We start from the raw sequence: 53,916 nt of genomic DNA on the forward strand, positions 1-53,916 counted from the left end.
CAGGACCCCTTTTCCCATCCGGGCCATCCAGGTGGATGGGGGCAGCGAGTTCATGGCCGAGTTTGAGGAGGCCTGCTGTGCTCTGGGGATTGCCTTGTTTGTGCTGCCGCCGAGGAGTCCTAAACTCAATGGTCACGTGGAGCGGGTGCAACGGACCTTTAGGGAGGAGCTCTATACCCGGCCTCTGCCCCCCCGGCTCAGCGAGCTACAGGCAGAGCTGGATGCCTACCTGGACCACTACAACCGCCGAAGGCCTCACATGGCCCTGGGGGGTCTTGCTCCCTTGGAGTATTTAGCTAAGATGCAGGAGGAGTCGGTTCCCCAGTCTCACATGTGTTGACCGATTACAGGGTCTTGCTCCCTTGGAGTATTTAGCTAAGATGCAGGAGGAGTCGGTTCCCCAGTCTCACATGTGTTGACCGATTACACAAGCTTGACACGGAAGCCTGCACTCCCATACGATTGAAGCTGATCGGCTAGGGGTGCCCCAATGGAGGGGCTGAGAGCTGGGTTCTTCCCAGCAACCCTTAGAACCTGATCCGGGTAATGCCGGCGGAGGGAAGCCTATGCGGAAGACCCTAACCCCCCAAAACCCAACCCTTCCCCTAGGTCCTTTGGCCGGCCTAGGGGGTGAAAGGTGCTAGGCAGGCTTTACCTGGTGGTAACCCCAAGGCCGGGCTGGACCGAGGCCTACACCCTGGACCGCACCGAAAGGGCCCTGGCCGGGGGGGTGGAGGTAGTGCAGCTCCGGGCCAAGGATTGGGAGGCGAGGCCCACCCTAAGCCTGGGGGAAAAGATGAAGGCCCTGGCGGAGCGGTACGGAGTCCCCTTCATCCTGAACGACCGCCCGGATCTCGCGGCCCTTCTGGAGGCGGATGGGGTCCACCTGGGCCAGGGGGACCTTACCCCTAGGGAGGCCCGCCGCTTCTTCCAGGGGCTTGTTGGCCGCTCCACCCATGCCCCCGGCCAGGCCATGAAGGCCCTGGAGGAGGGGGCGGATTACCTCTCCGTGGGCCCCGTCTGGGAGACCCCCACCAAGCCGGGGCGGCAGGCGACGGGGCTAGGCTACGTGCGCTGGGCGGCGGAGAACCTAGAGGAGAGGCCTTGGTTTGCCATCGGGGGGATTGACCTAGAGAGCCTGGACCAGGTCCTGGAGGCCGGGGCCAGGCGGGTGGTGGTGGTCCGGGCCATCCTGGATGCCCCCGACCCCGAGGGGGCGGCCCGGGCCTTCCGGAGGAGGCTGGATGCTCTGGGTTAACGGCGAGGCCCGCCCCTGGGCGGGCTGGACCCTGGGGGAGGTCCTCAAGGAGCTCGGGCTAGACCCCAAGGGGGTGGCGATCCTGATCGGGGAGGAGGCCTTCCCCGCGGAGGCGGTTTTGGACCGGGTCCTGGAGGAAGGGGAGAGGGTGGAGCTCGTCACGCTGATGCAGGGGGGCTAGATGGACGCCTGGCGGGTGGGCAGTAAGGAGTTGAGGAGCCGGCTCCTCATGGGGAGCGGCAAGTTCAAGGATCTTGGACTGATGCGGGAGGCCATACGGGCCGCGGGGGCCGAGGTGGTCACGGTCTCGGTGCGGCGGGTGGAGGCGGGGGCCCCGGGGCATGTGGGGCTTCTGGAGGCCCTGGAGGGGCTAGGGATCACCCTTCTCCCCAACACCGCGGGGGCCCGGACCGCGGAAGAGGCGGTGCGCCTGGCCCGGTTGGGCCGGATTCTCACGGGGGAGAGCTGGGTCAAGCTCGAGGTCATCCCCGACCCCACCTACCTCCTCCCGGACCCCGTGGGGACCCTCAGGGCGGCGGAGCGGCTTTTGGAGGAGGGGTTTACCGTGCTACCCTACATCGGCCCCGACCTGGTCCTGGCGCGGCGGCTCGCCGAGCTTGGCACGGCCACGGTGATGCCCCTCGCCGCCCCCATCGGCTCGGGCTGGGGGGTGAGGACCAGGGCCCTTTTGGAGCTCTTTGCCCGGGAGAAGGCCAGCCTTTCCCCGGTGGTGGTGGACGCGGGGCTTGGCCTCCCCTCCCACGCCGCCGAGGTCATGGAGCTGGGTCTGGACGCGGTTTTGGTGAACACCGCCATCGCCGAGGCGGAAGACCCCGTGGGGATGGCCTGGGCCTTCGCCCGGGCGGTGGAGGCGGGAAGGCGGGCTTACCTTTCGGGCCCCATGCGGCCTAAGGAGGTGGCGAGTCCCTCTAGCCCCGTGGAGGGGGTACCCGGAAGGAGCCCATGAGGGCCAAGGCCATTGTAGTCGGCGCGGGGATCATCGGAAGCCTCGTGGCCTATGAGCTGAGGAAACGGGGCCTCGAGGTCCTCCTCCTGGATGCCGGCTTCCCGGGCCGGGCCACGGACGCAAGCGCGGGCATGCTTGCCCCCCACCCCGAGGGGCTAAGGGGGGAGCTCCTGGAGGCCGCGCTTTGGTCCATCGCGGCCTACCCCGCCCTCCTGGAGGAGCTCAAGCCCTTTGGCCCGGTGGAGGCGGGGTTTTCTGGGGTCTATGTGGCCGCCCTCTCCCCAAGCGAGGCGGAGCTCTGGGAGGCCCACGACCCCCTTCCCTACCCGGTCCGGGGGGGGCAGGGGGGGAGGCGGTTCCCCGGGGGGTATGTGAACCCCAAGGCCCTCCGCCAGGCCCTCCTCAGGGCCCTGTCCGCCCAAGGTGTCCCCCTCCTGGAGGCCCGGGTGGAGGAGATAAGGGAGGGCTGGGTGGGCTGGGCGGGGGGGGAGGCCCGGGGCCGGTGGACCGTCCTGGCCCTCGGGGCCTGGGGGGGGCGGTTCGGCCTCCCGGTCCGGCCCCTCAAGGGGGAGGCCCTCCTCCTCCAGGGCCCCCCGCCTCCAGGGCCCCTCTTCGCGGGCGGGGGGTATATCCTTCCCCGGGGGGAAGGGGTTTACCTAGGGGCCACGGAACGGGAGGGGTGGGCCGAGGGGGTGGACCTTTTCGGCCTTCGGTGGCTTGCGGACTACGCCCACGAGCGGTTTCCCCTCCTGGAGGGGGCCTGGTTCCTGGGGGTCCTCTGGGGGTTTAGGCCCGCAGGGGAGCTTTTCGTGCGGGAGGTGGCCCCGGGGGTTTTGGCCGCCGGGGGGCACGGGCGGAACGGGGTTCTCCTTGCCCCCTGGACGGCGCGGCAAGTTTTAAGACTTTTGGGGGTGGAAGGATGACGCAGCTGGAAGCGGCAAGGAAGGGCATCGTCACCGAGGAGATGGCCTATGTGGCCGAGCAGGAAGGGGTTTCCGTGGAGGAGCTCCGGGAAAAGGTGGCCCAGGGCCGGGTGGTCATCCCCAGGAACCCGAACCACAAGACCCTAAAGGACTTCAAGGGGATTGGGGAGGGGCTTAGCGTCAAGGTCAACGCCAACCTGGGGACCTCCTACGACTACGTGAACCCCGACGAAGAGGTGGAGAAGGCCCGGGTGGCCATCCGGTACGGGGCGGACACCATCATGGACCTCTCCACCGGGGGGGACCTTAGGGCCATCCGCCAAAGGATCCTCGAGGTGGCCACTGTCCCCTTGGGCACCGTCCCCATCTACGAGGCCGAGTTTAGGGCCGCCCGGCGCAAGAACTTCTTTGACATGTCCGCGGATGAGCTCTTAGGGGTCATCGAGGAGCACGGGCGGCAGGGGGTGGACTATATCACCGTCCACGTGGGGGTGACCCTGAAGAACCTCGAGGTCTACCGGCATAGCCACCGCACCACCGGGATTGTGAGCCGGGGCGGGGGGCTTCTCGCCGCTTGGATGCTTCACCGGGGGGAGGAGAACCCCCTCTACGCCCGCTTTGACGATCTCCTGGATATCGCCCGCACCTACGATATGACCCTCTCCTTAGGGGACGGGCTTAGGCCCGGCTCCCTCGCCGACAGCAGCGACCGGGCCCAGATCGCCGAGCTCCTCACCATCGGGGAGCTCGCCGAAAGGGCCCGCCGGGCCGGGGTCCAGGTGATGCTCGAAGGCCCCGGGCATATTCCCCTAAACGAGATCGCGACCAACATCCAGATCCAAAAGAAGCTCACGGGCCACGCCCCCTTTTACATCCTGGGGATGCTCCCCGTGGACACCGCCGCGGGGTTTGACCATATCGCCGGGGCCATCGGCGGGGCTATGGCCGGCTGGCTCGGGGCGGACATGCTCTGCTACCTAACCCCGGCCGAGCACCTGGGCCTGCCTACGGTGGAGCACGTGAAGCAAGGGGTCATCGCCTTCAAGATCGCGGCCCACGCGGCGGACGTAGCCCGGGGGAACCCGGGGGCCCTCGAGCGGAACCGGAGGATGTCCGAGGCCCGGTACCGGCTGGACTGGGAGGGGCAGTTTGGTCTTTGCCTTTACCCCGAGGAGGCTAGGCGCATCTACGAGGAGCGGGGTTCCAGGACCAAGGCTTGCAGCATGTGTGGCCCCTTCTGCCCCATGAACCTGGTGGAGGCGGTTCTGAGGGGCCGGGCCCGGATGGAGCTCCCGGTGGTCTAGGGGGCCTCGAGGTGTTCCGCCAGAACCTGGGCTACCTCCTCCACCTCAAGCCGGCACTGGGCCACCTCCAGGACCAGGTCAAAGGCTTCTTCGTTGTTAAGGCGGAGGCGGTACCCTTCGATTCGGAGAAAGACTTCGGCTGCAGCAAAGGCGGTGCGCTTGTTTCCGTCCAGGAAGGGGTGGCCCTTGGCGATGCCCGCCAGGTAAGCGGCGGCCTTCTCGGCTGGGGTAGGGTAAAGCTCCACACCCCCAAACCCAGCCCAGGGGCGTTCCAAGGCGGCCAGGAGGCGGTTCAAGTCCAGGATGCCCGGGGTGCCGCCGTAGGACCGGACCAAGTCTTCGTGGAGGGCCAGGATGTCCTCGAGTTCCAGCCTAGGCATCGGCCAGGCGCCGGTAGAGCTCGTCCCGGTCCTTGAGGGTGAGGAGGTAGGCCATGAGGAACCGGAGCCTTTCGGGATCCACGCCCTTAGGGACTAAGGCCACCTCCACTTCCTCACCCTCCTCGAGGCCGGGTGGGGCCTCTTCCAGGAGCAGGGCCCACCTTCCTTCCAGACGGATCACCTTGGCCCTCATAGGCTCAGTATAGGCGAATATGTCAGAGATAAGGGTAGCCCTCACCATCGCCGGCTCCGACTCCGGAGGGGGGGCTGGGATTCAGGCCGACCTCAAGACCTTCCACCGCTTTGGGGTCTACGGGGCCTCGGCCCTCACCCTCATCACCGCCCAGAACACCCTGGGGGTCCAGGCGGTGCACCTCCTTCCCCCTGAGCTGGTCTACCGGCAGATCCAGAGCGTGGCCCAGGACCTTCCCGTCCACGCCGCCAAGACCGGGGCCTTGGGGGATGCCCCCATCATCCGGGCCGTGGCCCAGGGGGTTAGGGATTTTGGGATTGGGCCTTTGGTGGTGGACCCGGTCATGGTGGCCAAGGGGGGGGATAGGCTCCTCGCGGCGGAGGCGGTCAAGGCCCTGGTAGAGGAGCTCTTCCCCTTGGCGAGCCTCATCACCCCAAACCGCCTCGAGGCCGAGGCCCTCCTAAATAGGCCCATCCGAAACCTAGAGGAGGCCCAGGAGGCGGCTTTGGCCCTCCTCCGGCTTGGCCCCAAGGCCGTCCTCCTCAAGGGGGGGCATCTGGAGGGGGAGGAGGCCATAGACCTCCTCGCCACCCCGGAAGGGGTGGAGGCCTTCCCGGCCCCCCGCATCTCCACCCGAAACACCCACGGCACGGGCTGCACCCTCTCCGCTGGCATAACGGCCCTTTTGGCCCAGGAAAGGAAACTGGCCGATGCGGTCAGACAGGCCAAACGCTTCATCAGCCAGGCCATCCAGACCGCCCCCCGCCTCGGACGAGGCCACGGACCCCTCAACCACTGGGCAGAAGAAGCAGTGGATGACCCATAGGTTCTGAATCTCGTTAGCCATACTGCCTACCCTGACTTCGCCAGGCTAGGAATCCCACCCTGGGTAAAGCCATGGCTTCTCCGAAGAAGGCTACTGGCTGCCAACTCCTCCCACCAGGAGTCCAACCACCCGGGCCAAAACAGCCTCAGCAACCTCACCCTTACTCATCAAGGGTAGAGGCTCAACCACTCCCCCCGGCAAAAGCAGGATGACGCGGTTAGTGTCCACAGCAAAACCAGCATCGGAGGCGGTAATGTCGTTGGCCACAATCATGGAGAGCTGCTTGCGCTCGAGCTTTTCCTGGGCGTTCTTCAGCAAGTCCTCGCTCTCGGCGGCAAAACCCACCACCACCGCCGGGCAGCCCACCCGCCGGCGCTGCTCGGCCACGGCCAGCAAGATGTCCTGGGTGTGCTCGAGCTCGATGCGGGGCAAAGCCCCCTTCTTGATCTTGTGGGCTTGGAGCTGGCGGGGGCGGAAGTCGGCCACCGCGGCGGCCATGATCAGCACGTCGGCCCCGCGGGAGAGCTCCAGGACGGCCTCGGCCATCTGGGCGGCGGTTTCCACGTCGGTGCGCTCGGCCCCGGTGGGGGTGCGCAGGGCCGCGGCGGTGGCCCCCACCACCAAGCTGACCCTGGCCCCCAGGTCCAGCGCGGCCTGGGCCAGGGCGAAGCCCTGCTTGCCCGAGGAGCGGTTGCTGAGGTAGCGCACGGGGTCGAGGGGTTCCTGGGTGCCTCCCGCACTCACCACCACGTGCTTGCCCACCAGGGGGCCGTTTCGGCTCAGGGCCAGGCGGGCGTGCCCCAGGATTTCGGCGGGCTCGAGCATCCGCCCCAGCCCCACCAAGCCCGAGGCCATGCGGCCTTGGGCCGGGCCCAGCACCTGCACGCCTCGCTGGCGCAGGGTCTGGAGGTTGGCCTGGGTGGCAGGGTGCTCGAACATGCCCCCGTCCATGGCCGGGGCCACCAGCACGGGGCAGCGCGCGGCCAGTGCGGTCAGGGTGAGCAGGTTGTCGGCCTGGCCCGCGGCCAGCTTAGCCAGGGTGTTGGCGCTGCAGGGGGCGATCAGGAGCAGGTCGGCCCCCTCGCCCAGGCCGACGTGGACCACGTGGGCGTCGCCCTCCCACAGGCTGGTGTGGGCCTTGCGCCCGGTGAGGGAGGCGAAGGTGAGGGCCGTGACGAAGCGCTCGGCCCCCTCGCTCAGGACCACGTCCACCAGGGCCCCGGCCTGGGTGAGCTTGCTGGCCAGGTCGGCGGCTTTGTAGGCAGCGACGGAGCCGCTAACGCCTAGCACGATGCGCTTGCCCTGCAGGGGGTTCACCGGTTCATCTCCCAGATGATGCGCAGGCCGTCGAGGGTCAGCCAGGGGGCGATGATCTCGATGACGGGGGTCTCCCGTGCGATGAGCTCGGCCAGGCCGCCGGTGGCGATGACCTTCATCTGGGGCCCTAGCTCGGCGCGGAAGCGGGCCACCATGCCCTCGACCAGGCCCACGTAGCCGAACAAAAGCCCCGACTGCATCGAGTGCACGGTGTTGCGCCCGATGGCCGCAGGGGGCCGTTGCAGCTCGACCTTGGGCAGTTTGGCCGCCCGCTGGAACAAGGCTTCGGCAGCAATCCCGATCCCCGGCGCGATGGCGCCCCCCAGGTAATCCCCCTCGGCGGTGATGGCGTCGAAGGTGGTGGCGGTGCCGAAGTCCACCACGCAGGCCGGACCGCCGTAGAGCTTGTGCACCGCGGCGGCATCGACGATGCGGTCGGCGCCCACCTGCGAGGGGTCGTCGTAGCGCACCCGCACCCCGGTCTGGACGCTCGAGTCCACCACCAAAGGCTTCCTCCCCAGGTATGCCTGCACGGCCTGGACCAGCGTGCCCGTCAGGGGCGGCACCACCGAGGCCAGGGCCACGGCGTCCACCTGGGCGGGCGAGTGGCCGCTGAAGGCCAGCAGGTTGAGCAGGCTGATGCCGTACTCGTCGGGCATGCGCTGGGGGTCGGTGGCGATGCGCCAGCGCGGCCCTAGCTTCTCACCCTGGTACAGGCCCAAGGTGATGTTGGTGTTGCCGATGTCGATGGCCAGTAGCATAAGCCCCTCACACTTCTCCCCAGATTGTACACACCCCCAGCCACAGGCCATGCCACTTCCTTCCTGGCCCTAAAGCCTCATACGACTCGGTATACTCTTGGGCATGACGGCGGAAGAAGCGCTGGCCTTGTTGCGAAAGGGAGCCGTGGAGGTTATCCCCGAGGAGGATTTGCTCAGCAAGCTGCGTTCGGGAAAAAAGCTGGTGGTTAAGCTGGGCCTTGACCCCACCCGGCCCGACATTCACATCGGGCATGCGGTGGTGCTGCGCAAGATGCGCCAGTTTCAGGAGCTAGGCCACAAGGTGGTGCTGATCATCGGCGACTTCACCGCCATGATTGGCGACCCCTCAGGCCGCAGCAAGACCCGCCCCCCGCTGAGCTTGGAGGAGACCCGGGCCAATGCCCAAAGCTATGTGGCACAGGTCGGGAAAATCCTCATCACCGACGACCCCTCTCGCTTCGAGCTACGCTACAACTCGGAGTGGCTGGAGAACCTGGGCTTCAAGGAGGTCATCCGGCTGGCCTCGCAGCTCACGGTGGCCCAGATGCTCGAGCGGGAGGACTTCAAGAAGCGCTACACCGAAGGGGTGCCCATCTCGCTGCACGAGTTCCTCTACCCTTTAGCTCAGGGCTACGACTCGGTGGCCATCGCCTGCGACGTGGAAATGGGCGGCACCGACCAGAAGTTCAACCTGCTGGTAGGACGCGAATTACAGGCTGCGTATGGCCAAAATCGCCAGGTAGCCTTCATCATGCCCCTTCTGGTAGGCGGCGACGGACAGAAGATGTCGAAAAGCTTCGACAATTACATCGGTATTACCGAGGAGCCTAGCGAAATCTTCCGCAAGCTAATGAAGGTGGAGGACGCCTACCTACCGACCTACCTCGAGCTGTGCACCGACCTAGCTCCGGAGGAAATCCAAACGCTTTTGCAGCAGGAAGACCCGGTAGGAGCCCACCGGGTACTGGCCCGGTTGCTTACCGGGGCCTACGCCATGGAGCGGATTCCCGCCCGGCTGGATCGGGCTTTGTACGAGTCGTTTGGCTACCGGTTGGAGGCCCACGGGCAGGATCAAACCGGACATAACCCCATCATCCAGCAGGCTGAGGCCCGCTACGACGAGATTGCCAAAGGGGGCATACCCCAGGAGATGCCCGAGGCCACCATACCTATGGCTGAGCTGCGCGAGGGCCGGATTCCGGTGGTACGGCTTTTCACCCTGGCTGGCCTGACGGCTTCCAATGGAGAAGCTCGGCGGCTGATTGAGCAAAAAGGCCTGCGGCTGGATGGCGCCCTGCTTCTCGACCCTCGGCTCGAGGTCAGCCTAGAGGAACCCCGTGTGCTCCAACGGGGCAAGGACCGCTTCGTGCGGGTGCGGCTGGGGGCCTAGCCTGTTTCCAGGGGGCGGAAGGGCGTCTCGTAGCCGGTGGCGTACAAAACGCCCCCCTCCTCCTCCAAACGCAGCCGGGGCAGGGGAAAGCGAGGCGGGCCATACACGGCCTTCCCCCCCTGCAAGGGCTCAAAGGCCCCGAAGTGGCAGGGGCAGCCCAAAAAAGGATGGTCGGTGCGGTAGTTGTAGGCAATGGAGCCCAGCTCAGGGTTATCTACGTAGTTGACCAGGCAGCCGTGGTGGGTGCAGATGCGGGAAAGGGCCAGGAAGTGGGCCTCGCCCCGGGAAAGCCCACCCACCACCGGTTCTGGCAGGCGGAAGACCACCGCCTTGAGGGGGCTTCCCTGGTAAAGGTAGTCGAAGTACTTGAAGCGCCAAGGGGCCTCCAGTTCGGCCAGGCGAGCCGCCTGCACCCAAGGGCCGTCGCGCCAGAGGGGTTCGGTCACCCTGGCCTTGGCAAAGTGAATGGTGTAGGTGCGCCAGGCCAGCCAGCCGAAAAACCCCGCGGTAACGGCGCTAGGTACCATCCACAGGAGGTCCCGGCGGTCTAGCTTCATAGCCCCCCCAGATACTCCAGCAGCACCCCCAACTCCTCTGCGCTGAGGGGTATGGCTGGCATCTGACCCCGGCCCCTAAGCACAATCTCCCGCACCGCCTCCGGCACCTTGCTGACCGGGTTGCCCCGCAGGCGGGGGCCGCTACCCCCCTGGGCCTGGGCCCCGTGGCAGGCTGCGCAGCGGCTTAGGTATACCTGCTCCCCCTTGGAGGCCGCGGTGAGCTGGCCTTTAGCGGTTTCTATAAGACCTTGCACCCGCTCCCGCGCCTCTCCCCCGGCCTTGAGGTAGCCCTCCCAGGCCCGGATAGCCTGGGAAGGCTGGCCCATCTGAAAGTACGCATTGCCCAAAAACAACCAGCCCTCCGGCACCTCCGGCTCAGCCTGCACCGCTAGCTCGAGGGCCTGGGCTGCTTCGGCAGGCCTCCCGCTCATGAACAAAAGGATGCCAATCCGCCGCACCGCAACGGGGTTGCGCGGCTCCAGCTCCACCACCTTCAGATACCCCCGGACCGCCCGCTCGAAGTCTTGGAGTTCGAAGGCCTGGTTGGCGTAGGCCAGCCAGTCGGCGGCCTGCCCGCTCTGCTCGGCCCGGCGCTCTAGGCGGCCCAGCTCGCGGGCCTCGTTACGGCTGGTGATAATGGTCTCCCCCGGTAGCCTGGGCACCGTGTAGGCCCATAGCCCTACTCCTAGAACCAGCAGGCTTAGGCTCACTACGCCCAACGTCCAGGGGCTCAGGCGGCGTGGGGTGGGGGCCTCGTGACCCAACTCGGCCAGCTGGCGCTCGAGGCGCACCACTTGGGCCAGCAGCCGTTTGCGCTCCTCCCCTTCGGCCTCCCTGGCCTGGGCCTTGAGCAGTTCTAGCTCGGCCCTGAGCTCCTCGGGACGGGGGCTAGCGGGAAAGGGCTGGGGCGGGGCCACCAGCAGGGGGCGCAGGGCATAGACCAAGGCCCCCACCAACAGTAAGGCAAGAAATAGATAGGCCAGCATCTAATCTCCATTGGCTGAGCGTTTCAGCTCAGCCTCGAGGCGGGCGATTTCCTCCTCGGGCACCTCGGCAGCCAAGCGCTGGGCCTGGGCCCGAATACGGGCCTGGTAGCGCCACAAGCCATAGACCAGCAAGCCTAGGCCCAACAGGGGGGAAAGCCAGACCCACAGGGTGAGGCCCCGGGCGGGCGGCTCGTAGAGAATCCAGTCGCCGTAACGCTCCACAAAGAAGCGGCGAATCTCCGCCTCGCTTTTGCCCTGGGCTAGCTGCTCGGCGATAATCCGGCGCATCTCCACCGCAATGCCCGCGTTGGACTCCGCCGCCGACTCCCCCTGGCAGACCGGGCAACGCAGGGTTTTGGCGATCTCGAAAACCTGGGGGGAAAGGTCGGGCGGTGGGGTGTTGGGAATGGGCTGGGCCAGAGCAAAAAAGAGCAGTCCTGTCAGAAAAAATAGGCCTCTCATGGCCGCACCTGCCTTAGGTAGGCCTCGAGCTGGGCCTGGTTCAGCTCCCCCGCATGCCGGGCCCGCACGATACCCGAGCGGTCGATCACGAAGGTCTCGGGTACCCCGTAGTAGCCATACTCGATACCGATGCGCCCCCGACCGTCGTAAACGCTAGGGAAGCTAAGCCCGTACTGGCGAACAAAGCGCAACGCCTCTTCCTCCCGATCCTGTACGTTGACCCCCAGGAAGAGCACCCGGTCTTTGTACTGCTGGTAGTAGCGCTCCAACAAAGGGGCCTCGGTGCGGCAGGGAATGCACCAACTGGCCCAGATGTTGAGCAGCACCGGCTTATCCAGGCCTGGGCTTATCCCCATCTCCTCGCCAAAGGTTGGGCGGTAGGGCTCCAGCAAAGGCAGGCTGAAGCTGGGGGCTGGCTTACCCACCAGCACCGACTTTAGCTCGTTGGGGTTGGGGCGCTGCATGCCCCAGAAAAACAACCCACCCAAGAGCAACACCCAGACTGGCCAGAACCTAAGCACCGCTCACCTCAATCACCCGCCACCGGAGCAGCCTTGGAACCGGCCACCCGCACCCCGCTGGGCCACAGGATGTATAGGGTGCCTAGCACAATGACGAACCCCGCCACCCACAACCACCAGACCATAGGGGTCACGATGAGCTTGAGGGTAGCCCACTGGCCTTTCTCCTGGTCGAATTGCATCAGGACGAAGTAATAGTCGTTGTAAGGCGTATAGCGCACCACCGGGGTGGCGATGGGCGAGGCCATCTGGGGGTAAAAGTTGAGCCGGGTCTGGTAACGCCCGTCCGCCCCCCAACCTTCGCGGCTGGTCGAGCGCACCTCAATTGGGGCCAGTACAGCAAAGCGGTTGGCTTCTTCCCGGGCCTGGATGGCAAGCAGGCGAACCTCGAGGCCCCGGGTCTGCCAGGTCTCCCCCAGGCTCAGGGTCTTCTGCTCGGTTACCCTATAGGTCTGGCTAAAAGCGATAGCCAAGGCGGCCAGGGCCACCCCAAAATGCACGATATGCGAACCAAAGCGGCGCTTGTGGCTAGCGGCCAGCTCCAGCAGGGCCTGGCTCGAGGAAATGCCCAGCGAACGGGCCCGCTCCCGTACCCCCTGGGCCACCATCAGCCAGATGGCGGTCAGATTGTAGGCGAAAAGCCCGATAGCCAGGGAAACCCCCAGGGTGAGGCCCAGCCCTAGACCAATCAGCAGGCCCACCCCTAAGGCCAGCAACATCGCCAGAAGGTTGCGCTGCACCTGGGCCTGGGTGTGGCGCCAGGGCAGCACCGGGCCTATCCCCATCAAGAGCAGCATGAAAACGCCCAGTGGCGCGGAGACCTGGTTGAAAAAGGGGGCCCCGATGGAAACCTTGGCCCCACTCACCGCTTCCACCAGCAAGGGCCAGAGGGTACCCAGCACCACCACAAAGGCAAAGGTGCCAAAGAAGAGGGCCCCTGCCAGCAAAGCCCCCTCGCGGCTGGCCCAGCGCACCTCACCGGCCTCGCGAATCTCGGCAGAAGAACGGGCCAAAAGACCCAGTCCTCCGGCCAACACCCCCAGCAAAAACAACAAAAACCAAGCCCCTACCGGCCCACTGGCAAAAGCATGCACCGACTGGATAACCCCCGAGCGGGTAAGGAAGGTACCAAAGACCGTGGCAGCAAAGGCCAGGGTGATGAAGGCGAAGTTCCAGCCCTTGAACAGCCCCTTGCGCTCTTGCACCTGGGCGGTATGCAAGAAGGCTGTGGCTAAAAGCCAAGGGATGATCGAGGCGTTTTCCACCGGGTCCCAGGCCCAGTAGCCCCCCCAACCCAGAATCTCGTAGCTCCACCACTTACCGGTGAAGATGGCCGCGGTGAGGAACCCCCAGGCAACCAGAGTCCACCAGCGGGTCTCGACAATCCAACTCTGGTAGCGCCGGGCCACCATCGCCGCCACCGCATAGGCAAAGGGCACCGAAAGACCCACAAATCCCAGGTACATTAGCACTGGGTGCACCGCCATCATCCAGTGGTTCTGCAAAAGAGGGTTGGTGCCGCGGCCATCCGGAGGCGGATTGGGTACCGCATCGAAGGGATGGGCCACAAAGACCATCACCGCAAAGAAAAATACCTGTACCGCAAACAGCGTACCCAAAGCCGACGGGGCCCGCCAGGAATCTAGACTCTTCCCCACCCGCAAACCTACCAGCCAGGTGTAGGCGGCCTGGAGCATGGCCCAAAGGAGGATAGAACCTTCTAGGGCGGCCCAGGGGGTAACCAGCTTGACCCACAAGGGATTGTGCAGCGAACTATGGCCAGCCACATAGGAAACGCTAAAGTCGTCGGTCAGAATGGCCCATTCCAAAGCAGCAAAGCTCAGCAGAGCTGCGGCAAAGGTAAGCGCGGAAAGACGCCGGGCGGCCTCGAGGTAGCGCCCATCCCGCAAAAGCTGGGCCAGCACCGCCAGAGCCAGCCCCAGCAGGGAAAAAATCAGCGCAGCCAGCAAGGAGAGGCCTCCTAGCAAACCAGGGGTCATGCCCACCTCCTCATTGGGTGCCCTCAATCAGCTTGCGCACCTCTTCAGGGGTCCAGCCTTCCTTGGGGGCCTGGTAGGTCTCGGAGTGCTTTACCAGCAAATTCTGGCTCACGAAAGCCTCCCCCTGGAACCTACCCTCCACCACCACCCCCCGGTTCTCGCCAAACAGCGCCGGCGGGGTCGCTCCCGAGGAGCGTACCGGCACATCCTTGACCCCATCGGTGACCACAAAGCGCAGCTCGAGGGTCTGAGGGTTGTACTCCAGGGTTCCTGGCTTAACCAGCCCTCCTAAACGCACCGGGCGGTTTTGGTAGCGGTCTATCTGTTGGTAGTACTCGCTAGGGGTGATGAAGTAAACCAGGTTCTGCCCCAGTCCGCCGAAGACCAGATAGGCCAGGGCCCCCGCCACCACCACCAGGGCAATCAGGTATTTGGGTTTCATCCACACCTCACTTGCTCTTCTGGTAGCGCCAGATCAGGTAACCCAGGTAGCCAAACACCGCGGCGTAGACCACCGCGTAGGTCCAGACCACGAAGGGGTTGGCCGGGTTCCAAAGCGGGTTGTCGGGCATCTCAGGCCTCCTCCCGGGCAGCCTCGCGGGCCGCTATCAAGGCGCGCAGGCGTATGAGCCCAATAAACACTAGGGTAAAGGCCGCCAGGTTAATTAGCATAGGGATCAGGATGGCGGCATCCACATTGATCTTGCCGGTGGTCAGGTCGATGGACTGGGTCTGGTGCAGGCTGCGCCACCACTTCACCGACATGTAGCTGATGGGCACGTTAATGGCCCCCAGAATAGCCACCCCTGCGGCCGCCTTGGCTCGTAGTTCAGGGTCTTCGATGGCCCCCCGCACCACCACATACCCCACATAGATGGCAAACAGGATGGCGGTAGTGGTCAGCCGAGGCTCCCAGTCCCAGTACACCCCCCAGGTGGGCCGGGCCCAGAGCATCCCGGTCAGCAGCGTCAGGGCCATGAAGATAAGCCCCACCTCCACAGTGGCCGCGGCCAGGCGGTCGTGGTGGGCCTTACGCCGCACCAGGTAGGCCACCGAGTAGCCCAGGGCCACAAAACTAGCCGCGTAGGCCATCCAGGCCATGGGAACATGCAGGTGGAAGATGCGGGCTACGTAACCTTGGCTCTGGTCAGGCGGGGATGACATGGCAGCAAAAAAGCCCCACACCACTCCTATAATCCCCAAGCCTAGGATGCCCAGGGTCAGGTAGTCTAGGCGATTGGTTGGGCTCGAGCGTGCGAGTTGCATTTGGCATTTCCTCCCTTGCTTTTACGCTACCGCGTTTTTGGTTAAGTTAGGGTAAACCACCATACCCCTTGGCTTTTACCACTATAAAGTTACGCCCCGGGGGTAAGTGTGGGTATGAGCGCATATAACTTTGTGCCAACTGCCTTCTAGCCTTCCAGCATATAGGGGAAGATCACGGCACAAAGCGTTACATACACCACATCAAACACCAGCAATAAGCGCAACCAGTCGGCCAGCTCGACGATGGGAAGCCCCTCGGCCAGGCCCTGGGTCAGGCGCACCGCCGCCAACACTACTGGAATCACCAAGGGAAACAGCAAAAGCGGCAGTAAGACCTCACGTCCCCGCAGCCGGGCTAGCATACCGGCGTAAAAAGTGGAAATAGCTGCATAGCCCAGCGAACCCAGCAGCAAGGTCAGTATGTACCAGGGCCAGCTTTGCATGGGTAGGTAGAAAAGTCCCGCGGTAAGCCCCAGTAGAGCCAGGCCTACCCCCAAGAGCAAAGTGAACTGGAACAGCAGCTTACCAAAATAAATCCATTCCCGGCTGCCTGGGGTAAGGAGCAGCTCGTCCAGGGTGCCGTCCTCGACCTCGAGGCCAAAAGCCCGCCCAGCCAGAAGGCTACCGGCAAAGGCCAGCGCTACCCACAATACCCCCGGGGCCGCCTGGCGCAGGGCCTGCGGACTGGGGCCAAAGGCCATAGCCAGGATAAAAAGCATAACCGCCAGGAAGAAAACTGCCGATAAAATGCCGGTGCGCCCACGGAACTCCAGGACCAGATCGCGCCAGGCCAGCCAAAGGATTCGCTGCACGGGGCTAGGGTATCAAATCTCGCTCTCCTGGCCCAACCCCTGTTTGCGGAAACGCGCGATAAGCACCGGGGAAAGCAGCGACACCGCAGCCAATACCCACAGCAGAGTGGCAATGGGGCTGCTGAAGAGGTAGCCCAGATCACCGTTGCTAATGGTCATGGCCCGGCGCAAGTTAATCTCCATCAGATAGCCCAACACCAAACCCAGCAACACCGGGGCCAAAGGAAAATCCAGCTTGCGCATCAAGTAGCCCACCAGGCCAAAAAAGGCCATCAAGAGCAGGTCGAAGGGGTTGTTGTTGACGGCATAGACCCCGATGAAGCTAATAGCCACCACCGCTGGCAGCAAAAACCAGGTCGGCACGGCCAGCAGACGCACGAAAAGGCCAACCAGCGGCAGGTTCAGCATCAGGAGTACGGCGTTACCTACGTACATCGAGGCGATCAGACCCCAGACCACCTCGGGATGTTTCTCGAACATCTGGGGGCCAGGGGTGACCCCCAGGCTCATCAGAGCCCCCAGCATGATGGCCGTGGTGCCACTACCAGGCAAACCCAGGGTGAGCAGGGGAATCATGGCCCCTCCCGCCGCGGCGTTGTTGGCCGACTCCGGGGCGGCCACCCCGCGCAAATCCCCCTCGCCGAAACGCGCTTTGGCCCCCAGCAGGCGCTTCTCGGTGGTATAGGCCACAAAGCTGGCGATGGAAGCCCCTGCCCCAGGCAGCACCCCAATCAGAAAACCCAGCACGCTGCTACGCAGAATAGTGCCGAGGGAAAGAAAGAAATCCTTGAGGGAAAGGTAGATGCGCCCCACCTGGGCCCGCACCGCCCCTGGGGTTTTTTCCTCCAGGAGAACCAGCACCTCGCTCACTGCGAAGAGACCGATGGCCACTACCAGGAAGTCTATCCCGTCCTCGAGCTCCAAAAAACCAAAGGTGTAGCGGGAAATGCCTGACTGGGGGTCCTGGCCCACGGTAGCTAGCATCAGGCCGAAACCAGTCGCAATCAGGGCTTTGGCCAGGTTTTTACCCGCCAGAGCGGAAAGGGTGGAAAAACCGAAGACCATTAGGGCAAAATACTCCGCCGGCCCGAAGCGGATGGCCCACTGGGCCAAAAGGGGCCCTAAGGTCATAAGGCCCACCACCGAGAGGGTACCGGCGATAAAAGAGCCCCAGGCCGCTACCGCCAGGGCCGGGCCAGCCTGGCCCTTCTGGGTTAGCTTGTGGCCATCGATAGCGGTGACCACCGAGGCGGTCTCGCCTGGGATGTTGAGCAGAATACTGGTGGTGGAACCGCCATACATAGCCCCGTAGTAGATGCCAGCCAGCAAAATCAGGGCTGACTCGGGCGGCATCTTGAGGGCAAAGGTCAGGGGCACCAGCAAGGCTACCCCGCTGATGGGGCCTAAGCCCGGCAGCACCCCAATAAGGGTACCCACCAGGCAGCCCAACACGACCAGCAGCAAGTTGAGGGGCTGAAAGGCCACCCCAAAACCATTCCAAAGCGCTTGCAAAATATCCATGCGGCTCCCCTTAGCCAAAAACCCGACCCACAGGCAGGCTCACGCCCAGCCCCTCGGTGAAAAGGAAGTAAACCACCAGGGTAAAGGCCAATGCCCCCCCTAAGCCCGGCCAGAAGCGGGCTCCAAACAGGTAGGAAAGCAGGGCCATCTCCAGCGTGGTGGTCAGAATGAAACCCAGCGGCACCACCAGATAGGCGTAGGCCACCAGGCTCAAAAGCACCAGGGCAAAAGACCGCCAAGCGGAACGGGGCGGCCAGGTGGGGTTGGGGTCGGGTCTGAAAAGCAACCAAAAGGCCGACAACCCCAGCAAAGCCGCGATCAGATAGGGAAAGGGCCGGGGTCCCAGGGGATCGGAGAGGAAGCCCACCTGCATCCGGCTGGCCTCCCAGGCATAGCCTAGGGTCAGCAACAAAACCACAGTACCCACCACACGGTCAACCATAGTGACGTCCATAAAGCGGGCCGGCCCCTTCCTGCCACCCTGGGGCCGGCTCGTCCGACTAGCGGATGATCCCCAGCTCGCGGGAGAGGTTGCGGAACTGGTTAACTTGGCGGTCGATGAAGACTTGGAACTCAGCCCCTACCATGAAGAACTGGCCCAAGCTGTTTTGCTCGCGCACCTTGGCCCATTCTGGGCTGCGCTCGAGCTGGCGCAGGGCCCGGGCCCAGAACTCGTAGGCTTCTGCAGGCATGTTTTTGGGTACATAAAAGCCCCGCCAAACCACCCACTCCACGTTGTAGCCCAGCTCCTTGAGGGTAGGCACGTTGGCGTAGGGGCCGTCTAGCCGCCGCGGGGCCATAACCCCCACGCACGGTACCGGCCTCGAGCTGCGTCCTAAGCTCGGAAGCATCGCCAGCAAAAACCTGGATGAACCCGCCCAAAAGCGCGGTTAGGGCCTGTCCTCCCCCGTCGAAGGGCACGTACTTGATGGCACGGGGCTCGAGGCCGACTGACCGGCCCAGCAACAGCACCTTCATATGGTCCTGCCCCCCTACCGCGCTACCACCACCCACCGCGATTTTGCTAGGGTCGGCCTTCCAGGCCGCCACTAGCTCCTGCAGGGTCTTCCAAGGCGCATCGGCCTTCACCGCCACCAGTCCAAAGTCGGCGGCGACCGCACCCAACCAGCGCACATCCCGCTCGGTGAAGCGGCTAAACTGCCCCTGGGCCAGCCGCACCGTGGTGGCCGGGCTGGCCGCCACAATCAGGTTGGCGTCGCTATTGCGCTGGGTAACCACGTTGGCATAGGCCACCCCTCCACCCCCACCGGTCAGGTTGGTTACCTTAATGGGCTGGTTGACGATCTTCAGCTCCAACAAAACCTGGGCCACGCTGCGGCAGGTGAAGTCCCAACCTCCCCCAGGCGCCGCTGGCGCGATGCATTCGGGGTTGCGCGGGGTGAACTGGGCCAGGGCAAGACCACTGGCCACTAGGGCAAAGTAGAGCCACTTTCTCATGCTCAGTCCTCCTTCGCTGCCAAAACGCCACCAACCCGCCGGAACAGGCCTAAACCTTGTTGCCGACAAAACCAGGCTGGTACGTGCCCTCAGATTCTAGCCACAACCCCGCCGGCGTCAAGTTTTTGTTCATTTTGTTCACGGGAAGGCAACCCTGCTATGCTGGTGTTCTCGAGGCCCCATGAGCGTTGCTCGGCCCCTACCCCACCTGTTGCCCCGCCGCCAGCCCCGCACTCGGCTGGGCATCCAGGCCCGTTTGTTTTTGTGGCAGGTCTCGCTTTTCAGTGGCCTGATGCTGATTCTAGCCGGCATCCAGGTGTATACCCTCTACCAGTCGGTGCGCAAAGAGTACGGCCAGCGGGCCTTGCTCATCTCCCGCACCGTGGCCCAGATTCCCAGCCTGATCGAGGCCTTCGACCACCCCGACCCCAGCCAGCTCATCAACCCTCTGGTAAACCGCATCCGGGCCCAAGTCGGCGCCGACTACATCGTGGTAGGCGACCATCAGGGTATCCGGCTAGCCCACCCCCTACCCGACCGCCTGGGCAAGCCCATGGTGGGAGGGGACAACCATGAACCCCTGGCGGGGCGGGAGATCATCAGCCTGGCCACCGGAAGCATGGGTACCGCCATTCGGGGCAAGGTACCGATCTTCGATGCAACAGGCCGGGTACGGGGGGTGGTCTCGACTGGCTATCTGCTACCTACCCTGCAAAGCCTGGCTGCGCGGGTCATCCTAGGCCTGCTGCCTTGGTACGGGCTGGGTCTGGGCTTTGCCCTGTTGAGCAGTGTCTGGCTGAGCCAGCGCATCAAACGGGAGATGCTCAACCTCGAGCCCGAGCAGATTGCCGCCCTGGTCCTGCAACACCAGAGCGTGCTCGAGGCCTTGCAGGAAGGGGTACTGGTGGTGAACGCCAAGGGCCAGATAGAGCTGGCCAACCCCCGGGCCTTGCAGATGCTCGGCCTTCCCCTTGAAGCCCAAGGCCACTACGCCTTGCTGGAGGCCTGGCCAGAGCTATCCCACAGCGGCCTGCTGGGGGAGGGCCCGGTGGTCAACGCACCGCTGCGCCTGGGCAGCCTGCCGGTGCTGGTGGGGATTATCCGCATGAGCGATGGGCAGTGGGTGGTGACCTTCCGCGACCGGGCCGAGATCATGCAGATGGCCGAGGAGCTAACCCAAACCAAGCGCTATGCCGATCTGTTGCGGGCGCAAAACCACGAGTTCATGAACCGCTTGCACACCATCGCCGGGCTGATTCAGTTAGGGCAAAGCGGCGAGGCCTTGGCCCTAATCCGCGGGGAGGTAGCCCAGACCCAAGCGGTGCGTAGCCTGATTTCCTCCATCGAGGTACCGCGCCTGGCCGCCTTACTCATCGGCAAGTACGAGCGGGCTAAGGAGCTGGGTCTTTGCTTTGAACTCGAGGCCGGCTCGAGCCTGCAAGCTGGCTGGGAGCGGGTATCGGAAAGCCTCGAGCTCATCCTGGGCAACCTGGTGGAAAACGCCTTCGAGGCAGTGCAGGCCCTGCCCCTAGGCGCCTCCCGCCAGGTAACCGTGATGATCGGCGAGGACCCCGAAGGACTTCAGCTCGAGGTACGAGACAACGGGCCCGGGGTTCCAGAGGCCCTGGGAAGCCGGGTATTTGAGCGGGGGGCCTCGAGCAAAGGGGCAGGCCGCGGCCTGGGACTATACCTGGTAAAGCAACAGGCCGAGGGACTGGGCGGCCAGGTACGCTACTTCCGCCGGGGAGGCCTGACGGTCTTCCAGGTCAGCCTGCCCCCCATTGGCGAATGAACGGGGTTATGGAGGCGGTGCGGGTCTTGCTGGTAGAAGACGACCCCTGGGTGCTCCAGGTCAACCGCGGCTTGGTGGAAACCGTGGAGGGCTTCAAAGTGGTGGGCGAGGCCCGGAGTCTGGCCCAGGGGCAGGCCCTGGCCCTCTCGCTGAAACCCGACCTACTACTGGTGGATGTGTACCTACCCGACGGCACCGGCCTGGGCCTAATCCGAACCCTACGCAGCCAGGGGCTGCCCTTCGAGGCGGTCATGATTACCGCAGCCAACGATGTCCACACCGTACAACAAGCGCTGTACGATGGGGTGCTGGACTTCCTCATCAAACCCTTCCAGCGGCCCCGGCTGGAGCGGGCTTTAGCACGCTATTTGCAGCGCCGACAGGCCACCCAGGCCCCCACCTTCACCCAGCGCCGGCTGGACCGGCTACTGGGCGTGACCTCTGCGGAGACCCTGCCCAAAGGCATCGATGAGGAAACCCTGGAGCAAATCCGGCAGCTTTTGGAGAAAGCCCCCGCTCCCTTGAGCGCCGAGGAGGTAGGCGAGCAGGTGGGGGTTAGCCGGGTGACCGCCTGGCGTTACCTGGAGTACCTGTGCCAGTCTGGCTTAGCCGAACTCCAGGTGGGCTACGGTGGTGTGGGCCGCCCTATTAAGCGCTACCGGGTTCGCTAGGGGTTGCCTAGCAGGATGGAGCCCAAGCGGGTGCCCTCGAGGCTTTCCAGCAAGGCCTGGCGCGAGCGCTCGAGGTGGCGCTCTATAAGGGCGGCGGCTTCCTCGCCCTTGCCCTGCTGCACCAGCTCGAGCAGCGCAGCGTGGTCGAGGTGGGCCTGGTTGGCCCCCTGGGGGCGGGTAATTTCCAGGTAGCGGGCCCGGTAGATGCGCTGCAAAACCTGGGCTAGCGAGGCCACCACAAAGCGGTTGCCGGTAAGCCGGGCCAGGGCCAGGTGGAAGTCGGTGGCCTTTTCCAGCTCCACCTCGGGGTCGAGATCGGCATCCACCGCAGCCAGCAGCTCCTTGAGGTCGCGGTGCTTGGGAGGACGGGCCGCGGCCACCCGCACGACGTGGGCCTCGAGCCAGCTACGAAACTCGAAGGCCTCCTCGAGCTCGGCCAAATCAATAGGGGCCACGGTGTAGACCCGCCCCTTGCGCTCCACCAACCCTTCGCGGAAAAGCTGTTGGATCGCGGCACGAATGGGTGTACGGGAAACCGCCAGGAGTTCCTCGAGCCGCCGTTCCACCAAAGGCTCTCCCGGCCTAAGCTCTAGGGACAGAATCAGCCGGCGCAACCGGCGGTAGGCTTCTTCAGTCTGCGGTGCTGTCATAATTCAGACAAAAGTCATCCTAATGGTATACCATCTCAACCGCCTAGCCCAAAGGCTCCAACCGCCCTTCGTAGGCCAGCCAGCGGATGCCTTTTGCCTGGGCATACGCGCGCAGGTCGTTTAGATTTTGGGTCCAGGCCAGCTCCACCCGCCGCCCTTCTGCCCGCAAACGGCGGGCCATGGCCCGATCCAGGGCCAAAACCTCGGGCGGGGCCTCGGTAAGGGGTAGGCGCAACGCCTCCATCACCCGCTCCAGCCCCAAGGCAAACCCCGCGGCGTAGGGCAACAAGGCCCCATCGTAGCGGCCTCCACCCAGCAAGGGCAGGCCGAAGTCGGGGGTATAGGCCTGGAAGTTGAGGCCGGTGTAGAAGCCCAGCAGGCGGGCCCGGCCCAGATCGAGGAGCAAAGGCACCTCGGGCAGCAACGCCAGCACCGCCTCGAGCCAGTCCAGGTCGGCCTGAGCCTTGTCTGAAAGGGGTAGCCGGCGCGCCTCCTTGAGCACCTCGCGCCCTCCATACAGGTCGGGTAGGGCCAGGATAACCCGTTGGAGGGTGGGGTGAACCTGATACGCTTGCAATAAAGCCGCCAGCTCCGGACTGTTTTTGCGGTGAATGGCTAGGCGCAAGCGCTCCTTTGCGGGCTGGGTTAGGCCGGTCGTATCCAGCAAATCCCGCACCAAAGCGGGTAGGCCCACCTCTATTTTGGCCTCGGGGAAGCCGATTAGCCTAAGGGCCTCCCAGGCCAGCTCGAGCACCTCGGCATCCGCCTGGGGGCTAGAAACCCCCACCAGCTCGGCCCCCACCTGGGTGAACTCCCGGCTACGCCCCAGCTCGGCGTTGGCCTCGCGCAGCCAAAGGCTACCCGCGTACTGCAACCGCACCGGCTGGCCGGATAGAAAAAGGCCCTGGCTCTGCAAAAGCCCCGCCACCGCGGTGGTGAACTCCGAGCGCAAGGCCAGCACCTCCCCGGTTTTGTCTACCAGTTTGAAAGCCCGCTCGGCCAAAGCGTGCTGGGGGTCGTAGAGCTCCAGCGCGGGCAGCTCCACTGGCTCATAGCCCCAGGTATACAACAGCCGGGCTAAACGCTCCTGGAACTCCCGCCGTAAGCGGGCCTCAGGAGGCAGGAAGTAGCGCGTACCCTCGGGGATCACCAGAAGCTCTCCTGGGGGGCAGAACCTGGCCTACTTGCTTTTGACCAAGATTTTCACCGATAGAATCCGGTCGCGCTCCCGCTGGGCCTGGGGGCCTTCGGTGGGGTTGATGCGCTCGAGAACCTCCATCCCTTCTTGCACCTGGCCGAAGATGGTGTACTGCTGGTTGAGGTTGGGGGTGGGGCCATAGGTGATGAAAAACTGACTGCCGTTGGAGTTGGGGTCCATGGTACGGGCCATGCCCACCACCCCCTTTTTGTCGTAGTTGAGCCTAGGCGTGACCTCGAGGCCAAACTGGTAACCAGGCCCCCCCATCCCCGTCCCGGTGGGGTCACCGGTCTGGGCCACGAAGCCGGGGATCACCCGGTGAAAAGGCACCCCCTCGAAGTAGCGGTGCAAAGCCAAAAAAACAAAGGAGTTGACCGTGATGGGGGCCTCCTCCTCGAAGAGGTCCAAAAGCACCCGGCCCTTGCTGGTTTCCAGCTCAGCGTAGTAGTCGTAGCGGGCCGGGTCTATCACCTGCTCGGGCTGGGCAAAGCGGGTTACGGGTTTATCCGAACGGTAAGGCAAGGTTTCCATCTTTCCTCCATCGCTGCGCGACCAGAGCATCCATCCAGCCGCCAGCAAGGCCAGCAAAACGGCAAGCGTTAGGGCCAGGCGCATCCAAGACAGTCTACTAGATGCGGGGCAGGGTGATGCCCCGCTGGCCTTGATACTTGCCCTGGCGGTCGCGGTAGGTTACCTCAGGCCGTTCCCCCTCGAAAAAGACCAACTGCACCACCCCTTCCCCCGCGTACATCTTGGCCGGCAGGGGGGTGGTATTGGAAAACTCCAGGGTCACGTGGCCCTCCCAACCCGGCTCGAGCGGGGTGATATTGGCCACGATGCCCACCCGGGCATAGGTGCTCTTGCCGATGGCAATGGCCATCACGTTTTCCGGCATGCGGATGTACTCCATGCTGCGGGCCAACACAAAGGAGTTGGGGGGGATGATGACCTCATCGCCCTCGTAATCCACGAAGCTCTTGGGGTCGAGGCCCTTGGGGTCGGCAATGGTGTGGAATACGTTGGCGAAGATTTTCCACTCCCGCGCAGCGCGCAAATCGTAGCCAAAGCTGGAAAGCCCGTAGCTGATCACGCCCTCGCGCACCAGGCGTTCCTCGAAGGGCTCGATCATGCCTTGTTTGGCCTTTTCCCGTATCCACCAGTCGGGCTTGATGCTCATGCCCCTCACTATACCCTCCACCTCAAGGCCCTTTCTCACAACCTGGCCTCATCCGGCAGGCTAAACTATAGCTCATGCGCACGCCTTCGGGTTGGCTCCTGTTGCTGCTATTGGGCCTAGGGCTGGCCGCCTGTGGGGCGGATAGCCAGAACAACCAAAGCCGCCAGCCGCTGCGCCTGACCCTGCGCCTCGAGCCCGGCTACATCGACGAGCCCTACAACGCCACCCTCACCGCCGATGGAGGGGTACGGCCCTACCGCTTCAGCCTCGAGGGCACCTTGCCTAAGGGGCTCAGCTACAGCAACGGGCGCATCAGCGGGGTTCCTCAGGAAAAAGGGAGCTTTGAACTTATCGTAAGCGTGGAGGACGCCAACCTCTCCAGCCGCAGCCAGAAGGCTACCCTCACCATCGGCGAGACCCCACCCCCCCGGCTGGACCAGGTCTTCCCTCTAGCCGAGGTGGCCGACCCCTTCCCCTATCTCTTCCGGGTGCGCAACCGCGAGGCTAGGGGCTTCCAGGCCCAGATTCCCCTCAAAAACCTCACCTTCAACCTGGAGAGCTTCAAAGCCGATAGTGCTCTACTCTACGTCCTGCGCTACGACCAGGAAAGGGGCCTACTGGACATAGACGCGGTCTTCCTAAGCCCTCGCAAGGACGTGGAGGCCTTCCGTTTCACCGCCACCCCCCTGCCTGAGCAGAAGGTACGGCCCGAGCTGAGCTTCCGCGAAACCCGGGTGGCCTTCTACGACCGCAACGGCAAGCTGGCCCTGGGTGCTCCAGCCATCCCCCGTACCCCCAGCGAGGGGCGGTACCGCTACAGCGACCTCGAGGCCCTGGCGCGCAACTGGGGCCGCCGCCTAAGCCCAGCCCAACCCAGCCCTTCCCAGGGCCAGGCCGAGGAAGAAAAAGACCCTAGCGAGAACAAAGCTCCCTCCAACCCAAACCAGGCCCCACCTGCCCAGGGGCTGGAGGGCGACCTCAACGGCGACGGCGTGGTGGATCAAAAGGACCTCGAGCTTCTGCGCAGTTCCTACGCCTGGGTCAGCGTGAACACCAATGCAACCCCTCCGCCACCCCCAGCCGCCCCAGGCCCTAGCGATACCCCGCCCAGCAACCCGGAGAACCCCGAGGACGCCCAAGCCCCCTAGCCCCCCAGCTGGCCCTATACTGAGGCTGTGGGCAGGGCACTTTTAGTTCTAGCCCTACTGTGGCTGGTTGGCCTGGCTGGCTTCCTGCTGCTGCGCCACACCCCCAAAACCTCGCCCCTTTGGGGGCTACGCTCGTTCTTCTGGCTGTTCCTCCAGGCGTTGGGGATAGCGACCCTGCTTTTCCTCGTTGCCCTGGCTACTGGCCTCTTCTCCCTGCGGCACACCCCCTTTGGCTAGCTATGCGCATCGCCATCCTAGCGGACATCCACGCCAACCTTCCGGCCCTCGAGGCCGTGCTGGCCGACTTGCGCCAGGTGAAGACTGGCCTGGTCATCGTCAACGGGGATATAGTCAACCGCGGACCCTCCAACCGCGAGGTGCTGGAACGGCTACTGGAGCTGGCCAGCTCCAAGGAAGGCCAGGCCTTGGCCCCTGGAGGGTTTTGGTTTACTCTAGGCAACCACGACGACCTGCTGGTTAAGTGGGCCCAGCGCGACCCCATGCTGGCCGAGCTTTACCACGATCCGTTGTTCGCGCCCACCGCCTGGTCGGTGGCCCAGCTCCCCCAGGCCCACCTGGACTGGCTGGGTCGCCTGCCCTTCCAAGTGGCCATTGCTGAGCTCTCGCAGCAGGCCTTCGGGCTGGATAAGGCCCAGGGGATGGGGGAACGGATGCTGCTGCGGGCCACCCACGGTTCCCCCCGGCACTACCGCGAAGGCTACGACGAGCACCAGTTAGGCACCCTGGACGAGATTAGCCAGAGCTTCCCTGCCCGTCTGCTGGTGGGCGCACACACCCACCGGCCCTTCCTCCACCAGCTCGAGCAGGCCCTGGTGCTCAACAGCGGAGCGGTAGGGGCTCCCTTCAACGGGGATGTACGGGCCCAGTATGCGGTGGTGGAAATAGAGCCAAACCGCCTACAGGTAGAGTTTCGCCAGGTACCCTACGACCTGCAAGCCGCCCTCCAGGCCTACTACGACACAGGCTTGATGGAGGAAGGGGGCCTGGGAGCGGAGATCTTCTACCACGAGACCCGCACCGCCCGCTCGCTTCTAATGCCCTTTTGGTTCTGGGCCGAGGCCCAGGGCCGCCCCCGCGACTGGGAGGCCTGGCGGTTGTACCAGGCCACCCACCCCGAACGCTTTGCCTGAGCTTTCCTCACTAGCGGGGCCTGCGGTAACCTACAGGCATGGGCCCCTCCACCGAGCGCCTCCGTGCTTTTGTGATGGCAGCCCACGGCGACTTGGAACAGGTGCGGGCCTTGCTCGAGGAAACCCCCGCGCTGCTCCATCTGGCCTACGAGTGGCGGCCCGGCGACCAAGAAAGCGCCATCCAGGCTGCGGCCCATACCGGTCAGCGGGCCATCGCCCTCTACCTGCTGGCCCGAGGTGCCCCCCTATCCAGCCCTACAGCGGCCATGTTGGGTCTGGAGCAAAGCCTGCGGGCCATGCTCCAGGCCGACCCCCGGCAGGCCCAGGCCAGAGGGGCCCATGGCATCCCGCTGTTACCCCATGCCGCCCTGTCTGGCCGGGAGGCCCTAGTGGCCCTGGTCTACGAATACGGCGCGCGCGAGGGCAGCGGCTTAGCGTTGGGCCTGGCGGCCCAGCGGGGCTACCTGGAGGTGGTACGCTGGCTACTGGCCGAGGCCCAGCCCGACCTGAGCTGGACCAACCCCCAGGGCAAAACCGCCTTAGCCTTGGCCCTCGAGGGTGGCCATAAGGCTGTTGCGGAGCTGCTGCAGCGCTACAGCTGATATGGAAAACCTACCCGCTTTTCTGCTCGAGGCCCCGCCGCCCTCGAGCGTCACCCATTCTAGCTTCGCTGTCCAATCGCAGTACGCTAGGATTCCAGTGATGCAGAAGCGCCGCTTGATGGTGATACACTGGCAGCTTTTTTAATATGGCCCCCACTCTGCAAGAGGCCCTTCTGGCCTGGTACACCCAACACCAGCGCCGGCTACCCTGGCGGGAGGCTGCCGACCCCTACCGGGTGTTGCTGGCCGAAGTACTGTTGCAGCAAACCCGGGTAGCCCAGGCCATCCCCTACTACCAGCGCTTTCTAGAGCGCTTTCCCACCCTAGAGGCCCTGGCCCAGGCTAGCTTAGAGGAGGTGCTCGAGGTCTGGCAGGGCTGCGGCTACTACGCCCGGGCCCGCCACCTGCACCAACTGGCCCGCCAAGTGGTCGCCCGTGGCCAACCCCTGCCCCACACCGCCAGCGGGCTGCAAGCCCTACCCGGGGTGGGCCCCTATACCGCCGCAGCGGTGGCCTCCATTGCCTTTGGCCAGGCTATAGCCGCCGTAGACGGCAACGTGCGACGGGTGCTGGCCCGCCTGCAAGCCTGGGAACACCCCAGGCCAAAGCAGGTGCAGGCCCAGGCCCAAGCCCTTCTGGATGCGCTAAAAGGCCAGGTTCATCCTGGAATCTGGAACCAGGCCCTGATGGAACTGGGGGCCACGGTCTGTACCCCGAGAAAACCCAACTGCCCGGGCTGTCCCCTGGTCACCTTCTGCCGGGGGCAAGGCCAACCCGAACGCTACCCAGCGGCCAGGCCACGCCCACAACGAAGCCTCGAGGTTGTAGCGCTGGTACTGCAAGGCCCCTTGGGTTTCCACCTGGAACCCCGCCAAGGCCGGTGGCTAGGGGGGCTGTGGGGGGTTCCCCTGGAAGAGGAACCCGGTGGCCTGGCCCGGCTGCTGGCCCGCTTTGGCCTGCAAAAAGCCGAGCTTTTGGGCACCCTGCGCCACGACCTCACCCACCGTAGGCTTTGGGTGCGGGTCTATCGGGCCTGGGGGGAGGGTCGGGAAAATCCAGCCGAACGCCCTTTATCCAGGCTAGATCGCAAAATCCTGGCCCTGGCTACCGCCCCAGCCGCCGGGGCGGCCAGACCACCTTGGCCTCCTTCCTAAAAGCGGTAAGCACCACCATGCGCAACCGGCCCAGCCGGAAAACCTGGGTTATGGCCAAGCGCAATCCCTCAAACTCGTCGTAGGCAAAAACCCGCTTGCCGCCCCACAGCCGATCCAACCCGCTTTGGCTCTGATCGAAAACGCGCACGCTTCGCTTGAGCTCCCCTTTGGGGAAAAGGTAAAGATGATAGGCCATCTCGTCTTCCGAGCGGCGCATCGAGCGAACCTCGACCAGATCGTTGGCGTAGCGCACGAGTTTTTCCCACACCGGATTGACCTCGCTCATAGCGCCTAAGATACCCCAAGGGGCTCACTGCTTGCCCAATAGCTCCGCCACAAAATCGTAGCGGTCGCCCCGGTAGTGGCTGCGGGTGAACTCGAGTACACTCCCATCGGCCAGGTAGCTGAGCCGCTCAATGTAAAGCAAGGGCTCGCCGCTGCGGAGGCCTAACAGCTCAGCCTCCTGGCGGCTGGCGGCCACCGCACGGAGCCGCTGTAGAGCCCGGGCTGGGCGCAGGCCACGCGCCTCTAGGTAGGCATACAGCGAATCCTGTACTTGCTCGGGCTGGGGCAACCGATGGGCGGGTAGGGCAGCCCGTTCCACCGCCACCGGTTCACCCTGGGCACTGCGCACCCGTTCAAGCCGGGCCACCTTCTCCCCAGGGGAGAGGGATAAGGCCAGTACCTCCTCCGGGGTAGCCGTAAAAAGCCCTCGCTTGAGCCAGCGGGTGCCAGGCTCGAGGCCCCTTGCACGCATATCCTCACTGAAACCGGTCAGAAGGGAAAGGGGCTGCTCCAAGCGGGGGGCCACATAGGTACCCGAACCCTGGCGGCGCCGCACCAGCCCCTGGGCCTCGAGGCGCTCCAGAGCCTTGCGCAGGGTCAGGCGGGAGACCCCAAACTGTTCGGCCAAAGCCCGTTCGGGCGGCAAGGCTTCGCCCGCCTTCCAGGTCTGGGCGGCCAGGGCCTCGCGCAAAAGGGCCTCGAGCTGCAAATACAAAGGGGTAGCTGAACGCGCATCTAACTTGGTCTGCATAGGCGTGGGCATATTTTAAGCTATTATACCACTTGCATACCATTATAGCCTACCGTATACTCCCCAAAGAGGCCGCATGTAGGTCAAGGGGTTTCTGCAGGAGGAGGAGATGAATAGGCAGCTTTGGTTTGCAATCTGTTTACTGGTGGCTGGGTTGGCCTGGGCCCAACCCAAAACCCTACCCGCCTACACCAACCTCGGGGTGAGTACGGGCAAGGCTGGAGGGAGCCTTACCCTAGCCTTGGCCAGTGCGCCCCAGACGTTTTTCTACTACGGGGCGATCGACGCGGCTATACAAAACCTAGCCAACCAGATGTTCGACGGCCTGATCGAGTACAACCTGGCCAACTACCAGATCGAACCCGCTCTGGCTACCCGCTGGAGCATTAGCGAAAACCGCATCTACACCTTCGAGCTGCGTCGCAACGTGCGCTGGCACGATGGGCGGCCCTTCACCGCCGACGATGTGGTCTTCACCTACACCCAAATTGTGGCTAACCCTGAGGCCCGCGGAGGCGATGCCGCCAACTTCGAGGGGGTAAGGGTCGAAAAGCTGGGCGACTTCCGGGTGCGCTTTACCCTGCCCAAGCCAGCCCCGGCCTTTATCCACTACATGCGCCTGCCCATCATGCCCAAGCACAAGCTGCTGCCCTTCAGCCAGGAAGGAGGGAAACCTCGAGCCGAGATCAACACCGCCTGGCCCACCAACGTCAACCCTGAGGAAGTGGTGGGCACCGGGCCCTTCCGCCTGCGCAGCTACACCCCCGGCCAGCAGGTCACCTTGGTGAAAAACCCCAACTACTGGAAGCGCGACGCCGCGGGGAACCCCCTGCCCTACCTCGACCAGGTACAGTACCTAATCATCCCCGACTCCCAGGCCCGGGTGGCCCAATTCCTGGCGGGCAACCTAGGGCAGATTAATATCACGGGGGCCGAGTTCCCCGACCTCAAGCGGCGGGAAACCCAGGGGGGCCCTTTCCGGGTAGTGCAGTTTAGGGCCCTGTTCGGCTCGCCTCCTCATATCGGCTTCAACTACAACGCCAAGAACCCCGAGCTAGCCCGGCTTTTTAGCAACAGCGAGTTCCGGCGGGCTTTGCAGTTTGCGGTCAACCGCGAGCGTATCATCGAGGACGTCTACAACGGCCTGGCTGAGCGAGCCAGCTACGGGGTGGCCCCCATTTCGGAGTGGTTCTATCCCGAGGTAGTCCGGCTGCAAGGCCGCTATGACTTGAACGCAGCCAACGCCGCTTTGGACCGGCTGGGCCTAGCCCGGGGGCCAGACGGCATCCGGCGGCTGCCCAGTGGACGCCCCCTCGAGTTCACCCTAACCTACGGCTCCAACTCGGCGGTCTTTAGCGCTATCGCCACCATCCTGCAAAACGACTTCCAGCGCGTGGGGGTTAAGGTCAACCTGCAGGGCATCCTAGCCGCCAACCTGCTGGCCACAGGCCGGGGAAGCGACTGGGAGGCCATTTTGCTAGCCCTGGGCGACCAACCCGACCCCGAGCTGCGCACCCCTATCTGGAAACCGGGCGGGGCGCTGTACTACTGGCACCAGGCCACCCAGCCTACTACCCCTGGGGGCCCACCCCAGTTCAACAACTTCCTGCCCTGGGAACGGGAAATCTACGACCTTTGGGAGCGTGCTGCCAGCACCACCAACTTTACCCAACGCAAGGCCCTCTATGACCGCTGGCAGGCCATTGCCGCCCGTGAGGCCCAGGTCATCATGATCGCCAAGGAGTATGCGGTGGGCGCTGTCTCCAACCGCTACGGCAACTACATCTACAGCCTAGGGGTAATCCCCGGCTACAACCCGCTGGTGCTTTTGTTCCAGCGGTAATACCCCTCCTGCATCAGGGTGGGCTGCGGCCCTCCGCAGAGCTTTTCTTGTGTAGGTCAAGATGGGCATAGGTGTGTTCATTCTGCGCCGGGCGCTGGTAGCCCTGCCCACCCTGCTTTTAATCTCCCTTCTGGTCTTTACCGTCATCCAGCTTCAACCCGGAGGGTTCCTGGAAAACATGCTGGAAGACCCCCGGGTAAGCCGCGAAACGGTGGAACATATCCGTCGGCAGTACTTACTGGATCAGCCGGCCTGGGTGCAGTACCTACACTGGCTGAGGGGCATCCTGCAGGGCGACTTTGGCTTTTCCTTTCTCAATGGCCGCCCCGTCTCCGAACTCATCTGGGAGCGCCTGGGCTGGACGGTCTTCTTGGCCGCTCTGACCCTTTGGGTCACCTGGTTGATCGCCATCCCCTTGGGTATCTACACCGCACTAAACCGCTACAGCCCTACTTCAACCGCGCTGAACTTCGTGGGTTACTTCGGGCTAGCCACTCCCGACTTCCTGTTGGCTTTGCTGCTCATCTACCTGGTGCTGGCCAGCGGCGGTACCAACGTAGGGGGCCTGTTCAGTCCGCAATACATCGATGCCCCTTGGAGCTGGGCCAAGTTCAAAGATCTGCTGGCTCACCTGTGGATTCCCCTGGTGGTCATTGGGCTGGACGGCACCGCCAACATCATGCGCCAGATGCGGGCCAACCTGCTGGACGCGCTCAGCCAGGACTACATCCGCACCGCACGGGCCAAAGGGCTGGCCGAGCGCGTAGTGCTCTGGAAACACGCTGTGCGCAACGCCATTAACCCCCTAATCAGCCTGGCCGGGCTTCAGCTGCCTACCCTGATCTCCTCCACCATCATTGCCTCCATCGTCCTGAGCCTGCCTACCATCGGCCCTTTCCTTTACGACGCCCTTCTCAACAAAGACCAATACGTGGTGATGGCCCTGCTGATGCTTTCGGCACTGCTTTTAATGGTGGGGAATCTGCTGGCCGATATCCTGCTCGCCTGGGTAGACCCCCGCATCCGCTACGAGTAGGAGGCCCCGTGGATAGGCGCAATCATCCCCTCTACCTGGCTTGGCGGCGCTTTTTGCGCTCCAAACCAGGCGTGTTTAGTGGCCTAGTGCTGGCTTTGCTCTACTTAATGGCCCTTTTCGCCGGTTTCATAGCCCCCAACAACATGACCGTGCAGCACCCCAGCGCCAGCTACCAGCCACCCCAGCGGGTCTACTTCTGGCGGGAGGGTCGCCTGGTGCGCCCTTACGTCTACCAGCTCCGGCGGGAACGCGACCCCATTACGTTTATCAGCAGCTACAAAGAAGACCGCAACCAGCCCACCCCCATTCGCTTTTTTATCGCCCAGGGGGAACCCTACCGCTTTTTGGGCCTCAAGACCAACTGGCACCTTTTTGGGGTAGCCCAGGCCGAGGGCTACTTCTTCCCCCTAGGCACCGACCAGTTTGGCCGATGCCTTTTCTCGCGCATTTTGGTAGGCTCGCAGGTCTCGCTTACGGTGGGAGTGATTGGGGTGTTGATCTCTTTTGCCCTTGGCATTCTGCTGGGGGGCATCTCGGGGTACTACGGCGGCTGGGTGGATACCCTCATCCAGCGCACTACTGAGGTGCTGCTTTCGATTCCCCGGTTGCCCATTCTGATGGCCCTCTCCACCGTTATTCCGACCAGTTGGCCTAGCACCTATGTCTACCTGGGGATTATTGCCGTACTATCCTTTATCGGCTGGGCTGGGTTGGCCCGGGTGGTGCGGGGCCAGGTGCTGGCTTTGCGCGAGATGGAATACGTCACCGCAGCCGTAGCCCAGGGAGCCTCTAACCTGCGTATTATTCTTCGCCACCTCGTGCCCAACCTGAGCAGTTACCTGATTGTGACCGCCACCCTAGCCCTACCGGGTTACATCATCGGGGAGTCGGCCCTCTCCTTCCTGGGGCTAGGCATCAAGGAGCCCATGGCCAGCTGGGGGCTTTTGCTTAAGGATGCGCAGAACTTTCAATCGCTGAGTCTGTACCCCTGGCTCCTAACCCCAGGCCTGCTGATTTTTGTTTCGGTACTGGCCTACAACTTCTTCGGCGACGCCTTACGCGATGCTGCCGACGTGCGCTCGAGGGACTGAGTCAGACCTCCAATTCTTCTAGGGCAGCCTGGTGGATACGCCGGGCCTCAGCGGCCAGGGGGGTCTTTTCCAGCCGGGAGAGCAGTTCGGCATCGAGCGGCTCGAGCCGCAGCCCAGTTAGCCAGTCGGCAGGGTGGGGGCTGGCCCGGCAGGCCTCGAGCCGCCTTTGCAGCCAGGTTACCTGGAAGCGCTCGAGCTCGGGGTGGTCGAGGTCGGTCAGAGGGGGGGTCTCGCCAAGGCTTTCCTCCCACAAATCCACCCATAGCTCCGGGCGGGGTACCAGCCGGTAAGCCTCCAGGAAGTAAGCTGGGGCCCGGGGAGGCCGGCCCGGTTCAAGGGTGTTGAGCAGCTCCGACCAGAGCACGCGGAACTCGCCATCCGAGACCCCCATCTGCTCGAGCAAAGCCTCCTTACTCCAGCGCTGACGCACCAGCAGTAGCCCCAGCAATAGACGGGTTTTTTCCCGCTTGAAGCGCACCTCCTGGTGGTTGACCCAGACCCGCAGCCCCCCATAAGCCCGCACCTCCACCCAGGCCCCTGGGTGGTAGGGCAGCTCGAGCCGGCCCATCTCCCAAAGCAAACGGCGGCTGCGGTGAAGGGGGGGCGCAAAAAGGGTGGGCCGGGCCAGAAAGGGGTAGCGCAACAGGAGCCTCTGGGGGTCGGCCCCCCAAGGGTAGGTCTCGGCCAAAGCCCGCAGGAAGGGGTCGTCGAGGCCCACCAGGGCCGGTAGGGCGAAGGGCTGGCCCCGGCGCAAGTGGGCCTGGGCCGCTACCAAGGTCATAAAGGCCTCCACCCAGGCATCCCCCGCCTCACGGGCTTGGCGCACCATCTCTTCAAAGGCCCCAGCCTCACCCAAGGCGGCCAGCCCCCCCAGGGGCTCTACCCGTAGCCTCGAGGGCCCCCCCTCGGAAAGCCAAAGCGCCCGCCGGTAGGCCTGGCCAGCCTCGGCCCAACGGTTCTGGGCCAATAGGGCGTGGCCCAACCGGGCCTCGGCTAAGGCCACCACAAAGGGGCTGCCTAGGGTCTCACCTTCCCGCCGCCCCCGCTGGGCCGCCGCCTCGGCCACCGAGGCCTCGCCCGCCACCGCCTCTAAGAGCGCGCAGAGCAGGGTGCCCTCGCGGTGGTTCTGGGGCACCCTAGGGCCGCTATCCCCCCCTTGGCGGCGCAAGAGTTCCAGGGCTTTTTCCGGCTGGCCGCTGCGTAGCAGCACCCGGGGGCCGGTGAGGCCCAGTGCCTGGGCTTCCTGCACCCGACCTGCGTTGAGCAGGTTCTCGGCCCACAAAGGGGCCACCTCCTCGGGATAGCGGGCTCGAGCCGCCAGCAAATACCCTTGGGCCTTGGCCGGCTCCACCGTATCCAGGTGCAAGCGGGCCAGGCCCAGCAAAGCCCGATCCACCCCCTCATCCAGGGCCTGGCGGTAGGCCTGCTCGGCCTCGGCGTAGCGACCGGCCTGGCGCAGGCTTTCCCCGTGTAAGTAGTGCAGGGCTGGACGAGCCTGGCGCAAAGCCTGGGGCAGACGCTCGAGCAAGGCCAGCACGCTGTAGGTAAGCCCCTGGGCCAACCAGGCCTCCCCCCGCTGCAATACCAGGTCGGCAGCATGCCCCAAACGGCCCGCCTCGAGCAAATAGCCCGCGGCCCGCACCTCCTCGCCCTGGGCCAACGCCCGGTCTGCCGCCGCGGAAAGCAGCCGACGGGCCTCGTCGGGGTGCATCTGGGTCAGAAGAGCCTGGCGCACCAAAGGATGAAAGCGCAGGCGCTCCCCCACCTGCTCCAGCAGCAGATCAGCAGCGTAGGGTTGGAGCAAGGCCCAAGCCTCCTCCTCTGGCCCCACCTCCCCCAGCACGCTGGCCTGAACCGCACACTGCTGGAGGGCTTCTGGCAAAGCCGGCAGCAGATAGGCCAGCAACCCCTTGGGGTCTGGGTAGGCGTAAAAGGCCTCCTCTGGCTTGGCTCCCCGCCGCATAGCTCGCAGAAGCAAGCGCAAACCCAAAGGCCAGCCCCGTACCAGGCTGTGCGCCTGCTCCACCTCAAACGCCGGCAGCTCGGGGGCAATGGCCCGGGCCAGCTGCAAGGCCTCAGCCGGATCAAAGGCCAGCTCAGCCTCGGCCAGCACCCGCCCCAGCACCTCCCAGGGGGCGGCCCGGCGGCTCAGAATGGCCAACTGCAGGTTGGGCACCTGGATCAGGGTTCGCAGTAAAGCCACCACTGCCCGGCTGTCGGCCCGCTGGGCTTCGTCCAGCACCAGGCGATGGGGCGGCAGCGCACCCAGGCTTTCCAGCAAAGCCTCTCCCGCCGCTGCCCAAGCCCCCCGTTCCAAGGCTTCTTCCATCCGGGCCAACCCCAGGCCCAGCCCCTGCCGGTAGACCTCGAGCAGGTGCCAACCCAGTACTACCGGGTCGGAACAGTCCTCTCCCAGGGTAATCCAGAGCGCCGGCCGGCTCGAGAGCAGGGTGGACTTGCCGTAGCCAGCCCCTGCCGCCAACACCAACACCGGGCTTTTGGCAAAACTGCACTCCAGCAGGACCCAAAGCCGCTCCCGCTCCACCTCCCGCGCGGTACGAGGAGGCAGCAGGCGGCTTTTGGGTACCCGGTAGGGCATCGGTTTTAGTTTACCCACTCAACCGAGACCCGCGCAGTGTAACAAGGTTGTAACAACCCACCGGTAGACTGACCCCCAATCGAGTTCTGGGGTTTGACATGACATACCTTCGTGGCCTAGGGGTCTACCTACCTACTGCGCGCATGACCAGCGGGGAAATTGCAGCAGCCAGCGGGCTGCCGGAGTGGGTCGTGCGGGAAAAGCTGGGCATCGAGCAAAAACCCATCCCCGGCCCCCAGGATCATCCAGCCCAGATGGGCGCCTGGGCAGCCCAGCAGGCCCTGGCCGAGGCGGGCCTCGAGGCCCAGGCGGTGGATGTGGTCATCAGCATCACCGATGAGCACAAAGACTATCCGGTCTGGAGCAGCGCCCCCTTCATCGCCCAACAGGTGGGGGCCAGCCGGGCCTGGGCCTTCGACCTGAACCAGAAGTGTGCCAGTTTTATAAGCGCGCTGGCGGTGGCTGAAGGGCTCCTGGCCAGCCAGCCTGAGCTACGGCATATCCTGGTGGCCGGCGGCTACCGCAACGGCGACCTCATCGACTACACCGACCCAGCGGTGCGCTTCATGTACGACCTGGCCGCAGGGGGCGGGGCGGCGGTGCTGAGCCGGGAAGGCCCCGGGCTGCGGCTGCTGTCCAGCCAGCTCAAGACCGATGCCAGCCTGGCCACCGCGGTGCGGGTGCCGGTAGGGGGCACAGTAGAGCCCCTGAACCCCCACAACCTAGGGGCCTACCGGCTACGAGTGGCCGAGCCGGAGCAGATGAAGGCCCGCCTCGAGCGGGTCTCGCTGCCGGGATTTCTGGAAGTCATCCAAGGGGCCCTGGCCCGGGCCGGCTACACTGCTGCCGACCTCGACTACCTGGCCCTGTTGCACATGAAGCCCTCAGCCCACAAGGCGGTGCTGGAGGGGCTGGGTCTGGCGGAAGAACGCTCGATCTACCTGAGCCAGTACGGCCACCTGGGCCAGCTCGACCCCATCCTCTCGGTGTGGTTGGCCCGCCAGGCTGGCCGGATTGGCCCTGGCAGCCTGCTGGCCCTAGCCGCCGCGGGAGTGGGCTACCACTGGGGGGCTGCCGTCCTGCGCTGGGAGGGGAGATGGAACTGAACGCCAACTGGCTAGCCCGCCTGGCGGATTACCACCCTACCCGCCCGGCCGTGTATTGGCGCGGGCACTGGCTGAGCTACGGCGAGCTGTACCAGCGGGCCCGCCGAGCCGCAGAAGCCCTGGCCGGGCTCGGGGTGGGCCAAGGCCAGCGGGTGGGGGTGCTGAGCACCAATCATCTGGGCTACCTCGAGCTCTACTTTGCCGCCCCCCTGCTGGGCTTCATCCCTACCTTGTTTAATCACCGCCTGAGCCAGACCGAGCTGGCTGGCCTGGTGGCCTACACCCAGCCCACGGTGCTGTTTTTCAGCCAGGAGCTGGCCCAAACCGCCCAAGCCCTGCACCCCGTCACCTACCCGCTGGAGGCGCTGCAAAGCCTACCCCCGGGCCCTCTGCCACCCTACCAGCCCGACCTCGAGGACACCGCCCTACTGCTCTTCACCGGCGGCACCACTGGCCTACCCAAAGCCGCCCAGATTCCCTACCGCCAGCTCCTCACCAACGCCTTCCAGACCTGCATGAGCTGGGGCCTTCGCCCCGAAGACCGCTACATCGTGGCCACCCCCATGTTCCATGCTGCCCTCAATGCCCTAGCCACCCCGCTGCTCTACCTGGGAGGCAGCGTAATCATCCAGGAAAAGTTCGACCCCGCCGAGTACCTGCACTGGGTGCAACACCAGGGGGTGAGCCTGCTTTTCCTGGTGCCCACCATGTACCAGATGCTGGCCCAGCACCCCGATTTCGCCCAGGCCGACCTGCGCGGTGTGCGTTGGGCCATCTCGGGTGGGGCCCCCTGTCCGGCCCCAGTGCGGGAGGCTTTCCGGGCCAAAGGGGTGCGCTTCAAACAGGGCTACGGCCTCACCGAGTGCGGGGTCAACTGCTTTACCCTGGATGTGCTCGAGGCCGAGCATTTTCCCGAATCGGTGGGTCGGCCCATGCCCCACCTGTGGGCCCGCCTGGTAGGCCCCGATGGCCTCGAGGCTGCCGAGGAGGGCGAGCTTTGGCTGGCCGGGCCTACCCTAATGTCGGGTTACTATCAGCGGCCCGAGGAAACCGCCAAAGCCCTGGTGGAGCAAGAGGGTCGGCGCTGGCTGCGCACCGGCGATCTGGCCCGGCGCGACGCCGCCGGGCGCTACTACATCGTGGGCCGGGCCAAGGAGATGTTCATCTCGGGGGGGGAAAACGTCTACCCCCTCGAGGTTGAGCGGGCCCTGTACGAACACCCCGCGGTGCTGGAGTGCGCGGTGCTGGGTGTGCCCGACGCCCGCTGGGGAGAGGTGGGGCTGGCCGCGGTGGTGCTCAAAAGCCCGGCCTCTGCGGAGGAGCTAAAGGCCTTCCTGCGGACCCGGCTGGCCGGCTATAAGGTGCCCAAGCACTTTCTCTTCCTCGAGGCCCTGCCCAAAAGCGGCCCCGGCAAAATCCTAAAAAACCAACTGGCCGAACACTTCCGGAGGGGGCATGCCTAAGGTTGCGCTGGGAGACCTCGAGCTTTTCTACCGGCTGGATGGGCCCCAAGAAGCCCCCCTGCTGGTGCTGGCCAACGGCATCTTCCAACGCACCGAGGCCTGGGATGGGCTGCTGCCCTACCTGGAGGGCTTCCGTGTGCTGCGCTACGACATGCGGGGGCAGGGCCAAAGCCAGGTACCCCCCAAGCCCTACACCCCCGAGGTCCACGCCGACGACCTGGCCGCTTTACTGCAAGCCTTGGGGCTAGAGGACTACACCCTGCTGGGTCTTTCCAACGGTGGGGTGGTAGCCCAGGTGTATGCCACCCGACAGCCTTCAGGGTTACAGCGGCTGATCCTGCTCTGCACCACCCCCCGGCTCGACCCCCTGCTGCGGGCCAAGGTGGAAAGCTGGCGCTGGGCCCTCGAGGAGGGGGGAACCCTGGGGCGTCTGCAGGTGGCCTTGCCCTGGGTCTGGGGCCGGGCCTACCTGGAAGCCCACCCCGAGCTCACCAGCCAGGAGGCCCTGGCCCAGATGCTGGCCAGCGCCCCAGGCCTCGAGGCCCAACACAACCTACTGGAAGGCTTCCTCGCTCTGGAGGATCTGCGACCCCGGCTGGCTCAGATCCACACCCCCACCCTGGTGCTCAGCGGCGAGGAGGATCTGCTCTTCCCTCCCCGCTATGGTCAGGAGATTGCCCAGGCTATGCCCAACGCCCATTTCCGGGTGCTGCCCCAGGTGGGCCATGTGGCCCCGCTGGAAAACCCGGCTTTGCTCGCGGCGGAAATCCGCTCGTTTATGGAGGCTGTATGAGGTTCAAAGTCGGCGACAGCGCCAGCTATACCCAGACCATCGGCGAAGCCCAGGTGGCTTTGTTCATCGGGGCAGTGGGGGATACCAACCCCCTGCACACCGATGTCCAGTACGCCCAGAAAACCCGCTTCAAAGCTCGTATTGCCCAGGGCATCCTGGTAGCCGGTCTGATCTCCACCGCCATTGGCACCAAGCTACCGGGGGTAGGGGCGGTCTACCTGGGCCAGAACCTGCGCTTCGTGCGCCCGACCTATCTGGGCGACACCATCACCGCCACCGTAACCGTAACCGCCATCCGCGAGGACAAGCCCATCCTAACCTTGCAGACGGTCTGCACCAACCAGCACGGACAGGAGGTCATCGTGGGGGAGGCTACGGTGCTTTACGAAGAAGCCCTCGAGGGCGAAGGAGGTAAGAGATGAAGAAAGTCTTGGTTCTGTGGGTACTGCTTCTAGCCGGACTAGCTCTGGCCCAGACCACGGTGCGGGTGGGGGTGTTGCTGCCCATCAGCACGGTTGCAGGGAAAGCTGCCCTAAACGGGGTGCAACTCGGCGTGGAACAGGTCAACGCCGGCGGCAAGGTGAAGATCGAACTGGTGGTGGTGGACGATGGCAACACCCCGGCCACCGCGGTTCCCGCGCTGACCAAGCTGATGACGGTGGATCGGGTAGACATCGTCATCGGGGGGCTGGCCTCGGGGGTAACCTTTGCCCTTTCAGGGCCGGTCAAGCAGTACCAGCCGCTGTTTTTATGCATAGGAGCCGCCAGCAGTGTAGTAGAGCAGGCCTTTAGCGATTATGGCCGTTTCTTCCACTATCACCCTTGGGACTACCACAACGTGGCCGCTGCCCTGGAGTTCTTCAAATACCTCTACGAAAACGGGGCCCGGCGGGTGGCCATCCTCTACGAAGATGGCCCCTTTGGCTCAGCCGGCATCCAAACCTACCGCGCTCAACTACAAAACCAGGGCTACACCGTACAAGCCGAACCCTTCAAGACCGGCTCGGGCAACTTTACCGCTATCCTGACTCGTTTCAAGGCCTTCCGCCCCGACATCCTGTACTGGATTGGCTACGACGTGGACGCCCTGCCCATCGCAGCCCAGACCCGGCAGGTGGGCCTCGAGCCCAAGCTCATCTATGGAGCCCCCCCGGCTTGGCCGGTAGGCTTCGAGAAAAACCGACTCTCCAACGACGTGGCGGGCATGACCGCCTGGCTACCTTCGGTAGCCAACAACGAAAGCCGCCGCTTCGTCAACCTCTATCGCCGCAAGTTTGGTGAGGTCACCGACGAGTACATGGCCCCCATGGGCTATGTAATCGCCCTCAGCCTGGGCCGGGCCGTGGAAGCAGCCAGCTCAGCCGACAAAGACCGGATCGCTACCGAACTGGCCAAGGTGCAGATGGACACCCCCTTCGGCCCTCTCTCCTTCAAACCTTCGGACACCGGTAGAACCCGCTTCCAGGGCTTCAACCAGAGCATCTGGTTGCAGTTCCAGTACCTCGAGGGCAGCCGACGCCCGGTCTTCCCCGCTAACCGCGCAGCCCGCCCACTGCGCTACCCCGGCAACTACTGATGGAACTACTGCTGCAAACCCTAATCAACGGCATCCTGGCCGCCGGCCTCTACGCCCTGGTGGCCAGCGGCCTGGCCCTGGCCGTCGGTGTAGTGGGCATCGTCAACTTCGCCCACGGTGAGTTTTCCATGATTGGGGCCTTTGTTTCCTATCTGCTTTTCGTAGGGGCTGGCATCGACCCAATCCTCTCGCTGGGCCTGGCTGCTGTGGTGTTGTTCGTGGTGGGGGCCCTTACCTACTATGGCCTCATCCGCCCGGTGCTGGCCGCCCCCGAACTCAACCAGATGCTCCTAACTTTTGGCCTCTCGGTGGCACTGCAAAACCTCGCCCTGCTTCTCTTCGGAGCCGATACCCGGGTACTCTTTACCCCCTACCAGGGCGCTACCTTAGCCCTGGGGGGGGTTTCCTTTGGTCTGCCCCCCTTCGCCGCCTTCGTGCTCTCGGTGGGCCTGCTGGTAGGGTTGTACGCCTTCTTAGGCCGCACCCGGCTGGGCTTCGCCGTGCGGGCAGTGGCCCAGAACCGCCTGGCCCCCGGGCTTCTAGGCATTGAGACTCAGCGGATATACCTCTTGGCCTTCGGTCTTTCGGCAGCATTGGCCGGAATGGCCGGGGTGATGCTCTCGGTAATGCTCTATACCAGCCCTACAGTGGGCTTCGCCTACACCCTCAAAGCCTTTGCCATCATCGTAATGGCTGGCCTGGGCAACCTGCGGGGGGTGATCCCTGCGGCCATTGTTCTGGCCTTGGCCGAAGCCTTGGTCAGCACCTACGTGCCCGGGGGTGGAGGCTGGGTCGAAGCGGTTTTTTTCCTAGTCATCTTCCTGGCCCTGACCTGGCGTAGCTGGAGAACCCGATGATACTGGTAGGGGGAGTACTGTTGCTGGCCTTGCTGCTGCCAGGGCTGCCGCTAGGAGAGTGGCGGGCCTTTGTACTAGACACCGCCCAGTTCGCCTTCCTGATCAGCGGGCTGGCCCTGGCCTGGGACCTGCTGGCCCGCACTGGCCAGCTTTCCCTAGCCCATGGGGCTTTTTTTGGCCTAGGAGCCTACAGCGCAGCCCTTTTGGCCCCAGGCCTGGGCACCCTTCCCGCCCTCCTGCTGGGGGGAGCGGTTGCGGCATTATTTAGCCTTTTGCTGGGACTTTCCACCCTACGGTTACAGGGGATGTACTTTGCCATTGCCACCCTGGCCTTCAGCGAGGTCATACGCACCCTGGTGCTCAAAGCCCAGTTCACCGGTGGCTCGATTGGCCTACCGGTACAGCCGGCCTTCGCTGGGGCCTACCCCTTGGGAGGCTACTATCTGGCGGTGGCCGTGCTAGCTATTTGCGCCATGGTGAGCCTGCTCCTGGGCCGTAGCCGGCTGCACTACGCCATGGCCGCCACCCGCCAGGGCGAGGCGGTGGCCCGGGTGCTGGGGGTCTCGGTGGTGCGGGTCAAACTGCTTGCTTTCATGATCTCGGCCTTCCTGGCCGGGCTGGCCGGCGGGGTATACGCCATGAAGACCCTGTTTCTCACCCCCTACGACGCCTTTGGTCTGGGCCGGGCAGTAGAGGCTTTGGTGATTCCCATCTTTGGCGGGCTTTACACCACCGCCGGGCCACTGCTGGGCGGCCTGATCGTAGTGAGCCTCGAGACCTGGCTGCGCCTGCGCATCGGCGAGGGGTATCTGGTGGTGTATGGGCTGATTCTGATTCTAACCATCCTGTTCCTGCCCAAAGGGCTCATGGGGCTGCTGGCCCGCCGCAAGGGGGGGCGCCATGCTTAGGGTGAGGGGGTTGTCCAAGCGCTTTGGCGGGGTGGTGGCCGCCAGTGGGATCGACCTCGAGGTAGAACCGGGGGAAATCCTGGCCGTGATTGGCCCCAACGGGGCGGGCAAAAGCACCTTGTTGAACCTGCTTTCTGGTCTGATCCGCCCCGATGCCGGAGAGATTACCTTCCTGGGGCAAGACCTCACCTACGCCCCCCCGGAGGTACGCACCTGGAAAGGGTTGGGGCGGGCCTTCCAAATCGTGCAGCCCTTTCCCGAGATGACCGTGCGGGAAAACCTGCTGGTAGGGGCCCTTTATGGCAAGCCGGGCACCCCTGTGCAAACCGCCCATCGGGTGGTGGAACAGGTGCTCGAGCTCACCGGCCTGGCCCCCAAGGCCGAAACCGAGGCGGGCGAACTGACCCTCCTGGAGGACAAACGCCTGGAGCTGGCCCGGGCTCTGGCTACCCAGCCCAAGCTGCTGCTTTTAGACGAGGTGATGGCTGGCCTGCGCCCCGCCGAGGCCCTGGAGGCGGTGGCACTGGTTCAGCGCATCCGAACCAGCGGGGTAACGGTGCTGTTCATCGAACACCTGATGCCGGTGGTGCGGGCCTTAGCCGACCGGGTGGTGGTGATGGACTACGGCCAGGTAATCGCCCAAGGCTCCTACGCGGAGGTGGCCGCCCACCCCAAGGTGCGCCAGGCCTATCTGGGGAGGAGCGCGTGAAGCTTACGGTTGACCAACTCACCGCAGGATATGGCAAAGCCCAGGTGTTGTTTGGCCTCACCCTCGAGGTAGCTGAAGGCGAGCTGGTGGCTCTTCTGGGGGCCAACGGCGCGGGCAAGACCACCGCTTTGCGGGTTCTTTCCGGCCTGATCAAGCCCTGGGGGGGCCAGGTTGCCCTAGATGGGCAGAGCCTGCTGGGCCTTTCCGCCGCCCGGCGGGCCCGCCTGGGGCTGGGGCATGTACCCGAAGGACGCCAGCTTTTTCCCTTGATGAGCGTAGAGGAAAACCTGTTATTGGGTGCCGCCTTCTTAGCCTGGGAGAGCCGGGCTGAAGGACTAGAGCGGGTCTACCGGCTCTTCCCCCGCCTGGCCGAACGCCGCCGACAACTGGCGGGTACCCTTTCTGGAGGTGAGCAGCAGATGCTGGCCATTGGCCGGGCTCTGATGGGCCGGCCCCGCATCCTAATGGTGGATGAGCCCAGCCTGGGCCTCTCCCCCCGCCTGGCCGAGGAAGTGCTCGCCACCTTAGCCCAGGTACGGGCTGAAGGGGTGGGGGTGCTGCTGGTCGAGCAAAACGTGGCCCTGAGCCTCGAGGTGGCCGACCGGGGCTACGTGGTGGAACATGGCCGGGTGGTACTGCAAGGCCAGGCCAAGGAGCTGATCCAAAACCAAGCGGTACAGAAAGCCTACCTGGCCCTGTGAACTCGTGGGGTTTAGCGGATAATAAAGCCATGCTACTACAAGGCAAGACAGCCCTCATCACGGGTGCGGCCAGCGGCATCGGCAAGGCCATCGCAACGGTGTTTGCCCGGGAAGGGGCCCGCCTTCTCCTCAACGACCGGGCCGAAAGCGGCGCTGAAGTGGCCCAGGCTTTAGGTGGGGTTTTTTTGCAGGCCGACCTTTCCCGTCAGGAGGAGGTGCGGGCCTTGGCCCTGTGGGCCCTCGAGCAGGGACCTGTAGACATCCTGGTCAACAACGCTGGCCTACAGCGCATCCACCCGGTGGAAGAGTTCCCCGAGGAAACCTGGAACCTGATGCTCCAGGTGCTCCTCACCGCCCCCTTCCAGCTCATCAAATACACCCTGCCCAGCATGAAAGCCCGCCACTGGGGGCGCATCCTCAACATCGCCTCGCTGCACGGCCTGGTGGCCAGCCCCTACAAGTCGGCCTACATCTCGGCCAAGCACGGTCTTCTAGGGCTGACCAAGACCGTGGCCCTCGAGGCCGCCGAGTACGGCATCACCTGCAACGCCATCTGCCCGGCCTACGTCAAGACCGGCATTGTGGAGGCCCAGATCGCCGATCAGGCCCGCACCCTGGGCATCCGCGAGGAGGAGGTTATCGAGAAGGTCATGCTGGCCCCCGCAGCCATCAAACGCCTGATCGAACCAGAGGAGGTGGCCGAGCTGGCCCTTTTCCTGGCCTCGGACAAGGCCAGCGCGATCACCGGCTCGGCCCAACTCATCGACCTAGGCTGGACGGCACGCTAACCCCGCCGGTAGACCCGTCGCTCGGCCTCGATGGCCTGGAGCACCTCCTGAATCTCTTTGGTCAGGCTGCGAATCTCCTCGAGGTCGCCGGTAGCCTTGAGCTGGGTTTTGAGCTTATCCAGGCGCATCTCGTAGTAGACCTCGCGCACCCGGGCCATGGCCACGTTCAGGTGGGCCTCGAGCTGGGCCCGCTCAAAGCTGGGGCTCTTCATCAGGGCGTCGATAAGCCGAGCCCCCTCCCCCCGCTGTTCAAACTGCCTAAGGATGCGGCTTTTGCCCTGGGCCTTATGGGCCAGCTGCATAAACTCAGCCAGCAAGCTACCCTCGGGGGGCCAGGTGTGGTCCTCTACATACAGCGCCCACTGCACAAACTCCTCCTCGGGCACCGCGTACAACAGGGCGATCACATCCAGCTCACGCAACAGCCGTTTCTCGGTGAGGTCAGGCTGACTCAGGCCAATATAGGCCGAGGGGTCGGAGTGTTTTCTCCCCTGGGAGGCACGGTCTTTGGCTAGGTAGTCTTCCAGCGCCCGGGGCGGGATGGCCAGGGCACCGATGACCTTGGCCTTCAGCGCCTCCACCACCCGGTCAAAAGGTTCGCTGGAGACCAATCGGGGGCGCAGGGCCTCGAGGACGCGCTGCTTGTGCTCCGGACGGCTCAGGTCTAGTCCTTGGGCCGCCCTCTCGAAGCGGTACTCCACTTCAGGCAAAGCCGTAGCTAAAGCCGCCTCGAAGCGCTCCCGGCCATCGGGCAACAACAAAAGGTCGCCGGGGTCGCGCCCCTCCTCGAGCAAGACCGCATATACCAAGAACCGGCGGACAACCTCTAGGTTCAGACTCTGCAGGGTGGCCTTGCGCCCGGCCTCATCGGCGTCAAAGGCCAAATAAAGCTCCGCTGCTTCGGCCCGCTTAAGCAGGTGGGCCTGCTCCGAGGACAGCGAGGAACCCAGCACCCCCACCGCCTCGCCAAAGCCAAGCTGGTGCAGGGCAATCACATCGAACAACCCCTCCACCACCACCGCCCGCTGCTTGGCGCGAATCTGAGTGCGGGCCTGAGGATAGCCATACAGCAGGAGGCTCTTCTTGAACCAAGCCGTCTCGGGGGAGTTGAGGTATTTAGGCTGCTGATCGCCCAAAGCTCGAGCGGTAAAGGCTACGGTACGGCCCAGCGGATCCTGAATGGGAAAGGTAATACGGTGGCGGAAGCGGTCGAAAAAGCGCCCCTCCCGCTCCACCAACACCCCGGCCTGAACCCCCTCCTGAGGGCTTACCCCGTGGCGGTGCAGGTACTGGAGCAGGCCATCCCAGCTTTCTGGGGCGTAACCCAGACCAAACTGCTCGATAGAGGCGGAACTCAGGCCACGCTGCTGTAGGTAGTCCAGGGCCTCCCCCCCCAGGTTGGCCCGAAAGTAGGCCTGGGCCAGCTCGAGCACCTGCAGCAACTCCCGGCGGGCTGAGCTCCGGCCCCGCTGCTGCGGCAGTTCAACTCCGGTCTCCTGAGCCAGCCGCTGGAGCACCTCGTCGAACTCCAGGCCCTCGATTTTCTCCAGAAAGGTGAAGAGATCCCCCCCGGCCTTGCAACCGAAGCAGTAGTACAACCCCCTGACCTCGTCGACGTGAAAGGAGGGGGTTTTCTCTTGGTGAAAGGGGCATAGACCCTTCCAGGTACCCCTGCCGCTGGGCCTAAGCGCCACATACCGCCCCACCAGCTCCTTTAGAGGCATCCGGGCGCGGATTAGCTCAATGGCTTGGGCCGTCTGGGCATCCATAGGCATACCCCAGAAAATAGACCCCTATTTTACGTTCCCCCACCTCCGGCTGGTTCAATGCGCATCCCGGTTTATACCCAAGCGGTGTAGAAAAGCCTCCCACTCTCCTAGCACGACCCCTACACCACCCCCTATCCGCTTCGATAAATAGTCGTCCCGGGGCAGCCGCCTGTGCACTCTAATCACTTCTTCAGGGCATCGCGGATTTCCCGAAGCAACACAATCTCTTCTGGCGGGGCCGCCGGTACGTCAGGGGCCTCGGTCTTCTTACGCATTTCTTGTAGCTTGTTCATCGGTGTAACCACGAAAAAATAAAGGGCAAAGCCAATCATCAAAAAACTCACCACCGCATTGAGGAACTTACCCACGTTCAAGGGGCCCAGCTTTAAGGCCGAGAAGTCGGGAGCACCAAACACCAGGCCAATGAGAGGGGTCAGGATGTCAACCACCAACGAGTTGACAATCGCACCGAAAGCCCCGCCGATAATCACCCCTACAGCCAGGTCGATCACGTTTCCCCGCAGGATGAATTGCCTGAATCCTTCCCACATACAACCCTCCAAACGAATAAGGCCGTCCTTGGTGCTGAGGGGATTTTTCTTTTTCTGGGCGACCCAGAGCCAATCTAAGCCTAGGGTGTTTAGGCGTCAAGCCCCGCCCTTGACGCCAGGCCCTTTTACTCCCCACAATCGGGGGGTGAAGGCCTTTAAGCCCCATCTTCAAAAACTGCCTAGCTACCCCTATCAGAAAAGCGAAGCCCCCATCAAGCTCGACCAAAACGAAAGCCCCTACGACCTACCCCTCGAGCTCAAAAAGCGGGTTTTGCAGCGCTTGCAAGAGCTGGACTTCAACCGCTACCCCGACTTGCACGCCGAGGAGGTGCGCCAGCGGCTGGCAGCTTTTTTAGACTGGCCTGCAGAAGGGCTGGTGGTGGCCCCGGGCTCCAACCTGCTCATTCAAATTCTGGCCCAAGCCGCAGAGCAGGTGCTGGACACCGCACCCTCTTTCCCCCACTATGCCTTTTCCGCCCGGGTAGCAGCCACACCCTACCGGGCAATTCCCTTAGGGGCCGACTTTGCCCTGCCGCTAGAGGCTTTGCTCGAGGCCCTCGAGGCTGGCCCGGGGGTGCTGTTTTTGCCCAACCCCCACGCCCCCACAGCCCGGCTCTTCAGTGAAGGGGAGGTTCGGTGCCTGGCCAAAAAAGCAGCCCAGACCGGCTGGCTCTTGGTGCTCGACGAGGCCTACCACCAGTTCGCCGGAACCGACAGCCTACCACTGGCCCGAACTAACCCCCACGTAGCCCTTTTGCGCACCTTCTCCAAGGCTTGGGGTCTGGGGGGAATTCGGGCGGGGTACCTAGTGGCCGCCCCCGAGGTTTGCCGGGTAGTGCAAAACTTTGTACCCCCTTTCGGCCTGCCCGCGCATACCGCCCAGGTTCTGCTAACGGTGTTGGAATCGCCTACATATGTGCAAAATATCGTGCAGACCTTGGTGGCCGAGCGGGAAAAGCTTTTGCGCGCTCTGCAAACCCACCCTACCTGGCAGGCCTACCCCAGCCAGACCAACTTTATTTTGCTGCGCACCCCAGATGCCGAGGCCGCCTATCAGGGGCTCTTACGTCAGGGCATTTTGGTGCGGCGGCAGGATCGCTACCCCGGCCTGGAAGGCTGTATTCGGGTCTCGGTAGGCACCCCGGAGGAAAACCAGCGTTTTTTGCAAGCCGCCTTTGCCCTAGCCGAGGTACCCCATGCGTAGCGCCAGTGTAGAACGCCACACCGCTGAAACCCAGATTCGCCTGCGCTTAGACCTGGATGGCCCTGTGGAAGGGGTTATCCACACTGGGCTGGGCTTTCTGGATCACCTGCTGCTGGCCCTACAGCGGCATGGGCGGCTGGGGCTGGCGGTGGAAGCCCAAGGCGACTTAGAGGTGGACGTGCACCACCTGGTGGAGGATGTGGGCATCGTGTTGGGCATGGCCTTACGCCAGGTGGTAGGAGAGGGAAAAGGCCTCGAGCGCTACGGCGAGGCCACTGTGCCCATGGACGAGACCCTGGTGCAGGCGGTGCTGGATATCTCGGGCCGGCCTCACCTGGCTTTCGTCCCGGAGGAGTTACCCATCGCGGGCAGCGCAGGAGGACTCAACGCCTATCACCTGCGGGAGTTTCTGCGCGGGCTGTGCAATCACGCGGGCCTTACCCTACACCTGCGCCTGCTGGCGGGGCGGGAAGCCCACCACGTCCTCGAGGCTAGCTTCAAGGCCCTGGCCCGAGCCCTTTACCAGGCCACCCGCCTGACCCGCGATGACCTCCCCAGTACCAAGGAGCTGTTGTGAAAACCCTGCTCATCGACTACGGCTCGGGCAACCTGCATAGTGCGGCCAAGGCCCTGCAGGCTACCGGCTATGCGGTGACGGTTTCCGCCGACCCGGGTGAGGTGGCCCGCCACGACCTACTGGTGCTACCCGGCCAGGGCCACTTTGGCCAGGTTATGCGCTCGTTTCAGACCTCGGGCTTTGAGGAAGGGGTACGCCGGCACATCGCTTTGGGCAAGCCCTTTCTGGGGATCTGCGTGGGCATGCAGATCCTCTTTGCCGGTTCGGAAGAAGCCCCCGGCGTGGCCGGGTTGGGGCTGGCCCCAGGCCGCCTAGTGCGCTTCCAGGCCCGCCGGGTTCCCCAGATGGGCTGGAATACGGTGGCCTACCCGGCTTTGTTTGCCCACCTCTCGGGCCGCTACTTCTACTTCGTCCACTCCTACTACGCCCCTGTGGGGGAGGGCAGCCTCGGCCTAGCCGAGTACGAGGGCACCCGCTTTACCGCCCTTTACGCCCGGGAAAATCTGGTTGCGCCACAGTTCCACCCAGAAAAAAGCGGGGCGGCGGGGCTGGCCTTGCTCGAGGCCATCCGGGCCTACTTCCGCACCCTCTAGCTAGCGGGCCTGGAGCAAATCCTCTTCGGTGATCAGCCGCCCCTGCCCCCCCACCGCGGTAGCCGCCAAAGAGCCGGCCAGGTTGCCCAGACGGGCCGCGGTGAAGGGGTCTTTGCCCTGCAGGATGGCATGGGCAAACACTGCGGTAAAGGCATCCCCCGAGCCGGTGGTGTCTACCACCTCCTCCAGCGGGTAGGGCTCGATGAGTTCCTGGCGGGCCGGGGTCACCACAATGGAGCCCAAAGCCCCCACCTTAACGATAACGGTCTCGAGGCCCCAGCCCCTGAGGGCACTCACCCCGTCGCTAATGGAGGAGGCCCCGGTCAGGGCCAGCAGCTCTACCTGGTTCATCAGCAGATACGGAACCCCCCGCAGGATGCTCAGCAGTTCTTTACCCGCAGCCCGCACCGCTCCGGTTCCCAAATCAACGAAAATGGGCAGCTCGCGCTTTCGGGCCGCGTCCAGCACATGGATGGCGTACTGTCGCTGAGGCCCCCCCACAAAAGCGTAGGCCGAGATGACCACCCCGTCGACCGGATCGAGCATGCGGGCCTTAAACTCGGCGGCATCCAGGTAGCGGCTGGCCCCTCCGGTGGCAATCATGGCCCGTTCACCGCCCGGCACCAGCAGAATCAGAATAGACGAGGTGGTCTGTTCGGGGTCGGTTTGCAAATACTTGAGGTCGACCCCCACCCGCTCCACCTGGGACAAAGCCACGCTGCGGAAGGGGTCGTCACCCACCCGGCTAGCCAGGTAAACCTTGTTACCCAAGCTGGCCAGGTGGGCGGCCAGGGTGCCCCCCGCTCCACCGGGCTTCATCAGGGCCCGCTGGGCCGAAACCTCCTCCCCCGGCTCCGGGATTCGCTCGAGAAAATAGATTAGGTCAACCGATACATCCCCTACGACAAAGAACCGCATTCAGGCCTCCCAGCCTCCTCTACCGGCTTGCAGGATTGGTCTAAGTTTAGCCGCTTGCCCTGCTGGTTGGGTAGTAGCCTACCCCAACCTTATGAGAAATCGCTAACAAAGCTTAGCCTATTTTTGTGAGGATTTGCTCAAATTGCGGCAAACCCAGGGCCTCACCCCGTACCGAAGGCGCAAGGCCCAAAGCCTCCAAAGCCTGGTCTACCCGTGCGGGGTCGTAGCCGGCAGCCTCGAGGGCATTGCGCAAGGTTTTGCGCCGCTGGGCAAAGGCCGCTTCAATCAGGCGGAAGAGCGCGGGATGATCGGGCTTGTGGTTGGGGGTCAGACAGACCAGCGAGCTATTGACCTTCGGCGGGGGAAAGAAGGCCCCTGGCGGCAGATCCAGCACCCGGCGGACTTGGGCGTGGTACTGCACCCGCAGGGAAAGCAAACCGTAGGCCGGGCTGCCGGGTGAAGCAGTCATGCGCAGGGCCACCTCTTTTTGCACCAAAACTACGATGCGGCGGAAGCGCCCCGACAGGAGCAGGCGGGTAATGAGAGGGGTGGCGATGTTGTAGGGCAGGTTGCCGGCAAAAAGGCTCTGAGGAGGCACCTGGTGCCAATCAAAAGTCAGGGCGTCGCCCCAGAGGACCTCCACCTCGAGTCCAGCCAGGGTTTCGGCATACAGAGGGGCTAGACGGCGATCCTTTTCTATGCTGAAGACCCGCGCTCCGGCCCGGGCTAGGGCCTGAGTGAGGGTGCCCAGACCGGGCCCCACCTCGTAGACCGTTTCGCCGGGGGAGAAACCCACCGCCTGCACGATTTTCTCCAGGTAGCCCTGTTCTACCAGAAAGTTCTGCCCAAAGCGCTTGTCGGCCCTAAGGCCGTAGCGCTGCAGGAGATCGCGCACGGTAGCGATAGAGGTGAGCTTCACGAACTAAAGGCCGGTACCCACCGGCGGGATTTCCACAATTTCCCACTCCAGCTTATCCTCGTCCAGGATGAGCTCGAGGTACTGGTTTTGATCCAAAGCATCGATCAGCGCCAGCTTATCTTTGACCAGGATACCGTTTTTCATCACGGTATGGCCATACACCCCGAAGCGGTAGCCCATGCGCTCCACATAATCCGCATTGTGAAACCACCACTCCTTGGCCTCGCGCCCGCTGTAAAACAGCTCATCGTAGGTTTGCAGCCAGGGCACCGGCCCCACGTGGGCGAAATTGACCCTGTAGAGATTGAGCTCAGTGGGAAAGCTGCGGAACCAGTTCTTCAGCTCCTCCGGCAGTTCCACACCGCCTAGCTCGGGGTGGAACTCCTTGTGCTCGAGGTGGGCATTCCCTAGGACCATTTCCCCAGTAAGAACGGCGTGGTCGTGGTTGCCCAGCAGAATGGTGATATGCTCGGGAGCGGCTTCCTGAAAACGCTTGATGCGCATGAGCTCGCGTATTTGGGCTCGAGCCGCCATGCGTAGGTGGTCGGGGTTATCGGGGTCGTAGTCTTCCAGACCGGTCAGGCGGCGGTAATCGGCCAGCAGCTTAGGGTGCACCAGGTCGCCCATCAGCACCACCCGGTAAACACCCCGTCGCAACGGGTCGGAAGGCAACCAGTCCTCCCCCACCGCGTAGGAATTCTTCAAGGCCCGCCACAGCTTGGCGAACTCGGCATGCAGGTCTCCGATAGCGATGACTTTAATCACAAATACCCTCTGCTCACGAGGTCTGCCCCTTTAGCAAAGCCCGCAGCTCGCCGTAGAGTTTACGGGTTTCGTCGGGGTTTTTGCCATACCCCCCATACTTCATCACAATCTGGGCGGCCTGTTTGCCCAGCCCGGCCTCCTTGAGGCGCTCGAGCAAGCGGTCAATCAGCTCCTGAGGTTCGGGCTTGCCCTCGGCAGGAGGCGGGCTTTCCCTGCGGCTAGGCTCGCGCGGGGAAGGAGTGGCCTCGAGGCTCACCTCTGGCCGTTCGAACCGGCCCGTCTCGGGGTCGTGGTTCACCCACTGCTTGTCCAAACGGTACAAAAAGCGGCCAATACCGAATTTGACCGCAGCCCGCTTGAGAGCGTCGGAAAAAGCCGCCTTTAAGCTATCTCCCTCACCCACATCCTCTTTGGTCACGTCCATCACTGTTAGTCGGCACTTGACCGCGAAGTTGCCCTCGTGGGCATAGAGCACCTCGTAACTGTCCTGCCAACCGTGGGTGCCCACCACCTCATCGAGGCGATCCAAAACCGCTCGAGCATCCACGTAGGGCACCACCAAAGCCCGTTTCTTATCCTTGGAAAGTGCCTCCACCCGCCATTGCAGCTCCTCAGGGGGGAAGGGCTCGCCGAGCATCTCCCAGATATCGTTCATTGGGAGTTATTTTAGCAGTTAAGGCTGTTCTTAAGCTTCCTCACATGCCTATTGGACAGGAAACAAGTACGGTAAAAATCATGAAGAGATGGCTTGCGCTGTTGGTGTTGGCTTCGGTAGCCCTGGCCCAGATTCGTGTCACCGTGGAAACCCCTCCCCCACCCACCCTGGTGGTGGGAGCGGAGGTGCGCATTGGGCTGGTGCCAGGGGTAGTGGTGCTGGAGCGGGTACCCGAACCCCAGGGAATTCTAGTGGTCTACCGCGGCAGCCGGGTGGCCGAGGTGTATGCTCACCACCACCGTGACCTGGTGGCCCGGGGTTGGACAAGGGTCAAGTATCAGGTGAAGGATGGCCGCCACCAGGCAGAGTATCGCCGGGGCCGGGCTAAGGCTAAGCTGGAGGTGCGAGAGCACAAGGGCCGTATTGAGGTTCGGGTGAAGGAAGGCTAGACATGGGGAGCGGCCCCGGCTACACTATCTAAGGCCTGGGGCCGTGGCGCAGCTGGGAGCGCGCTTGAATCGCACTCAAGAGGTCGGGGGTTCGAGTCCCCTCGGCTCCACCAACGCAGAATCCGGGGGCAAAAACCCGGATTTTGTTTTTGTCCTGAAGGGCTTTTCATCCCCTAGAGTCAACCGTCAACAACACTGCGAACTAGCCTGAACAGGCCAACAACCCCGAAGGGTTCATGGTCACAGCCATGACGAAACCCCCGGCTTTGGTCTATGCTCAAAAAACCGAGCTCGCCCACCCAGTCCAGGTACGCCAGAGCGCACCCCCCAGGGCAAATAAGCCCAGCAGGGGAAGAGGGGGCAATCTAGCCAGCAGGAGTCCCAACGCCAGGAGGGCGACGAGGACCTCGGCCCACCCCACCAGGGTTTCGCGCCCCAGCAGCCATAGCGCCCAGGCGATGAGGCCCAGTGCGGCCCCGGAAGCCCCCCTCAGAAAAGCATCGGCCAGGGGATGCCCCTCCAGGCGATGCAGGAGGCCAGCCGCCAGAAAGGTAAACCCGAACGA

At 64.1% G+C, this 53,916-nt stretch carries 61 protein-coding genes, 1 tRNA gene, 3 pseudogenes and 1 riboswitch (1 of these 66 only partly in view); of the genes and pseudogenes, 34 read left to right on the plus strand and 31 right to left on the minus strand.

All coding sequences use genetic code 11. The features are described from left to right. From G552_RS0103005 to thiC, 6 genes and pseudogenes are all read left to right on the plus strand, one after another. Positions 1–375, plus strand: a pseudogene (locus G552_RS0103005) (integrase core domain-containing protein); the annotation flags it as partial. Between the two features lie 93 nt (positions 376–468). Then, positions 469–578: riboswitch (TPP riboswitch) on the plus strand. 59 nt (positions 579–637) lie between these two features. Beyond that, on the plus strand, positions 638–1,258 hold the full coding sequence (gene thiE, locus G552_RS0103010) for a thiamine phosphate synthase (RefSeq protein WP_027881677.1): 621 nt from the start codon (positions 638–640) through the stop codon (positions 1,256–1,258). After that, positions 1,245–1,439 (plus strand): sulfur carrier protein ThiS, encoded by a 195-nt coding sequence (gene thiS, locus G552_RS0103015; RefSeq protein ID WP_027881678.1) that lies wholly within the window; start codon positions 1,245–1,247, stop codon positions 1,437–1,439. Before thiE ends, thiS begins: the two co-directional genes overlap by 14 nt. After that, a complete protein-coding gene (locus tag G552_RS0103020) occupies positions 1,440–2,225 on the plus strand; it encodes a thiazole synthase (RefSeq protein ID WP_027881679.1) in 786 nt (261 codons plus the stop codon). Then, complete coding sequence (locus G552_RS0103025; protein ID WP_027881680.1) at positions 2,222–3,148, plus strand: NAD(P)/FAD-dependent oxidoreductase; 927 nt, start codon at positions 2,222–2,224, stop codon at positions 3,146–3,148. The genes G552_RS0103020 and G552_RS0103025 overlap by 4 nt, the downstream gene beginning before the upstream one ends. After that, the gene (gene thiC, locus G552_RS0103030) at positions 3,145–4,452 is read left to right on the plus strand and encodes a phosphomethylpyrimidine synthase ThiC (RefSeq protein ID WP_027881681.1); all 1,308 of its coding nucleotides are present in this window, start codon (positions 3,145–3,147) and stop codon (positions 4,450–4,452) included. Before G552_RS0103025 ends, thiC begins: the two co-directional genes overlap by 4 nt. Here thiC and G552_RS0103035 read toward each other — a convergent pair. Beyond that, positions 4,449–4,832, minus strand: a complete 384-nt coding sequence (locus tag G552_RS0103035) for a type II toxin-antitoxin system death-on-curing family toxin (protein ID WP_027881682.1) — start codon at positions 4,830–4,832, stop codon at positions 4,449–4,451. The two genes, thiC and G552_RS0103035, sit on opposite strands and share 4 nt — an antisense overlap. Further along, complete coding sequence (locus G552_RS0103040) at positions 4,825–5,025, minus strand: hypothetical protein (protein ID WP_027881683.1); 201 nt, start codon at positions 5,023–5,025, stop codon at positions 4,825–4,827. Before G552_RS0103040 ends, G552_RS0103035 begins: the two co-directional genes overlap by 8 nt. A gap of 28 nt (positions 5,026–5,053) precedes the next feature. Here G552_RS0103040 and thiD point away from each other — a divergent pair, with 28 nt between their 5' ends. Next, complete coding sequence (thiD, locus tag G552_RS0103045; protein WP_027881684.1) at positions 5,054–5,851, plus strand: bifunctional hydroxymethylpyrimidine kinase/phosphomethylpyrimidine kinase; 798 nt, start codon at positions 5,054–5,056, stop codon at positions 5,849–5,851. Positions 5,852–5,941: 90 nt separating this feature from the next. Here thiD and coaBC read toward each other — a convergent pair whose 3' ends face one another. Both coaBC and G552_RS0103055 read right to left on the minus strand, forming a co-directional pair. Further along, positions 5,942–7,168, minus strand: coding sequence for a bifunctional phosphopantothenoylcysteine decarboxylase/phosphopantothenate--cysteine ligase CoaBC (gene coaBC, locus G552_RS0103050; protein WP_027881685.1), 1,227 nt, complete (start codon positions 7,166–7,168; stop codon positions 5,942–5,944). Then, positions 7,165–7,929 (minus strand): type III pantothenate kinase, encoded by a 765-nt coding sequence (locus G552_RS0103055; RefSeq protein WP_027881686.1) that lies wholly within the window; start codon positions 7,927–7,929, stop codon positions 7,165–7,167. The genes coaBC and G552_RS0103055 overlap by 4 nt, the downstream gene beginning before the upstream one ends. A gap of 103 nt (positions 7,930–8,032) precedes the next feature. Here G552_RS0103055 and tyrS point away from each other — a divergent pair, with 103 nt between their 5' ends. Next, positions 8,033–9,319 (plus strand): tyrosine--tRNA ligase, encoded by a 1,287-nt coding sequence (tyrS, locus tag G552_RS0103060; RefSeq protein ID WP_027881687.1) that lies wholly within the window; start codon positions 8,033–8,035, stop codon positions 9,317–9,319. Here the strand turns inward: tyrS and G552_RS0103065 are convergent. The 13 genes and pseudogenes from G552_RS0103065 to G552_RS16930 form a co-directional block, all read right to left on the minus strand. Further along, entirely contained in the window at positions 9,316–9,876 is a 561-nt protein-coding gene (locus G552_RS0103065) for a QcrA and Rieske domain-containing protein (RefSeq protein ID WP_027881688.1), read from the minus strand. The genes tyrS and G552_RS0103065 overlap by 4 nt on opposite strands. After that, positions 9,873–10,862 (minus strand): c-type cytochrome, encoded by a 990-nt coding sequence (locus tag G552_RS0103070; protein WP_027881689.1) that lies wholly within the window; start codon positions 10,860–10,862, stop codon positions 9,873–9,875. The genes G552_RS0103065 and G552_RS0103070 overlap by 4 nt, the downstream gene beginning before the upstream one ends. After that, positions 10,863–11,324: a cytochrome c-type biogenesis protein gene (locus G552_RS0103075; RefSeq protein ID WP_027881690.1), complete on the minus strand. Its 462-nt coding sequence runs from the start codon at positions 11,322–11,324 to the stop codon at positions 10,863–10,865. After that, positions 11,321–11,788 (minus strand): TlpA family protein disulfide reductase, encoded by a 468-nt coding sequence (locus tag G552_RS0103080; protein WP_051195660.1) that lies wholly within the window; start codon positions 11,786–11,788, stop codon positions 11,321–11,323. Before G552_RS0103080 ends, G552_RS0103075 begins: the two co-directional genes overlap by 4 nt. Before the next feature lie 65 nt (positions 11,789–11,853). Further along, entirely contained in the window at positions 11,854–13,845 is a 1,992-nt protein-coding gene (locus tag G552_RS0103085) for a heme lyase CcmF/NrfE family subunit (RefSeq protein ID WP_027881692.1), read from the minus strand. A 10-nt stretch (positions 13,846–13,855) separates the two neighbouring features. Further along, positions 13,856–14,287, minus strand: coding sequence for a cytochrome c maturation protein CcmE (gene ccmE, locus G552_RS0103090; protein ID WP_027881693.1), 432 nt, complete (start codon positions 14,285–14,287; stop codon positions 13,856–13,858). Positions 14,288–14,294: 7 nt separating this feature from the next. After that, positions 14,295–14,417: a hypothetical protein gene (locus G552_RS16920; RefSeq protein WP_281167331.1), complete on the minus strand. Its 123-nt coding sequence runs from the start codon at positions 14,415–14,417 to the stop codon at positions 14,295–14,297. Position 14,418: 1 nt separating this feature from the next. Next, positions 14,419–15,111: a cytochrome c biogenesis protein CcsA gene (gene ccsA / locus G552_RS0103100; RefSeq protein ID WP_027881694.1), complete on the minus strand. Its 693-nt coding sequence runs from the start codon at positions 15,109–15,111 to the stop codon at positions 14,419–14,421. 146 nt (positions 15,112–15,257) lie between these two features. Then, positions 15,258–15,923 carry a heme exporter protein CcmB gene (locus G552_RS0103105; protein ID WP_027881695.1) on the minus strand — a complete coding sequence of 222 codons (666 nt, stop codon included), beginning with the start codon at positions 15,921–15,923 and terminating at the stop codon, positions 15,258–15,260. Between the two features lie 12 nt (positions 15,924–15,935). Continuing rightward, positions 15,936–17,444 carry a tripartite tricarboxylate transporter permease gene (locus tag G552_RS0103110; RefSeq protein WP_027881696.1) on the minus strand — a complete coding sequence of 503 codons (1,509 nt, stop codon included), beginning with the start codon at positions 17,442–17,444 and terminating at the stop codon, positions 15,936–15,938. Positions 17,445–17,454: 10 nt separating this feature from the next. Further along, positions 17,455–17,886 (minus strand): tripartite tricarboxylate transporter TctB family protein, encoded by a 432-nt coding sequence (locus G552_RS0103115; protein WP_027881697.1) that lies wholly within the window; start codon positions 17,884–17,886, stop codon positions 17,455–17,457. 58 nt (positions 17,887–17,944) lie between these two features. Further along, entirely contained in the window at positions 17,945–18,295 is a 351-nt protein-coding gene (locus tag G552_RS16925) for a tripartite tricarboxylate transporter substrate-binding protein (RefSeq protein ID WP_342664855.1), read from the minus strand. Between the two features lie 16 nt (positions 18,296–18,311). Continuing rightward, a pseudogene (locus G552_RS16930) lies at positions 18,312–18,902 on the minus strand (tripartite tricarboxylate transporter substrate-binding protein); the annotation flags it as partial. Between the two features lie 181 nt (positions 18,903–19,083). On the opposite strand from G552_RS16930, the gene G552_RS0103125 reads away from it, so the two are divergent. Next, complete coding sequence (locus G552_RS0103125) at positions 19,084–20,694, plus strand: ATP-binding protein (protein ID WP_027881698.1); 1,611 nt, start codon at positions 19,084–19,086, stop codon at positions 20,692–20,694. Next, positions 20,691–21,365: a response regulator gene (locus G552_RS0103130; protein ID WP_211224803.1), complete on the plus strand. Its 675-nt coding sequence runs from the start codon at positions 20,691–20,693 to the stop codon at positions 21,363–21,365. The genes G552_RS0103125 and G552_RS0103130 overlap by 4 nt, the downstream gene beginning before the upstream one ends. Here G552_RS0103130 and G552_RS0103135 read toward each other — a convergent pair. From G552_RS0103135 to dcd, 4 genes are read right to left on the minus strand one after another with little or no spacing between them, the layout of a single operon-like run. Continuing rightward, positions 21,362–22,015: a GntR family transcriptional regulator gene (locus tag G552_RS0103135; RefSeq protein WP_027881700.1), complete on the minus strand. Its 654-nt coding sequence runs from the start codon at positions 22,013–22,015 to the stop codon at positions 21,362–21,364. The genes G552_RS0103130 and G552_RS0103135 overlap by 4 nt on opposite strands. A 43-nt stretch (positions 22,016–22,058) precedes the next feature. Beyond that, complete coding sequence (locus tag G552_RS0103140) at positions 22,059–23,165, minus strand: ATP phosphoribosyltransferase regulatory subunit (protein WP_027881701.1); 1,107 nt, start codon at positions 23,163–23,165, stop codon at positions 22,059–22,061. A 30-nt stretch (positions 23,166–23,195) separates the two neighbouring features. After that, positions 23,196–23,828, minus strand: coding sequence for a peptidylprolyl isomerase (locus tag G552_RS0103145; RefSeq protein WP_027881702.1), 633 nt, complete (start codon positions 23,826–23,828; stop codon positions 23,196–23,198). A 13-nt stretch (positions 23,829–23,841) separates the two neighbouring features. Further along, positions 23,842–24,390, minus strand: a complete 549-nt coding sequence (gene dcd, locus G552_RS0103150) for a dCTP deaminase (protein WP_027881703.1) — start codon at positions 24,388–24,390, stop codon at positions 23,842–23,844. A gap of 74 nt (positions 24,391–24,464) precedes the next feature. On the opposite strand from dcd, the gene G552_RS0103155 reads away from it, so the two are divergent. From G552_RS0103155 to mutY, 5 genes are all read left to right on the plus strand, one after another. Further along, positions 24,465–25,538, plus strand: coding sequence for a putative Ig domain-containing protein (locus G552_RS0103155; RefSeq protein WP_027881704.1), 1,074 nt, complete (start codon positions 24,465–24,467; stop codon positions 25,536–25,538). A 27-nt stretch (positions 25,539–25,565) separates the two neighbouring features. After that, the gene (locus G552_RS0103160; protein WP_027881705.1) at positions 25,566–25,775 is read left to right on the plus strand and encodes a hypothetical protein; all 210 of its coding nucleotides are present in this window, start codon (positions 25,566–25,568) and stop codon (positions 25,773–25,775) included. Between the two features lie 2 nt (positions 25,776–25,777). Continuing rightward, positions 25,778–26,689 carry a metallophosphoesterase family protein gene (locus G552_RS0103165; RefSeq protein ID WP_027881706.1) on the plus strand — a complete coding sequence of 304 codons (912 nt, stop codon included), beginning with the start codon at positions 25,778–25,780 and terminating at the stop codon, positions 26,687–26,689. Between the two features lie 38 nt (positions 26,690–26,727). Then, positions 26,728–27,291 (plus strand): ankyrin repeat domain-containing protein, encoded by a 564-nt coding sequence (locus G552_RS0103170; protein ID WP_027881707.1) that lies wholly within the window; start codon positions 26,728–26,730, stop codon positions 27,289–27,291. Between the two features lie 146 nt (positions 27,292–27,437). Then, positions 27,438–28,445 carry an A/G-specific adenine glycosylase gene (gene mutY / locus G552_RS14660; RefSeq protein ID WP_036270190.1) on the plus strand — a complete coding sequence of 336 codons (1,008 nt, stop codon included), beginning with the start codon at positions 27,438–27,440 and terminating at the stop codon, positions 28,443–28,445. Here the strand turns inward: mutY and G552_RS0103185 are convergent. Together G552_RS0103185 and G552_RS0103190 are read right to left on the minus strand one after the other, a co-directional pair. After that, positions 28,396–28,731 carry a hypothetical protein gene (locus G552_RS0103185; RefSeq protein WP_027881708.1) on the minus strand — a complete coding sequence of 112 codons (336 nt, stop codon included), beginning with the start codon at positions 28,729–28,731 and terminating at the stop codon, positions 28,396–28,398. The two genes, mutY and G552_RS0103185, sit on opposite strands and share 50 nt — an antisense overlap. A gap of 24 nt (positions 28,732–28,755) precedes the next feature. After that, on the minus strand, positions 28,756–29,481 hold the full coding sequence (locus tag G552_RS0103190; protein WP_027881709.1) for a GntR family transcriptional regulator: 726 nt from the start codon (positions 29,479–29,481) through the stop codon (positions 28,756–28,758). 109 nt (positions 29,482–29,590) lie between these two features. Between G552_RS0103190 and G552_RS0103195 the strand changes: the two genes are divergently transcribed. From G552_RS0103195 to G552_RS0103205, 3 genes are all read left to right on the plus strand, one after another. After that, entirely contained in the window at positions 29,591–31,324 is a 1,734-nt protein-coding gene (locus G552_RS0103195; protein WP_027881710.1) for an ABC transporter substrate-binding protein, read from the plus strand. Positions 31,325–31,385: 61 nt separating this feature from the next. Further along, the gene (locus G552_RS0103200) at positions 31,386–32,360 is read left to right on the plus strand and encodes an ABC transporter permease (RefSeq protein WP_245575095.1); all 975 of its coding nucleotides are present in this window, start codon (positions 31,386–31,388) and stop codon (positions 32,358–32,360) included. A gap of 8 nt (positions 32,361–32,368) precedes the next feature. Next, positions 32,369–33,451 carry an ABC transporter permease gene (locus G552_RS0103205; protein WP_027881712.1) on the plus strand — a complete coding sequence of 361 codons (1,083 nt, stop codon included), beginning with the start codon at positions 32,369–32,371 and terminating at the stop codon, positions 33,449–33,451. Position 33,452: 1 nt separating this feature from the next. Here G552_RS0103205 and G552_RS0103210 read toward each other — a convergent pair whose 3' ends face one another. Continuing rightward, positions 33,453–36,050 (minus strand): MalT transcriptional regulator family protein, encoded by a 2,598-nt coding sequence (locus G552_RS0103210; protein WP_027881713.1) that lies wholly within the window; start codon positions 36,048–36,050, stop codon positions 33,453–33,455. 98 nt (positions 36,051–36,148) lie between these two features. Between G552_RS0103210 and G552_RS0103215 the strand changes: the two genes are divergently transcribed. From G552_RS0103215 to G552_RS0103260, 11 genes and pseudogenes are all read left to right on the plus strand, one after another. Continuing rightward, the gene (locus G552_RS0103215) at positions 36,149–37,156 is read left to right on the plus strand and encodes a 3-oxoacyl-ACP synthase (RefSeq protein ID WP_027881714.1); all 1,008 of its coding nucleotides are present in this window, start codon (positions 36,149–36,151) and stop codon (positions 37,154–37,156) included. Beyond that, the gene (locus G552_RS0103220) at positions 37,147–38,619 is read left to right on the plus strand and encodes a class I adenylate-forming enzyme family protein (protein WP_027881715.1); all 1,473 of its coding nucleotides are present in this window, start codon (positions 37,147–37,149) and stop codon (positions 38,617–38,619) included. The genes G552_RS0103215 and G552_RS0103220 overlap by 10 nt, the downstream gene beginning before the upstream one ends. Beyond that, entirely contained in the window at positions 38,612–39,412 is an 801-nt protein-coding gene (locus G552_RS0103225) for an alpha/beta fold hydrolase (RefSeq protein ID WP_027881716.1), read from the plus strand. The genes G552_RS0103220 and G552_RS0103225 overlap by 8 nt, the downstream gene beginning before the upstream one ends. After that, positions 39,409–39,834: a MaoC family dehydratase gene (locus G552_RS0103230; RefSeq protein WP_027881717.1), complete on the plus strand. Its 426-nt coding sequence runs from the start codon at positions 39,409–39,411 to the stop codon at positions 39,832–39,834. Before G552_RS0103225 ends, G552_RS0103230 begins: the two co-directional genes overlap by 4 nt. Beyond that, on the plus strand, positions 39,831–40,988 hold the full coding sequence (locus tag G552_RS0103235) for an ABC transporter substrate-binding protein (protein WP_027881718.1): 1,158 nt from the start codon (positions 39,831–39,833) through the stop codon (positions 40,986–40,988). Before G552_RS0103230 ends, G552_RS0103235 begins: the two co-directional genes overlap by 4 nt. After that, positions 40,988–41,845, plus strand: a complete 858-nt coding sequence (locus tag G552_RS0103240) for a branched-chain amino acid ABC transporter permease (RefSeq protein ID WP_027881719.1) — start codon at positions 40,988–40,990, stop codon at positions 41,843–41,845. Before G552_RS0103235 ends, G552_RS0103240 begins: the two co-directional genes overlap by 1 nt. Beyond that, complete coding sequence (locus G552_RS0103245; protein WP_027881720.1) at positions 41,842–42,753, plus strand: branched-chain amino acid ABC transporter permease; 912 nt, start codon at positions 41,842–41,844, stop codon at positions 42,751–42,753. Before G552_RS0103240 ends, G552_RS0103245 begins: the two co-directional genes overlap by 4 nt. Before the next feature lie 55 nt (positions 42,754–42,808). Then, positions 42,809–43,225 (plus strand): annotated as a pseudogene (locus G552_RS17055) (ATP-binding cassette domain-containing protein); the annotation flags it as partial. 144 nt (positions 43,226–43,369) lie between these two features. Beyond that, on the plus strand, positions 43,370–43,462 hold the full coding sequence (locus G552_RS17060) for an ABC transporter ATP-binding protein C-terminal domain-containing protein (protein ID WP_425411430.1): 93 nt from the start codon (positions 43,370–43,372) through the stop codon (positions 43,460–43,462). Then, complete coding sequence (locus tag G552_RS0103255) at positions 43,459–44,163, plus strand: ABC transporter ATP-binding protein (RefSeq protein WP_027881722.1); 705 nt, start codon at positions 43,459–43,461, stop codon at positions 44,161–44,163. The genes G552_RS17060 and G552_RS0103255 overlap by 4 nt, the downstream gene beginning before the upstream one ends. A 29-nt stretch (positions 44,164–44,192) precedes the next feature. Next, a complete protein-coding gene (locus G552_RS0103260; protein ID WP_027881723.1) occupies positions 44,193–44,951 on the plus strand; it encodes a 3-hydroxybutyrate dehydrogenase in 759 nt (252 codons plus the stop codon). On the opposite strand, the gene dnaG is transcribed toward G552_RS0103260, so the two are convergent. Together dnaG and mscL are read right to left on the minus strand one after the other, a co-directional pair. Beyond that, positions 44,948–46,720 (minus strand): DNA primase, encoded by a 1,773-nt coding sequence (gene dnaG, locus G552_RS0103265; protein WP_027881724.1) that lies wholly within the window; start codon positions 46,718–46,720, stop codon positions 44,948–44,950. The two genes, G552_RS0103260 and dnaG, sit on opposite strands and share 4 nt — an antisense overlap. A gap of 182 nt (positions 46,721–46,902) precedes the next feature. Beyond that, positions 46,903–47,271 (minus strand): large conductance mechanosensitive channel protein MscL, encoded by a 369-nt coding sequence (mscL, locus tag G552_RS0103270; protein WP_027881725.1) that lies wholly within the window; start codon positions 47,269–47,271, stop codon positions 46,903–46,905. A gap of 145 nt (positions 47,272–47,416) precedes the next feature. Between mscL and G552_RS0103275 the strand changes: the two genes are divergently transcribed. The 3 genes from G552_RS0103275 to hisH are packed head-to-tail and all read left to right on the plus strand — an operon-like array spanning position 47,417 to position 49,645. Then, complete coding sequence (locus G552_RS0103275; protein ID WP_027881726.1) at positions 47,417–48,475, plus strand: pyridoxal phosphate-dependent aminotransferase; 1,059 nt, start codon at positions 47,417–47,419, stop codon at positions 48,473–48,475. Then, positions 48,468–49,052 (plus strand): imidazoleglycerol-phosphate dehydratase HisB, encoded by a 585-nt coding sequence (gene hisB / locus G552_RS0103280; protein ID WP_027881727.1) that lies wholly within the window; start codon positions 48,468–48,470, stop codon positions 49,050–49,052. The genes G552_RS0103275 and hisB overlap by 8 nt, the downstream gene beginning before the upstream one ends. After that, positions 49,049–49,645 (plus strand): imidazole glycerol phosphate synthase subunit HisH, encoded by a 597-nt coding sequence (gene hisH, locus G552_RS0103285; RefSeq protein WP_027881728.1) that lies wholly within the window; start codon positions 49,049–49,051, stop codon positions 49,643–49,645. The genes hisB and hisH overlap by 4 nt, the downstream gene beginning before the upstream one ends. On the opposite strand, the gene G552_RS0103290 is transcribed toward hisH, so the two are convergent. From G552_RS0103290 to G552_RS0103305, 4 genes are all read right to left on the minus strand, one after another. Beyond that, positions 49,646–50,563, minus strand: coding sequence for a carbohydrate kinase family protein (locus G552_RS0103290; protein ID WP_027881729.1), 918 nt, complete (start codon positions 50,561–50,563; stop codon positions 49,646–49,648). A 112-nt stretch (positions 50,564–50,675) separates the two neighbouring features. Continuing rightward, positions 50,676–51,482, minus strand: a complete 807-nt coding sequence (gene rsmA / locus G552_RS0103295) for a 16S rRNA (adenine(1518)-N(6)/adenine(1519)-N(6))-dimethyltransferase RsmA (protein WP_027881730.1) — start codon at positions 51,480–51,482, stop codon at positions 50,676–50,678. Positions 51,483–51,485: 3 nt separating this feature from the next. After that, a complete protein-coding gene (locus G552_RS0103300; protein ID WP_027881731.1) occupies positions 51,486–52,244 on the minus strand; it encodes a metallophosphoesterase in 759 nt (252 codons plus the stop codon). 16 nt (positions 52,245–52,260) lie between these two features. Then, positions 52,261–52,902 carry a Rad52/Rad22 family DNA repair protein gene (locus tag G552_RS0103305; protein ID WP_027881732.1) on the minus strand — a complete coding sequence of 214 codons (642 nt, stop codon included), beginning with the start codon at positions 52,900–52,902 and terminating at the stop codon, positions 52,261–52,263. An 80-nt stretch (positions 52,903–52,982) separates the two neighbouring features. On the opposite strand from G552_RS0103305, the gene G552_RS0103310 reads away from it, so the two are divergent. After that, a complete protein-coding gene (locus G552_RS0103310; RefSeq protein WP_027881733.1) occupies positions 52,983–53,351 on the plus strand; it encodes a hypothetical protein in 369 nt (122 codons plus the stop codon). Positions 53,352–53,388: 37 nt separating this feature from the next. Beyond that, positions 53,389–53,464: transfer RNA gene (locus tag G552_RS0103315), tRNA-Ala, on the plus strand. Positions 53,465–53,628: 164 nt separating this feature from the next. On the opposite strand, the gene G552_RS14665 is transcribed toward G552_RS0103315, so the two are convergent. Continuing rightward, on the minus strand, positions 53,629–53,916 hold the 3' portion of the coding sequence (locus G552_RS14665; protein WP_051195659.1) for a chromate transporter. The gene runs 777 nt beyond the window's last position; only the last 288 of its 1,065 coding nucleotides appear in the window; the start codon falls outside the window, past its right edge — the gene reads right to left on this strand; it ends in the stop codon at positions 53,629–53,631.

The organism is Meiothermus rufus DSM 22234 (assembly GCF_000423425.1).
Taxonomy (GTDB): domain Bacteria; phylum Deinococcota; class Deinococci; order Deinococcales; family Thermaceae; genus Meiothermus; species Meiothermus rufus.

Coding starts and splice junctions, on each gene's coding strand:
- ccsA (WP_027881694.1), bottom strand. CDS start 15,111: ATGCAACTCGCACGCTCGAGCCCAACCAATCGCCTAGACTACCTGACC.
- mscL (WP_027881725.1), bottom strand. CDS start 47,271: ATGTGGGAAGGATTCAGGCAATTCATCCTGCGGGGAAACGTGATCGAC.
- G552_RS0103130 (WP_211224803.1), top strand. CDS start 20,691: ATGAACGGGGTTATGGAGGCGGTGCGGGTCTTGCTGGTAGAAGACGAC.
- mutY (WP_036270190.1), top strand. CDS start 27,438: ATGGCCCCCACTCTGCAAGAGGCCCTTCTGGCCTGGTACACCCAACAC.
- G552_RS0103210 (WP_027881713.1), bottom strand. CDS start 36,050: ATGCCCTACCGGGTACCCAAAAGCCGCCTGCTGCCTCCTCGTACCGCG.
- G552_RS0103290 (WP_027881729.1), bottom strand. CDS start 50,563: ATGCGGTTCTTTGTCGTAGGGGATGTATCGGTTGACCTAATCTATTTT.
- G552_RS0103195 (WP_027881710.1), top strand. CDS start 29,591: ATGAATAGGCAGCTTTGGTTTGCAATCTGTTTACTGGTGGCTGGGTTG.
- G552_RS0103305 (WP_027881732.1), bottom strand. CDS start 52,902: ATGAACGATATCTGGGAGATGCTCGGCGAGCCCTTCCCCCCTGAGGAG.
- G552_RS0103115 (WP_027881697.1), bottom strand. CDS start 17,886: ATGGTTGACCGTGTGGTGGGTACTGTGGTTTTGTTGCTGACCCTAGGC.
- G552_RS0103235 (WP_027881718.1), top strand. CDS start 39,831: ATGAAGAAAGTCTTGGTTCTGTGGGTACTGCTTCTAGCCGGACTAGCT.
- G552_RS0103055 (WP_027881686.1), bottom strand. CDS start 7,929: ATGCTACTGGCCATCGACATCGGCAACACCAACATCACCTTGGGCCTG.
- G552_RS0103040 (WP_027881683.1), bottom strand. CDS start 5,025: ATGAGGGCCAAGGTGATCCGTCTGGAAGGAAGGTGGGCCCTGCTCCTG.
- dcd (WP_027881703.1), bottom strand. CDS start 24,390: ATGAGCATCAAGCCCGACTGGTGGATACGGGAAAAGGCCAAACAAGGC.
- G552_RS0103135 (WP_027881700.1), bottom strand. CDS start 22,015: ATGACAGCACCGCAGACTGAAGAAGCCTACCGCCGGTTGCGCCGGCTG.
- thiS (WP_027881678.1), top strand. CDS start 1,245: ATGCTCTGGGTTAACGGCGAGGCCCGCCCCTGGGCGGGCTGGACCCTG.
- G552_RS16920 (WP_281167331.1), bottom strand. CDS start 14,417: ATGCCCGACAACCCGCTTTGGAACCCGGCCAACCCCTTCGTGGTCTGG.
- G552_RS0103190 (WP_027881709.1), bottom strand. CDS start 29,481: ATGCAGACCAAGTTAGATGCGCGTTCAGCTACCCCTTTGTATTTGCAG.
- G552_RS0103020 (WP_027881679.1), top strand. CDS start 1,440: ATGGACGCCTGGCGGGTGGGCAGTAAGGAGTTGAGGAGCCGGCTCCTC.
- G552_RS0103085 (WP_027881692.1), bottom strand. CDS start 13,845: ATGACCCCTGGTTTGCTAGGAGGCCTCTCCTTGCTGGCTGCGCTGATT.
- G552_RS0103225 (WP_027881716.1), top strand. CDS start 38,612: ATGCCTAAGGTTGCGCTGGGAGACCTCGAGCTTTTCTACCGGCTGGAT.
- G552_RS17060 (WP_425411430.1), top strand. CDS start 43,370: ATGGACTACGGCCAGGTAATCGCCCAAGGCTCCTACGCGGAGGTGGCC.
- G552_RS0103260 (WP_027881723.1), top strand. CDS start 44,193: ATGCTACTACAAGGCAAGACAGCCCTCATCACGGGTGCGGCCAGCGGC.
- thiC (WP_027881681.1), top strand. CDS start 3,145: ATGACGCAGCTGGAAGCGGCAAGGAAGGGCATCGTCACCGAGGAGATG.
- G552_RS0103025 (WP_027881680.1), top strand. CDS start 2,222: ATGAGGGCCAAGGCCATTGTAGTCGGCGCGGGGATCATCGGAAGCCTC.
- hisB (WP_027881727.1), top strand. CDS start 48,468: ATGCGTAGCGCCAGTGTAGAACGCCACACCGCTGAAACCCAGATTCGC.
- G552_RS0103230 (WP_027881717.1), top strand. CDS start 39,409: ATGAGGTTCAAAGTCGGCGACAGCGCCAGCTATACCCAGACCATCGGC.
- G552_RS0103125 (WP_027881698.1), top strand. CDS start 19,084: ATGAGCGTTGCTCGGCCCCTACCCCACCTGTTGCCCCGCCGCCAGCCC.
- G552_RS0103145 (WP_027881702.1), bottom strand. CDS start 23,828: ATGCGCCTGGCCCTAACGCTTGCCGTTTTGCTGGCCTTGCTGGCGGCT.
- G552_RS0103200 (WP_245575095.1), top strand. CDS start 31,386: ATGGGCATAGGTGTGTTCATTCTGCGCCGGGCGCTGGTAGCCCTGCCC.
- G552_RS0103080 (WP_051195660.1), bottom strand. CDS start 11,788: ATGCAGCGCCCCAACCCCAACGAGCTAAAGTCGGTGCTGGTGGGTAAG.
- G552_RS0103165 (WP_027881706.1), top strand. CDS start 25,778: ATGCGCATCGCCATCCTAGCGGACATCCACGCCAACCTTCCGGCCCTC.
- G552_RS0103035 (WP_027881682.1), bottom strand. CDS start 4,832: ATGCCTAGGCTGGAACTCGAGGACATCCTGGCCCTCCACGAAGACTTG.
- G552_RS0103215 (WP_027881714.1), top strand. CDS start 36,149: ATGACATACCTTCGTGGCCTAGGGGTCTACCTACCTACTGCGCGCATG.
- G552_RS0103075 (WP_027881690.1), bottom strand. CDS start 11,324: ATGAGAGGCCTATTTTTTCTGACAGGACTGCTCTTTTTTGCTCTGGCC.
- G552_RS0103170 (WP_027881707.1), top strand. CDS start 26,728: ATGGGCCCCTCCACCGAGCGCCTCCGTGCTTTTGTGATGGCAGCCCAC.
- tyrS (WP_027881687.1), top strand. CDS start 8,033: ATGACGGCGGAAGAAGCGCTGGCCTTGTTGCGAAAGGGAGCCGTGGAG.
- G552_RS0103240 (WP_027881719.1), top strand. CDS start 40,988: ATGGAACTACTGCTGCAAACCCTAATCAACGGCATCCTGGCCGCCGGC.
- G552_RS0103245 (WP_027881720.1), top strand. CDS start 41,842: ATGATACTGGTAGGGGGAGTACTGTTGCTGGCCTTGCTGCTGCCAGGG.
- G552_RS0103185 (WP_027881708.1), bottom strand. CDS start 28,731: ATGAGCGAGGTCAATCCGGTGTGGGAAAAACTCGTGCGCTACGCCAAC.
- G552_RS0103065 (WP_027881688.1), bottom strand. CDS start 9,876: ATGAAGCTAGACCGCCGGGACCTCCTGTGGATGGTACCTAGCGCCGTT.
- G552_RS0103310 (WP_027881733.1), top strand. CDS start 52,983: ATGAAGAGATGGCTTGCGCTGTTGGTGTTGGCTTCGGTAGCCCTGGCC.
- G552_RS0103220 (WP_027881715.1), top strand. CDS start 37,147: ATGGAACTGAACGCCAACTGGCTAGCCCGCCTGGCGGATTACCACCCT.
- G552_RS16925 (WP_342664855.1), bottom strand. CDS start 18,295: ATGCTTCCGAGCTTAGGACGCAGCTCGAGGCCGGTACCGTGCGTGGGG.
- G552_RS0103110 (WP_027881696.1), bottom strand. CDS start 17,444: ATGGATATTTTGCAAGCGCTTTGGAATGGTTTTGGGGTGGCCTTTCAG.
- ccmE (WP_027881693.1), bottom strand. CDS start 14,287: ATGAAACCCAAATACCTGATTGCCCTGGTGGTGGTGGCGGGGGCCCTG.
- dnaG (WP_027881724.1), bottom strand. CDS start 46,720: ATGGATGCCCAGACGGCCCAAGCCATTGAGCTAATCCGCGCCCGGATG.
- G552_RS0103070 (WP_027881689.1), bottom strand. CDS start 10,862: ATGCTGGCCTATCTATTTCTTGCCTTACTGTTGGTGGGGGCCTTGGTC.
- G552_RS0103155 (WP_027881704.1), top strand. CDS start 24,465: ATGCGCACGCCTTCGGGTTGGCTCCTGTTGCTGCTATTGGGCCTAGGG.